Origin of the sequence: Pararhizobium sp. PWRC1-1 (assembly GCF_049897905.1) — a bacterium.
Lineage (GTDB): Bacteria > Pseudomonadota > Alphaproteobacteria > Rhizobiales > Rhizobiaceae > Pararhizobium.
On sequence record NZ_JAFCXE010000033.1, the window covers coordinates 1 to 48,799 of the forward strand.

49 protein-coding genes and 4 pseudogenes are annotated in these 48,799 nt (G+C 59.6%); 26 read left to right on the forward strand and 27 right to left on the reverse strand.

Annotated features, from left to right (window positions below; translation table 11 throughout):
• Positions 1-71 (reverse strand): annotated as a pseudogene (locus ACP7E0_RS31735) (GNAT family N-acetyltransferase); the annotation flags it as partial.
• Positions 72-373: 302 nt separating this feature from the next.
• Positions 374-483, reverse strand: a pseudogene (locus ACP7E0_RS31740) (class I SAM-dependent methyltransferase); the annotation flags it as partial.
• Between the two features lie 424 nt (positions 484-907).
• On the opposite strand from ACP7E0_RS31740, the gene ACP7E0_RS31745 reads away from it, so the two are divergent.
• Positions 908-1,156: a glycine zipper 2TM domain-containing protein gene (locus ACP7E0_RS31745; RefSeq protein ID WP_426130973.1), complete on the forward strand. Its 249-nt coding sequence runs from the start codon at positions 908-910 to the stop codon at positions 1,154-1,156.
• Between the two features lie 133 nt (positions 1,157-1,289).
• Here the strand turns inward: ACP7E0_RS31745 and ACP7E0_RS31750 are convergent, their stop codons facing one another.
• Positions 1,290-1,520, reverse strand: a complete 231-nt coding sequence (locus ACP7E0_RS31750) for an SUMF1/EgtB/PvdO family nonheme iron enzyme (protein ID WP_426130975.1) — start codon at positions 1,518-1,520, stop codon at positions 1,290-1,292.
• Positions 1,521-1,790: 270 nt separating this feature from the next.
• On the opposite strand from ACP7E0_RS31750, the gene paoA reads away from it, so the two are divergent.
• The 5 genes from paoA to ACP7E0_RS31775 are packed head-to-tail and all read left to right on the forward strand — an operon-like array spanning position 1,791 to position 6,696.
• Positions 1,791-2,426, forward strand: coding sequence for an aldehyde dehydrogenase iron-sulfur subunit PaoA (gene paoA, locus ACP7E0_RS31755; protein ID WP_426130977.1), 636 nt, complete (start codon positions 1,791-1,793; stop codon positions 2,424-2,426).
• On the forward strand, positions 2,423-3,373 hold the full coding sequence (locus tag ACP7E0_RS31760; protein WP_426130979.1) for an FAD binding domain-containing protein: 951 nt from the start codon (positions 2,423-2,425) through the stop codon (positions 3,371-3,373). Before paoA ends, ACP7E0_RS31760 begins: the two co-directional genes overlap by 4 nt.
• A 2-nt stretch (positions 3,374-3,375) precedes the next feature.
• Positions 3,376-5,574 carry an aldehyde oxidoreductase molybdenum-binding subunit PaoC gene (gene paoC, locus ACP7E0_RS31765; protein WP_426130981.1) on the forward strand — a complete coding sequence of 733 codons (2,199 nt, stop codon included), beginning with the start codon at positions 3,376-3,378 and terminating at the stop codon, positions 5,572-5,574.
• Between the two features lie 10 nt (positions 5,575-5,584).
• Complete coding sequence (locus ACP7E0_RS31770; RefSeq protein ID WP_426130983.1) at positions 5,585-6,505, forward strand: XdhC family protein; 921 nt, start codon at positions 5,585-5,587, stop codon at positions 6,503-6,505.
• Between the two features lie 59 nt (positions 6,506-6,564).
• On the forward strand, positions 6,565-6,696 hold the full coding sequence (locus tag ACP7E0_RS31775) for a hypothetical protein (RefSeq protein WP_426131056.1): 132 nt from the start codon (positions 6,565-6,567) through the stop codon (positions 6,694-6,696).
• Positions 6,697-6,853: 157 nt separating this feature from the next.
• Here ACP7E0_RS31775 and ACP7E0_RS31780 read toward each other — a convergent pair whose 3' ends face one another.
• Positions 6,854-8,140 carry a glycerate kinase type-2 family protein gene (locus ACP7E0_RS31780; RefSeq protein ID WP_426130985.1) on the reverse strand — a complete coding sequence of 429 codons (1,287 nt, stop codon included), beginning with the start codon at positions 8,138-8,140 and terminating at the stop codon, positions 6,854-6,856.
• 17 nt (positions 8,141-8,157) lie between these two features.
• Complete coding sequence (locus ACP7E0_RS31785; protein ID WP_426130987.1) at positions 8,158-9,747, reverse strand: GMC family oxidoreductase; 1,590 nt, start codon at positions 9,745-9,747, stop codon at positions 8,158-8,160.
• A 225-nt stretch (positions 9,748-9,972) separates the two neighbouring features.
• Here ACP7E0_RS31785 and ACP7E0_RS31790 point away from each other — a divergent pair, with 225 nt between their 5' ends.
• The 4 genes from ACP7E0_RS31790 to ACP7E0_RS31805 all read left to right on the forward strand — a co-directional run bounded on the left by ACP7E0_RS31790 (position 9,973) and on the right by ACP7E0_RS31805 (position 14,677).
• On the forward strand, positions 9,973-11,055 hold the full coding sequence (locus ACP7E0_RS31790; protein ID WP_426130989.1) for a sugar ABC transporter substrate-binding protein: 1,083 nt from the start codon (positions 9,973-9,975) through the stop codon (positions 11,053-11,055).
• 159 nt (positions 11,056-11,214) lie between these two features.
• Entirely contained in the window at positions 11,215-12,198 is a 984-nt protein-coding gene (locus tag ACP7E0_RS31795; protein WP_426131057.1) for an ABC transporter permease, read from the forward strand.
• Between the two features lie 6 nt (positions 12,199-12,204).
• Positions 12,205-13,707 carry a sugar ABC transporter ATP-binding protein gene (locus tag ACP7E0_RS31800; protein ID WP_426130991.1) on the forward strand — a complete coding sequence of 501 codons (1,503 nt, stop codon included), beginning with the start codon at positions 12,205-12,207 and terminating at the stop codon, positions 13,705-13,707.
• A 10-nt stretch (positions 13,708-13,717) separates the two neighbouring features.
• On the forward strand, positions 13,718-14,677 hold the full coding sequence (locus ACP7E0_RS31805) for an ABC transporter permease (protein ID WP_426130993.1): 960 nt from the start codon (positions 13,718-13,720) through the stop codon (positions 14,675-14,677).
• A gap of 83 nt (positions 14,678-14,760) precedes the next feature.
• Here ACP7E0_RS31805 and gloA read toward each other — a convergent pair whose 3' ends face one another.
• Positions 14,761-15,171, reverse strand: a complete 411-nt coding sequence (gene gloA / locus ACP7E0_RS31810; protein WP_426130995.1) for a lactoylglutathione lyase — start codon at positions 15,169-15,171, stop codon at positions 14,761-14,763.
• Between the two features lie 161 nt (positions 15,172-15,332).
• Here gloA and ACP7E0_RS31815 point away from each other — a divergent pair, with 161 nt between their 5' ends.
• Genes ACP7E0_RS31815 through ACP7E0_RS31830 form a run of 4 tightly spaced genes read left to right on the forward strand, consistent with a single transcriptional unit; the run spans position 15,333 to position 19,186 of the window.
• Positions 15,333-16,787, forward strand: coding sequence for an FAD-binding oxidoreductase (locus ACP7E0_RS31815; RefSeq protein WP_426130997.1), 1,455 nt, complete (start codon positions 15,333-15,335; stop codon positions 16,785-16,787).
• The gene (locus tag ACP7E0_RS31820) at positions 16,784-17,566 is read left to right on the forward strand and encodes a FadR/GntR family transcriptional regulator (protein ID WP_426130998.1); all 783 of its coding nucleotides are present in this window, start codon (positions 16,784-16,786) and stop codon (positions 17,564-17,566) included. The genes ACP7E0_RS31815 and ACP7E0_RS31820 overlap by 4 nt, the downstream gene beginning before the upstream one ends.
• A complete protein-coding gene (locus ACP7E0_RS31825) occupies positions 17,563-18,306 on the forward strand; it encodes an SDR family oxidoreductase (RefSeq protein ID WP_426131000.1) in 744 nt (247 codons plus the stop codon). Before ACP7E0_RS31820 ends, ACP7E0_RS31825 begins: the two co-directional genes overlap by 4 nt.
• Before the next feature lie 31 nt (positions 18,307-18,337).
• The gene (locus tag ACP7E0_RS31830; RefSeq protein ID WP_426131002.1) at positions 18,338-19,186 is read left to right on the forward strand and encodes a fumarylacetoacetate hydrolase family protein; all 849 of its coding nucleotides are present in this window, start codon (positions 18,338-18,340) and stop codon (positions 19,184-19,186) included.
• Positions 19,187-19,220: 34 nt separating this feature from the next.
• Here ACP7E0_RS31830 and larB read toward each other — a convergent pair whose 3' ends face one another.
• Genes larB through ACP7E0_RS31850 form a run of 4 tightly spaced genes read right to left on the reverse strand, consistent with a single transcriptional unit; the run spans position 19,221 to position 22,956 of the window.
• The gene (larB, locus tag ACP7E0_RS31835; RefSeq protein ID WP_426131004.1) at positions 19,221-19,898 is read right to left on the reverse strand and encodes a nickel pincer cofactor biosynthesis protein LarB; all 678 of its coding nucleotides are present in this window, start codon (positions 19,896-19,898) and stop codon (positions 19,221-19,223) included.
• Positions 19,895-20,692 (reverse strand): adenine nucleotide alpha hydrolase, encoded by a 798-nt coding sequence (locus ACP7E0_RS31840; protein WP_426131005.1) that lies wholly within the window; start codon positions 20,690-20,692, stop codon positions 19,895-19,897. The genes larB and ACP7E0_RS31840 overlap by 4 nt, the downstream gene beginning before the upstream one ends.
• Positions 20,689-21,963, reverse strand: a complete 1,275-nt coding sequence (locus tag ACP7E0_RS31845) for a LarC family nickel insertion protein (protein ID WP_426131007.1) — start codon at positions 21,961-21,963, stop codon at positions 20,689-20,691. Before ACP7E0_RS31845 ends, ACP7E0_RS31840 begins: the two co-directional genes overlap by 4 nt.
• Before the next feature lie 15 nt (positions 21,964-21,978).
• Positions 21,979-22,956, reverse strand: a complete 978-nt coding sequence (locus tag ACP7E0_RS31850; protein WP_426131059.1) for an NAD(P)-dependent oxidoreductase — start codon at positions 22,954-22,956, stop codon at positions 21,979-21,981.
• A gap of 56 nt (positions 22,957-23,012) precedes the next feature.
• On the opposite strand from ACP7E0_RS31850, the gene ACP7E0_RS31855 reads away from it, so the two are divergent.
• Positions 23,013-23,765: a FadR/GntR family transcriptional regulator gene (locus ACP7E0_RS31855; protein WP_426131009.1), complete on the forward strand. Its 753-nt coding sequence runs from the start codon at positions 23,013-23,015 to the stop codon at positions 23,763-23,765.
• A gap of 4 nt (positions 23,766-23,769) precedes the next feature.
• Here ACP7E0_RS31855 and larA read toward each other — a convergent pair whose 3' ends face one another.
• From larA to ACP7E0_RS31885, 6 genes are all read right to left on the reverse strand, one after another.
• Entirely contained in the window at positions 23,770-25,062 is a 1,293-nt protein-coding gene (larA, locus tag ACP7E0_RS31860; RefSeq protein ID WP_426131010.1) for a nickel-dependent lactate racemase, read from the reverse strand.
• Positions 25,062-25,790, reverse strand: a complete 729-nt coding sequence (locus tag ACP7E0_RS31865; RefSeq protein WP_426131012.1) for an ABC transporter ATP-binding protein — start codon at positions 25,788-25,790, stop codon at positions 25,062-25,064. Before ACP7E0_RS31865 ends, larA begins: the two co-directional genes overlap by 1 nt.
• Positions 25,787-26,512 carry an ABC transporter ATP-binding protein gene (locus ACP7E0_RS31870; RefSeq protein ID WP_426131014.1) on the reverse strand — a complete coding sequence of 242 codons (726 nt, stop codon included), beginning with the start codon at positions 26,510-26,512 and terminating at the stop codon, positions 25,787-25,789. The genes ACP7E0_RS31865 and ACP7E0_RS31870 overlap by 4 nt, the downstream gene beginning before the upstream one ends.
• A complete protein-coding gene (locus tag ACP7E0_RS31875; RefSeq protein ID WP_426131016.1) occupies positions 26,509-27,510 on the reverse strand; it encodes a branched-chain amino acid ABC transporter permease in 1,002 nt (333 codons plus the stop codon). Before ACP7E0_RS31875 ends, ACP7E0_RS31870 begins: the two co-directional genes overlap by 4 nt.
• Before the next feature lie 32 nt (positions 27,511-27,542).
• On the reverse strand, positions 27,543-28,412 hold the full coding sequence (locus ACP7E0_RS31880) for a branched-chain amino acid ABC transporter permease (protein WP_426131018.1): 870 nt from the start codon (positions 28,410-28,412) through the stop codon (positions 27,543-27,545).
• A 139-nt stretch (positions 28,413-28,551) separates the two neighbouring features.
• Complete coding sequence (locus ACP7E0_RS31885; RefSeq protein WP_426131020.1) at positions 28,552-29,769, reverse strand: ABC transporter substrate-binding protein; 1,218 nt, start codon at positions 29,767-29,769, stop codon at positions 28,552-28,554.
• A 150-nt stretch (positions 29,770-29,919) separates the two neighbouring features.
• On the opposite strand from ACP7E0_RS31885, the gene ACP7E0_RS31890 reads away from it, so the two are divergent.
• From ACP7E0_RS31890 to ACP7E0_RS31900, 3 genes are read left to right on the forward strand one after another with little or no spacing between them, the layout of a single operon-like run.
• Positions 29,920-30,906: an aldo/keto reductase gene (locus ACP7E0_RS31890; protein WP_426131022.1), complete on the forward strand. Its 987-nt coding sequence runs from the start codon at positions 29,920-29,922 to the stop codon at positions 30,904-30,906.
• A gap of 40 nt (positions 30,907-30,946) precedes the next feature.
• A complete protein-coding gene (locus tag ACP7E0_RS31895; protein ID WP_426131024.1) occupies positions 30,947-31,825 on the forward strand; it encodes an amidohydrolase family protein in 879 nt (292 codons plus the stop codon).
• A gap of 6 nt (positions 31,826-31,831) precedes the next feature.
• A complete protein-coding gene (locus ACP7E0_RS31900) occupies positions 31,832-32,809 on the forward strand; it encodes an aldo/keto reductase (RefSeq protein ID WP_426131026.1) in 978 nt (325 codons plus the stop codon).
• 57 nt (positions 32,810-32,866) lie between these two features.
• Here the strand turns inward: ACP7E0_RS31900 and ACP7E0_RS31905 are convergent, their stop codons facing one another.
• The gene (locus ACP7E0_RS31905; protein WP_426131028.1) at positions 32,867-33,907 is read right to left on the reverse strand and encodes an aldo/keto reductase; all 1,041 of its coding nucleotides are present in this window, start codon (positions 33,905-33,907) and stop codon (positions 32,867-32,869) included.
• 230 nt (positions 33,908-34,137) lie between these two features.
• Here ACP7E0_RS31905 and kduI point away from each other — a divergent pair, with 230 nt between their 5' ends.
• The 3 genes and pseudogenes from kduI to ACP7E0_RS31920 form a co-directional block, all read left to right on the forward strand.
• The gene (kduI, locus tag ACP7E0_RS31910) at positions 34,138-34,974 is read left to right on the forward strand and encodes a 5-dehydro-4-deoxy-D-glucuronate isomerase (protein WP_426131030.1); all 837 of its coding nucleotides are present in this window, start codon (positions 34,138-34,140) and stop codon (positions 34,972-34,974) included.
• Positions 34,975-34,979: 5 nt separating this feature from the next.
• Positions 34,980-35,735, forward strand: a complete 756-nt coding sequence (gene kduD / locus ACP7E0_RS31915; protein ID WP_426131033.1) for a 2-dehydro-3-deoxy-D-gluconate 5-dehydrogenase KduD — start codon at positions 34,980-34,982, stop codon at positions 35,733-35,735.
• 81 nt (positions 35,736-35,816) lie between these two features.
• Positions 35,817-35,957: pseudogene (locus ACP7E0_RS31920) on the forward strand (D-erythronate dehydrogenase); the annotation flags it as partial.
• A 32-nt stretch (positions 35,958-35,989) separates the two neighbouring features.
• Here the strand turns inward: ACP7E0_RS31920 and ACP7E0_RS31925 are convergent.
• From ACP7E0_RS31925 to ACP7E0_RS31940, 4 genes are all read right to left on the reverse strand, one after another.
• Positions 35,990-36,142 carry a DUF2256 domain-containing protein gene (locus ACP7E0_RS31925; RefSeq protein ID WP_426131034.1) on the reverse strand — a complete coding sequence of 51 codons (153 nt, stop codon included), beginning with the start codon at positions 36,140-36,142 and terminating at the stop codon, positions 35,990-35,992.
• A gap of 32 nt (positions 36,143-36,174) precedes the next feature.
• Complete coding sequence (locus ACP7E0_RS31930; RefSeq protein ID WP_426131036.1) at positions 36,175-37,722, reverse strand: cryptochrome/photolyase family protein; 1,548 nt, start codon at positions 37,720-37,722, stop codon at positions 36,175-36,177.
• Between the two features lie 368 nt (positions 37,723-38,090).
• On the reverse strand, positions 38,091-39,155 hold the full coding sequence (locus ACP7E0_RS31935) for a L,D-transpeptidase family protein (protein WP_426131038.1): 1,065 nt from the start codon (positions 39,153-39,155) through the stop codon (positions 38,091-38,093).
• Positions 39,156-39,312: 157 nt separating this feature from the next.
• Positions 39,313-39,786 carry a hypothetical protein gene (locus tag ACP7E0_RS31940; RefSeq protein WP_426131039.1) on the reverse strand — a complete coding sequence of 158 codons (474 nt, stop codon included), beginning with the start codon at positions 39,784-39,786 and terminating at the stop codon, positions 39,313-39,315.
• Between the two features lie 149 nt (positions 39,787-39,935).
• On the opposite strand from ACP7E0_RS31940, the gene ACP7E0_RS31945 reads away from it, so the two are divergent.
• Positions 39,936-40,928: a YihY/virulence factor BrkB family protein gene (locus ACP7E0_RS31945; RefSeq protein WP_426131041.1), complete on the forward strand. Its 993-nt coding sequence runs from the start codon at positions 39,936-39,938 to the stop codon at positions 40,926-40,928.
• 183 nt (positions 40,929-41,111) lie between these two features.
• Here ACP7E0_RS31945 and ACP7E0_RS31950 read toward each other — a convergent pair whose 3' ends face one another.
• Together ACP7E0_RS31950 and folE are read right to left on the reverse strand one after the other, a co-directional pair.
• On the reverse strand, positions 41,112-41,819 hold the full coding sequence (locus ACP7E0_RS31950) for an SDR family NAD(P)-dependent oxidoreductase (protein ID WP_426131042.1): 708 nt from the start codon (positions 41,817-41,819) through the stop codon (positions 41,112-41,114).
• Positions 41,820-41,862: 43 nt separating this feature from the next.
• Positions 41,863-42,471 (reverse strand): GTP cyclohydrolase I FolE, encoded by a 609-nt coding sequence (gene folE / locus ACP7E0_RS31955; protein WP_426131043.1) that lies wholly within the window; start codon positions 42,469-42,471, stop codon positions 41,863-41,865.
• A gap of 390 nt (positions 42,472-42,861) precedes the next feature.
• Between folE and ACP7E0_RS31960 the strand changes: the two are divergent.
• From ACP7E0_RS31960 to ACP7E0_RS31975, 4 genes and pseudogenes are all read left to right on the forward strand, one after another.
• A pseudogene (locus ACP7E0_RS31960) lies at positions 42,862-42,945 on the forward strand (hypothetical protein); the annotation flags it as partial.
• Positions 42,946-42,964: 19 nt separating this feature from the next.
• Complete coding sequence (locus ACP7E0_RS31965) at positions 42,965-43,255, forward strand: hypothetical protein (protein ID WP_426131061.1); 291 nt, start codon at positions 42,965-42,967, stop codon at positions 43,253-43,255.
• Positions 43,256-43,453: 198 nt separating this feature from the next.
• On the forward strand, positions 43,454-44,125 hold the full coding sequence (locus ACP7E0_RS31970; protein WP_426131045.1) for a sigma-70 family RNA polymerase sigma factor: 672 nt from the start codon (positions 43,454-43,456) through the stop codon (positions 44,123-44,125).
• Positions 44,089-44,766 (forward strand): ChrR family anti-sigma-E factor, encoded by a 678-nt coding sequence (locus ACP7E0_RS31975; RefSeq protein WP_426131047.1) that lies wholly within the window; start codon positions 44,089-44,091, stop codon positions 44,764-44,766. Before ACP7E0_RS31970 ends, ACP7E0_RS31975 begins: the two co-directional genes overlap by 37 nt.
• A gap of 338 nt (positions 44,767-45,104) precedes the next feature.
• Here the strand turns inward: ACP7E0_RS31975 and ACP7E0_RS31980 are convergent, their stop codons facing one another.
• From ACP7E0_RS31980 to ACP7E0_RS31995, 4 genes are all read right to left on the reverse strand, one after another.
• Complete coding sequence (locus tag ACP7E0_RS31980) at positions 45,105-45,347, reverse strand: hypothetical protein (RefSeq protein WP_426131049.1); 243 nt, start codon at positions 45,345-45,347, stop codon at positions 45,105-45,107.
• Between the two features lie 431 nt (positions 45,348-45,778).
• A complete protein-coding gene (locus tag ACP7E0_RS31985) occupies positions 45,779-46,744 on the reverse strand; it encodes a magnesium and cobalt transport protein CorA (protein ID WP_426131051.1) in 966 nt (321 codons plus the stop codon).
• A gap of 102 nt (positions 46,745-46,846) precedes the next feature.
• On the reverse strand, positions 46,847-47,806 hold the full coding sequence (locus tag ACP7E0_RS31990) for a DUF808 domain-containing protein (protein WP_426131053.1): 960 nt from the start codon (positions 47,804-47,806) through the stop codon (positions 46,847-46,849).
• Positions 47,807-47,876: 70 nt separating this feature from the next.
• The coding region (locus ACP7E0_RS31995) for a KUP/HAK/KT family potassium transporter (protein WP_426131054.1) at positions 47,877-48,799 on the reverse strand (923 nt) is incomplete at its 5' end.

The following is a 48,799-nucleotide window of genomic DNA, read 5'->3' on the forward strand; positions in this document are numbered from 1 at the left end:
GCCAGCACGACCGTTTCCACCGCTAGATCTTCCTCGGCCGCGGCCATAACCCTCACTGTTGGTGATTTCACAGTACCCTCCTGTCATAGGTGGTCCGGCGAGGCGCCCGCGCCCGTTTTCGGCTACGCATCGTAACTCGGATGGCGTGGGAGCGATAGCGGTTGCTGCTGGCTCAGCGGTACAGGATCGGTCGCCGAGGGGCGGCGCAGCTACCAGCCCCAAGTCAGAATAATTTCCGCATTGCGCCGCATGTCTGCTTCCAGGCGATCTTGGACTTCGCCTGGAAGCAGGCATGCGGCGATCACGTGAAGTTCACAGTCGAGCTACAACGGCCATTGCCGCGCGTCTGTGTGCGTTAGGCCCGACTCGCCCTCACGAACACATCGATCTCTGTCGCGACCCATTCAGGCATCCTGCAGCCTCGGCAGCGTACTCTGCCGCGACCGTATCATAGGACCGCACGGTCTCCCGGTCGGTGCTCATCCTAGCGCTCCTCCTTCAAGACAATAGGTCGATGAGCGAGAGGCCCATCAGTCCGCTGCGCCTTTCACACACTTCGGCAGTTGGTGACATCGCGGGCGACAACCGTCCCTGCTTTAGCAGAAATGCGATCAGAGACACTACCAGCCTATTGCCAATGCTCCCGGGCGGCAATGCGCCGTCATTCCGGTCGTTTGTACCGCCTGCTGGAATTGGAAAGTTATCCTTCCGCCACGTAGGTGTCGCCACCTTTGAAATCGGGCAAAAGCAGACCTGCCACGATCACCACAAATGGAACAGAACCCAATTCTCTGAGTTAAAAGCTATTCGACCAAAGCGGTGAGATTAACTGGAGGCCTTAGCGATGTCTGCGCTGGTCGAAATTCCAGGACCAAGCAAAATCCGAAACCAACGATAGGAGGAAGAAATGTCTTATTATTCCACTATGGCCATGCTCGCGGCATCATGCTTTGCATTAGCCGGATGTCAAACAGCGAGCATGAATTCCAGCACGGGCCCGGCGACACCCGGCTGTGTGGCGGGGACGGTTGGAGGCGCAGTTGTGGGCGGTGTGGCGGGGTCTGCAATCGGGTCCGGTACCGGCCAGCTTTGGGCCGTTGGTGCCGGAGCAACATTGGGCGGTGCTGCCGGTTCTGCTATAGCTTGCGGCCGATAACTGTTTAAGAGAGGCAGGTGGCGAAATACACGCATCACTGGCCTGAAATAGAACCTGGTTTATTCATTTTTCCGTCATGACCTCAAGGCCCTCGGCGTAAAGGCTTACCTCACCGAGGGCTTTTCTACGTCACTTAGCAGGCCCATTTCCCAAATTGTGCTCCGATCGCCTGGGTTCGATTGGCGAACGAAAAGGAGCTCTGCTTCATGACCGCTTCCCATTTGGCCTGCGTCACCTCGAACCGGCCGATCTCAAAAGGCTTTGTTATCGTAACGTGATGCTGCGGTTGTTCGAACGCGCGGCCATCCGGGTCCGTGGCAGGTGAGCCGTGGGAAATTTCCGGCGGCGATCTGAACCAAGTCAATGCCGGCCAAGCTGCTCAGCGCCGGCGTTTGCGCCCGCGCCAGACGAAACCCGCCCAACGCTCCCGCCGTTATTCCCCCCGCCGATATTCATGGATCAACGAAAATAACGGTCGGTTGGAACATCTGACCGTCCTCCTCACTTATTAACTGGGCGTATGACTGCTAGCGACCAACAGGATCTAATCTTCACCGCCGAAAGCCCTACGTTACATTTTGAGCGTTTAGCTAGGGCCAAACCCTCACTCCAGCTGAGAACGAACGGAGCGGACATGCTCAATCAAAATTTGGAACTTTCACGTCGGGACCTTCTTATCTCGTCAGCAGCGGCGGTGGCTCTCACGGGAGCGGCGGCGTCCAACACTGCTGCGCAGCCAACGGGAAACGATATGAAACACACAACGCCTGTGGCGCTCACTGTTAACGGCGAGCGACACCAACTTGCCCTCGATAACAGGACCACGCTCCTCGATACTTTGCGGGAACATTTGCATCTCACGGGAACAAAGAAGGGATGCGATCATGGACAATGCGGCGCATGCACGGTCATCGTCGATGGTCACAGGATTAATTCCTGCCTAACGCTTGCCGTCATGCATGACGGCGATGAGGTCACGACGATCGAGGGACTGGGGCTTCCAGGCGACCTCCATCCGATGCAGGCGGCGTTCATCAAGCACGACGGCTTCCAGTGTGGCTACTGCACCCCTGGCCAAATCTGTTCCTCCATCGCGGTGTTGGAAGAGATCAAGGCGAACATTCCGAGTCACGTCACTGGCAACCTGACTGAAGCGGTAAGGCTTACTGCCGCCGAGGTCCGCGAGCGCATGAGCGGAAACATCTGTCGGTGCGGAGCCTACTCCAACATCCTGGACGCCATCTCGGAAGTCGGGGGGATTGAAGCATGAAGGCCTTTACCTACGAACGCGCGTCATCGGTCGAAAGTGCCGCCAAGGCAGCAGCCTCGAACCCGCAAGCCAAGTTCATTGCCGGCGGTACAAATCTCTTGGATCTCATGAAACTCGAGATCGAGCGCCCGAGCCATCTGATCGACGTGAATGGACTTGGCCTCGACAAGATCGAGCCGACGTCGGAAGGTGGCCTGAGGATCGGTGCTCTCGTCAGGAACACGGCCCTGGCCGCAGACGAGAGGGTGCGACGAGACTACGGTCTGCTTTCGCGCGCGCTGCTTGCCGGTGCCTCCGGGCAGCTTCGCAACAAGGCAACAACCGCGGGCAACCTGCTACAGCGGACACGCTGTCCGTACTTCTACGATCCGAACCAGCCATGCAACAAGCGCCAGCCAGGTAGTGGTTGCTCTGCGATTGGAGGCTTTACGCGCCAACACGCGGTCATAGGAACGAGCGACGCCTGCGTCGCGACGCATCCGAGCGACATGGCAATCGCCATGCGGGCGCTTGACGCCGTTGTCGAAACCGTCAAAGCCGAAGGGGCGAAACGGTCCATTCCGATGGCGGACTTCCATCGTCTTCCTGGAGACACGCCGCATATCGAGACGACACTCGAACCTGGCGAAATCATCACCGCGGTCGTCCTGCCGCTACCGACCGGTGGCAAGCACATCTACCGGAAGGTGAGGGACCGGGCATCTTACGCGTTCGCCCTCGTCTCGGTCGGCGCAATCATCCAGCCTGATGGCTCTGGCCGCGTCGCCGTCGGCGGCGTCGCCCATAAGCCTTGGCGCATCGAAGAGGCCGACGTGCAACTCAAAAACGGTGCCAAGGCCGTTGCCTCCGTCTTAATGGCGAGCGCCCGTCCAACCGAGCAGAACCACTTCAAGATCGATCTTGTCGAGCGCACGCTAGGCGCCGTGATCGTGGAGGCAAGGGGATAGTCATGCAGTTCGACAAACCAGCTACCACCAATCCAATCGACCAGCTCAAAGTGGTTGGCAAACCCATCCATAGGATAGATGGCGAGCTCAAGACCACCGGCAGAGCGATGTATGCCTACGAGTGGTATGACAAGAACGTGCCCTATGCCTACGGATATCCCGTTGGCGCTTCGATCGCCAAGGGCAAGGTTAAGTCGATCGACACAAGCGCCGCGAACAAGTCGCCAGGGGTGCTTAAGGTCGTCACGACGCTCGACGTCGGAGACCTAAAAAAGGGCAAGTACAACACCGCCAAGCTGTTTGGCGGCGCAGAGATCCAGCACTATCATCAAGCCGTCGCCGTCGTTGTCGCAGATACGTTCGAACGGGCACGTGCCGCAGCGGCATTGGTGAAGGTAGACTATGAGGAACGACCTGGCGTCTACGACCTGCGCGCTGCCATGGCATCGGCCGAGAAGCCCGACGAATCCCACGAACCGGACACGGCGGTCGGCGACTTCGACGCCGCTTTTAAGACGGCCGCCGTCACGTTGAGCGAGACCTACACGACCCCGGACCAGTCGCACTCGATGATGGAGCCGCACGCTTCGATCGCCGGGTGGATCGGTGATGAGCTGACCGTCTGGACGTCGAGCCAGATGATCGACTGGTGGCGGACTGACCTTGCCACGACGCTCGGGATCGACAAGGAGAAGATCCATCTGATGTCGCCGTTTATCGGCGGTGGGTTCGGCGGTAAGCTGTTCCTGCGCGCCGATGCCGTTCTGGCCGCATTCGCGGCAAAGGACGTCGGCCATCCAGTGAAGGTGGCGCTCCCGCGGCCTTTTGTACCGAACAACACGACGCACCGCCCGGCTACCATCCAGCGCATTCGCATCGGCGCCGAGCGCGACGGCAAGATTACGGCAATCGCCCATGAGAGCTGGTCTGGCGACCTTCCGGGCGGCGGGCCGGAAACGGCAGTCAACCAGACGCGGCTTCTTTACGCCGGAGCAAACCGGATGACGGCAATGCGTCTGGCCACGCTCGACCTTCCAGAAGGCAACGCCATGCGCGCACCCGGCGAGGCGCCCGGTTTGATGGCCCTTGAGATCGCCATTGACGAGATGGCCGAAAAGCTCGGTATGGATCCTGTCCAGTTCCGGATCGTCAACGATACCCAGGTCGATCCGGAGAAGCCCGAGCGGCCGTTCTCGCATCGGGATCTCATCGGCTGCCTAGAGCGTGGGCGCAAGGCGTTCGGCTGGGACAAGCGCGCCAAGCCAGGCGCCCGTCGAGAAGGGCAGTGGCTCGTCGGTATGGGTGTCGGAGCCGCGTTCCGCAACAATTTGGTGATGCCATCGGGCGCGCGCGTCAAGCTCGACCGGGACGGCGTCGTAACCGTCGAGACCGACATGACCGACATCGGGACCGGCAGCTACACGATTATCGCCCAGACGGCCGCCGAGATGCTTGGCGTTGGCATCGACAAGGTGGCGGTCCAGCTTGGGGATTCCCGCTTTCCGGTGTCGGCCGGCTCCGGCGGACAGTTTGGCGCGAACTCTGCAACGTCAGGTGTTTACGCGGCCTGCGTCAAGCTCCGCGAAGTCGTCGCCAGCAAGCTCGGCTTCAACTCGGAAAATTCAGTATTCGAAAACGGGACAGTTCGGTCGGGCAACCGCTTCGTCCCGCTTGCGGAGGCCGCGGGCGATGAAGGACTGGTTGGCGAAGACACGATGGAGTGGGGCGATCTGACAAAGACGCACCAGCAGTCGACCTTCGGCGCGCATTTCGTAGAAGTTGGCGTTGATGTCGCGACAGGGGAAACGCGGATAAGGCGCATGCTGGCAGTCTGCGCCGCGGGCCGCATCCTCAACCCGATCACGGCCCGAAGCCAGGTTATCGGCGCGATGACCATGGGAGCGGGTGGTGCGCTCTCCGAAGAGCTCGCCGTCGACACTCGGCGCGGCTTCTTCGTCAACCATGACCTCGCGGGCTACGAGGTGCCGGTCCATGCCGACATCCCGCACCAGGAGGTGATCTTCATCGACGAGACAGATCCGTTGTCTTCGCCGATGAAAGCGAAGGGCGTCGGAGAACTCGGTCTCTGCGGCGTGTCGGCAGCAATCGCCAACGCGATCTATAACGCCACCGGCATCAGGGTCCGGCACTATCCAATCACCCTCGACAAGCTGATCGGCGAGCTGCCGGACATAGCTTGAGGAGGATGACATGGACCAAGTTTCGATTTCTCTTCCGACCCCGGTTCGGGCAACCACGTCCGACGATCCGGAAGAGATATTGGCCTTCGCGTTGGCCGCATTGCAGGGGGGCGGTAAGGTTGCCCTTGCAACACTTGTCGATATTCGAGGAGGGGCTGCCCGCGCGCTCGGCTCGCAGCTCGCAGTCGCCTCGGACGGCAGGTTCTGTGGCTACGTCTCTGGTGGATGCGTAGAGGCGGCAGTTGCCTGCGAGGCACTTATGGCCCTTGAAGAAGGACGAGACCGTATCGTCAAGTTTGGGAAGGGTTCTCCATTCTATGACATCGTCCTGCCCTGTGGCGGCGGCATCACGATCGCCATACATGTCGTTAGGAACGGCAGGCTCGTTGATGGCATCCTTAAAAGCCTAAAAGCGCGAGAGACAGGAGCGCTCGGCTACTCACCTGATAAGCAGCTACTCGACCGGATATGCCCTCCGTCGCAGTCGGGATGGTATGACAAGGAGTTCAAAATCTTGTACCGACCTCGCACGAGGGTCGCCATTTCAGGCGGGAACGTTGAAGTACAAGCAGTGTCAGCCATTGCGAAGTCTTCCGGCTATGATGTGATCGTGACGAATGGGGATGGGCAAAATTTACTTGCGGCGATCGACGAGATGACCGCGGTTGTGCTGCTGCACCATGATCTCGATGGCGAGGAGAAAGTTCTTAGTGCCGCTCTTAGTTCGCGCGCTTTTTACGTCGGCGCATTAGGCAGCACCCGTACCCACAAGCGGCGAGAGGAGCGTCTAAGCCTCGCGGGCTGGTCGAAAACCGAGATCAACCGCATTAAAGCTCCGATTGGATTCTTCGGTCCGACAAGAGACGCCAGTTCGCTTGCCCTATCCGTGCTCGCCGATGTCGCGGCAGCGCGTCTTGCGGCGTACGGATGAGCGTGGAACGCGGTGCTGCTGTCGCCATCGTCGTTCTGGCGGCGGGCACGTCGAGTAGAATGGGCGACGGCGGCACTCACAAGCTGCTGGCTACCTTCAATGGTATTCCGCTCGTTCGGCGATCACCAACGCATTGGGTTTCGATTGCACGGGCGTGTTCGTCGTCACAGGGCACCGACACGAGGAGATAGCCGCGGCGATCCGCTTACCGCTATGCTCGGTTCTCCAATATGCTCATTGTGGGTTGCCAGACAAGACCTGACGAGTAGCTACTGCTTCCTCAATCCTGCTTTTATGTTTCTCCTATTTTTGCTCAATGCCGCAGTTCATACGACGATGCGAAGGACACTATCCAGGGTCCGAACTGCACTCTTGAATCAAAATGGCGCGGAAATCATTGACGTTAGTCCCCGTTGGGCCGGTGACGAGCAGGTCGTCGATCGCTTGAAATGCCGTCCAGGCGTTGTTTTGCATCAGCATGGACTTGGCATCCACTCCCGCCTTACGCATGCGCTCGACGGTATGACCATCAGCAAAAGCCCCGGCATTGTCCTCGGAACCATCGATGCCATCGGTGTCGGCGGCGACAGCATGAATACCCGCAACACCGTTGATGCCGAGCGCGAAGGAGAGGAGGAACTCGCTGTTGCGGCCGCCCTTGCCCTTTGCGCGCAGCGTCACGGTTGTTTCACCGCCGGAAAGCAAAAGGACGGGCTTGGCGAAAGGTCTGGCGCGCGTCGCAATCTCGCGCGCGATGGCCGCATGCACGCTCGCCACGTCGCGGGCTTCTCCTTCGATCGAATCCGAAAGGATCACTGCTTTGATCCCGTGCCTGCGGGCTGCTTCAGCCGCAGCGTCGAGCGAGACGGCAGCCGACGCGACGACATGGACCTGGTCCTTTGCGAACCGCGCATCGCTGGGCTCCAGGCCGTCCGCAGCTGACGATTTGAGGTGCGCCATGACCGCATCGGGAAGGCTCATGCGATAGGCGTAGATCAGGGCGAGCGCATCCTGTCTGTTCCCTATGTCGGGCACTGTCGGGCCGGAGGCGACGAGCGCGGGGTTGTCGCCGGGAATATCGGAGACGACGAAGGAGACGACCCTGGCCGGATGGGCGGCAGCTGCGAGGCGTCCGCCCTTGATGGTGGAAATGTGCTTGCGGATGGTGTTCATCGCCGAGATTGGCGCACCGGACGCTAGCAGCGCCTCGTTGACGGCGATCTCGTCGGCGAGAGTTAGACTGGGCGCGGGCGAGGGCAATAGGGCGGAGCCCCCACCGGAGATAAGCGCGATGACCAGATCGTCCGCCGTCAATCCTCCCACCGCCTGAAGCAGGCAGCGGGAAGCGGTAAGACCCGCTTCGTCTGGAACGGGATGCGATGCCTCAATGATCTTGATATGCTGGCAGGGTGCCGTGAAGCCGTAGCGGGTCACCACCACGCCTGCCATCGGCCCGTCCCAGAGCGTTTCGAGTACGGCCGCCATTTGCGCCGAGGCCTTGCCGGCACCGACGACGACCGTGCGTCCCTTTGGCTTTGGGGGCAGGTGCTGCCGAATGCCGTGGACCGGGTCGGCGGCCCTGACTGCGGCATCGAAGGTCGCGCGCAGGAAGCCGCGTGGATCGAAGGATTGCATGGCTTCTGTTCCTTGGTTCAGTGCCCGGCACGGATGAGCTTTGCCGCTTTTTCGGCGATCATGACCGTTGCCGCATTGGTATTGGAGGAGATCAGGCGCGGCATGATGGAGCTGTCGCAGACGCGCAGCCCCTCAATGCCACGCACGCGCAATTGCGGATCCACCACGGCATCCGCATTGTCGGCAGCGCCCATGCGGCAGGTACCGACCGGATGATAGGCCGAGCGGCCGTGTTCGCGCGCAAAGGCCTTGGCCTGCTGGCGGTTGCTCACTTGCGAACCAGGCAGATGCTCGCGCTTGATGTACGGCTTGAAGGCTGGTTGAGCCAAGATGTCGCGGCTGATGAGAATGCCGTCGGCGGCGCGCTCCAAATCGTAGGGCTCGGCATAGGGGTTCGGGTCGATGATTGGAGCATCCATCGCATTTGCGGTCCGCAGCGTCACGCTGCCGCGTGAGCGTGGCCGCACAGGATAGGAATTGAGCGTGCAGCCGTTGCCGCCAGGCACCGAGCCGATCCCCTCCTCGACGCCTGCGCCGGGAAGAAAGTGAAACTGGATATCGGGTGTTTTTTCCGTCCTGTCGCCCCACCAGAAGGCTCCGGCTTCGACGATGTTTGACGCGACCGGTCCCTTGCCGAACAGCATGTATTCTAGTCCAGCCACCGCTTGCCAGTGCAGCTTCTTATAGCGGTCGATGCCATGGGAGCCCGACAGTTCGGCGAGAACATCGACATCCATATGGTCCTGCAGGTTCTGGCCGACCCCGCTCAGGTCGTGCAGCATGTCGATGCCGACGGACCGCAGATGGTCGGCAGGACCGATGCCCGACAGCATCAGCAGTTTCGGGGAGCCGATGGCGCCGGAAGTGACGATGACTTCGCGTTCCGCCCGGAGGGTGACGGGCCGCCCGTTCTCGATGATTTCGACGCCGATGGCTTTGCCGTTCTCGATGACGATCCGATTGACCATCACATCGGTGCGCAGTACGAGGTTCTTGCGGGCGAGCGCAGGCTTCAGGTATCCGGTGGCCGTGCTGCTGCGTTTGCCGTTCTTCGTCGTTGCCTGGTAAAAGCCGGCGCCCTGCTGGTTACCGCCATTGAAGTCCCCGTTGTAGGGAAGCCCGGCTTCCTGCGCTGCGCGTACGAACACGCGGGTGAGCGGATGCGGTGTCGTTGACGTGACGCCGAGCGGGCCTTCGGTGCCGTGATGCGGGCCGCCAAGCGAATCGTTGCCTTCCGAGCGGCGGAAATAGGGTAGCACATCCTCGTAGGACCAGCCGTCGCAGCCTTCTTCTGCAGCCCAGGCGTCATAGTCTTCCGGGCATCCGCGGGTGAAGACCTGAGCATTGATTGAGCTCCCGCCGCCAAGGACTCGAGCCTGCGGATAAACCATCCGGCGCCCGCCGATTTCACGGCCGGGTGCGGTCTCATAGCCCCAGATCAACGGCCCTGCCGTCATCTTGAAGAAGCCGACCGGCAAATGGATGTAGAAATTCGTGTCGCGCGGTCCCGCTTCGAGCAGGGTGACGGTGATGGCGGGATCTTCGGTCAATCGCGCCGCAAGAACGCATCCCGCAGAACCGCCGCCGATGATGACATAGTCGGGCATTTCATTCCTCCGCTTGAGATTTTTCGCCGGTTTTCGTCGGCTTTGCATCTCTTCGGCGCGTACCATCTCAAGTCCCTTGTGCGGCGTCAAGAGAAAGGGTATGGTTATCGTGTTGAAGGGTTGTCGTACAAATACTGGAGGGCGCGACGATCTTTCTGACCTGTTCCAGCATCCGTACAACGCTGCTGAACCGCAGTTTCGAGAATTTCAACGGGAGGATCGAGAATGAAAGACGGAAAGATTGTGATGAATTTCGGCGAGATCAATCGCCGCACCCTGATGATCGGCGCAGCGACAGGGCTTGCTGTTTCAGCGATGCCAAAGAGGCTGTTTGCGCAGGGCGCCCCCACGCTCGTGACGTCGATTCGCTCACTGTCCAATCCCTACCATGCGGTCTGGAAGTCAGGCGCTGAGGCTTACGCTAAATTCGCAGGGCTGGAGCATGTGACGCTGGTGTCTGAAGGCAACAGCGAAAAAGGTATTGCCGACATTAAGGCGATGCTCGCCAAGACCGGCGGCAACATGGTCTTGAACTCCGACCCGAACGATACCCCGGATGCCCGCCCGATTGTTGAGGCCTGCAAGGCGGCTGGCGCCTATGTGGTTACCCAGTGGAACAAGCCGGCCGACCTGCATCCGAAGGATTTCGACCCAAACTACGTTTCGCATATCGAGTTCGACGGTATCTCCAGCGGCAAGGCAATCGCTGAAATCCTGTTCAAGACCATCGGCGGCTCCGGCGGCATTATCGCGCTTGGGGGCCAGATTTCCAACACGGCTGCCATCGAGCGCAAGAAGGGTCTCGATGAAGCCCTGGCTGCCAATAGCAATATAAAGCTGCTCGATTTCCAGGTCGCTAACTGGAAGTCCACGGAAGCCTTCGACCTAACTGGCAACCTGCTGACGCGCTTTGGCGACGACATCAAGGGCATCTGGGCTGCCAATGATGACATGGGCACGGGCGCTCTCGAAGCTCTGCGCGCGGAAGGTCTCGCCGGCAAGGTCCCGGTCGTCGGCATTGACGGCATCAAGACGGCTGTGGATGCGGTTCGTAGCGGCGAGTTCGCCTGCACGATCACGTCCGATCCCTTCTGGCAGGGCGGTATCGGTCTTGCTCTCGGCTACAATGCTCTGATGAAGAAGTTCGACCCGACATCCGAGCCGCCGGAACACCGCGAGTTCTACGGAAAGGTGGTTTCGATCACCAAGGATAATGTTGAGGAATATTACAAAACCAACATCGAATCCCAGCCGACTTTGGACTGGAGCGATCTATGGGGCCGCGTCACTGGCCAGATCAGAACGTAAGCATCTTCCTATGAGATGCCCGGCGCGGCTTTGCCGCGGTGTATCGCCGGCAGCGGAGTCTTTCGCTGTCGGCTGTTTCAGCCCGGATGCGGAGTATATCTTTTGACGATCAATTCTGAAACCATGAAGCCCGTCACCAACCTGGAGCGGACATCGGCCATGGATGCTGTTTTTGCGCGGTTTTTTCGTGGCGAGGGCGCACGCCGCCTGCGCACGTTTGCGCCGCTGATAGTGCTTGTCGTACTGTGTGTCCTTATCACCATTGCAAACCCTAATTTCATCGAACTGCGCAATATTATCCGTGTAGCAAATTCCGCTGCAGTACCCCTGACGCTGGCGATGGGTATGACGTTCATCATCCTGATGGGCAGCATCGATCTGTCGGTGGAAGGCGCGCTTTCCGTCGCCGCCATGGTGTTGGTGCTGCTCGCAACCAATGACGCCAATGGCAATGACTACGGGTGGCTCGCTGTTATAGCGGCAGTCGCTGCAAGCACGGCCATGGGCCTTTTGAACGGCATCATCCAGACGGTCCTGCGGATTCCGTCATTTATGGCGACGCTCGGTATTTGGTTCATCGGCCTTGGTGTTTCGGTATTCATGCTCGGCGGGTCGGCCGTCCGATTGATGGATAATTCCATCCGCTCGCTGGCGCTGGAGCGGTTCCTCGGGCTGCCTTTGGCCGTCTGGGTCGCAGCCGCAGCCTTCCTATTGGCAATTATCATCCAGTATCACACACGCCTGGGCCGCCATATTCTGGCGATCGGTGGCGGTGAAGACGTGGCCGAACTGTCCGGCGTCAATCTCACGCGTGTCCGCATTACCGCTTTTGGGGTCGCCGGATTCTTCTTTGGTATCGCCGGGGTTTTGGCCGCCGCACAGCTCGGGCAGTCGAATGCGGTGATCGCCGACGGGCGCCTGTTTGCGGCCGTCACTGCCGTGGTCGTCGGGGGAACGGCACTGACCGGCGGCGAGGGTGGCGTGCTCAACACGCTGGTCGGAGTGCTGATCGTCACCGTGCTGGCCAACGGCATGGTGCTCTTGGGCATCTCCCCTTACGTGCAGCAGACCGTGCAGGGCCTGATGATCATCGCAGCCGTCGCGCTGTCGCTCGATCGTCTCCGCCTCAAGATCGTGAAGTGAACGGCCATGCTGTCAGTCAACGGAATCTCGAAATCCTTCATGGGCGTCAAGGCGTTGAAAAACGTTTCGCTGGAAATCCGGCCGAATGAAGTCATCGGCCTGATCGGGGAAAACGGCGCCGGCAAGTCGACGCTGATGCGCACGCTGGCCGGTACGCTGCAGCCGGACTCTGGCACGATGACGCTCGATGGTGAGCGGCTGCGGCTGCGCAGCACGCGCGATGCCGCCTTTCATGGCATCGGTATGGTGTTCCAGGAGCAGTCTCTGCTTCTTAACATGTCGGTTGCCGAAAACATTTATCTCGGTCAGGAACATCAGTTCACCCGGCTTGGCATCGTCAACTGGAAGGCGATGCGGAATGCAGCCCGCCGCCAGCTCGGCAAGATCGGCGTCGATATCGACGTTACGACGCGCACCTCCGAGCTCACCTTCGCGGCCCGCCAGATGGTCGAGCTCGCCAAGGCGCTGACGCTGGAGGAAAGTGTGTCGCGGCCGCTGGTTATCCTGCTTGACGAGCCGACGTCGGTTTTAACATCGTCCGACATCGACGTGCTGTTCGAGCGTATCCGCTCCTTGAAGAAGCGGGCGAGTTTCGTGTTCGTCTCGCACCGTCTCGACGAAGTGCTGCGCATTTCCGACCGGGTCTACACGATGAAGGACGGCGAAGTCGTCGCCGAGCATCAGGCAAGCCAGGTGACGGGGCCGGAACTGCACGAGATCATGGTCGGCCGCGGTCTGCAGACCGAATACTACAAGGAACCACGCCAGATGGCGCCGGGTCCTGAGGTCATTCTGGAAGCCAACGGCCTGGGTGTCAAAGGCGCGTTCCATGGCGTCGACTTCAAGATTCATGCCGGCGAAATCGTCGGCATTGCAGGCGTTGTCGGCTCCGGCCGCGAGGAGATCACCCGCACGCTCGGCGGCTTCCTTCCTCAGACTGAAGGTTCGCTGAGAATCAAGGGCGAGGCCGTGCGTTTCACGTCGCCGGAACAGGCGGTGCGCAAGAGCATCGGATATGTGCCACGCGAACGCCGGCTCGAGGGACTGGTGATGTTCCTGTCAATCGCCGAGAATATCACACTTGCCGATTTATCCAGTGTCATGAAGAACGGCAGGATCGATTATGGTGCCGAGCGGAAGCTGGCCATCGACTGGATCCGCAAATTACGCATCAAGGCGCCCGGTCCTGACATCGCCTGCCGAAAGCTTTCGGGCGGCAATCAGCAGAAGGTAGTGCTTGCCCGCTGGATGACGGCCGGTTCGCGTGTGCTGATCCTCGACCATCCGACGCGTGGCCTCGATGTCGGTGCCAAGGAGGAGGTCTACGAACTCGTCCGCGATCTGTCCGCGCAAGGGATTGCCATCTTGCTTCTATCCGACACGCTGGAGGAGACCATCGGGCTTTCCCACAGGGTCCTCGTCATGCGCGATGGTGAGGTGACGGCTCGTTTCGATGCTGCGGCAGGAAACAAGCCGGACCAGGTCGATCTTGTCCGGGAAATGGTGTGAGGTAACGGCCATGAAGAAACTATCCGATTTTTTTGCGGCGGGCTGGGTCCAGGGCGCCATTCCTCCTGTCCTTCTCGTGCTTTTGATCGCCATCGTCGAGATCGGATCGCCGGGCTTTCTGACAGGCGAGACGTTGGGGCTTTTGCTTGGCAACACTGCCGTGCTCTTCATCCTCGCAACTGGCGTCACTTTCGTTATCCTGATCGGTGGCATTGATCTGTCGATCCAGGCGGTAGCATCATTGGCAAGCGTCATTCTCGCGCAGTTGCTGCCCTCGATCGGCGCATTAGCTTTCCCAGTGGCAATCGCGTCTGGGCTTATCTTCGGTACCCTCAGCGGCATCGTCCATGTACGCCTGCGCGTTCCGTCCTTCGTGGCGACCCTTGCGACCGGGGGCGTCGTTGCGGGCATGGCGCTCTGGTTTGCGCAAGGGCGAGCCATCACCATCGAGGAGGGCGGGCGCCTCAGCACGACATGGATCAACGGCACGCTCGCCGGCATCCCGGTCGTTGCCATCCTCGCAGCGATCGTTGGTATCGTCAGCTTCATGGTACTGCGCTATACGCGCTTTGGCCGATATAGCCTGGCTGTCGGCGCGGGAGAGCCTGCGGCACTCGCCGCAGGTGTCAATGTGGATCGGACAAAGATCATAGCCTTTGCCATTTCCGGGACATTGGCGGCGATTGCCGGCGTCATTCTGGCGGCAAGGCTTTCCAGCGGTTCGCCGAGCCTTGCCAACCAACTGCTACTGCCTGCCATTGCGGCGGTCATTGTCGGCGGCACAGCCATTACCGGCGGTCTCGGCGGAGTGGCGCGCACGGCAGTCGGCGCGCTGATCATCTCGATCGTGCGCATCGGCATGACTTTCATCGGCGTCAACATCTTTGCGGAAAACGTGGTCTTTGGCGCCGTCCTGATCATCGCGGTAGCAATCACCATCGACCGCAGCAAGATCCCGGTCATCAAATGAGAATGATATCTCCTCAAAGGAAAGCGTCCCAAGGATGGAGAAGGAACCGCGGGGTCAACTGCGGTTCCCGAAGCTTGCGCCCTTTACATCGTGTCGAGGCCGATCAATTCGATCTTGTAACCATCCGGATCCTCGATGAAGGCGATATGCGTGGTGCCATGCAGCATCGGTCCCGGCGGGCGCGGAATGCTGGCCCCCTGTTTTTCCAATTCGGCGCAGACAGCGTAGATATCCTGAACGCCGAGCGCCAGATGTCCAAACCCGGTGCCGAGATCGTACCGGTCCTCGCGCCCCCAGTTATAGGTCAGCTCGATGACCGTATCGGTCTCTTCGGGCCCGTAGCCGACAAAAGCGTTGGTGAATTTTCCGCCCGGGTAGTCGTCACGGCGCAAAAGCGTCATGCCGAGAAGCTCGGTGTAGAATTTGATCGACGCATCCAGGTCAAAAACTCGGATCATCGTGTGCATGTTGCGAAAACCGCTGGTAACGCTCATCGTCTTCTTCCTCCGATAAGATTAGGATTTCATTCTGATTTTCGCCATCAAGGTTGTGCGAAAGCACGCATTTCCCTTGATGTTCATTATCAGTGTTGTATGATAACCATGCAACTGATGTCATTGTCCAGTTGTTTTCGATCAGCTTCGGAGGTCGCTTGATGGACGCCGTTACCATACCGCGCGAAAAGCTGCTGGCGACGCTCAAGGCGGCGCTACCTGACGGCATTCTTCTGGCCGCCCAGGATGAGATCGAGCGCTACACCCAGGACTGGTCTGGCGATCATTTCGGCATACCGCTTGCCGTGGCACGGCCGCGCTCCGTCGCTGAGGTCTCCATAGTGATGCGCTACTGCAATGCCAACGACATTCCGGTCGTGCCGCAGGGCGGACTGACCGGCCTTGTTGGTGCTGCCGTCGCCGACCCCGGCGGCGGAGAAGTCGTCATATCGCTGGAAAGGCTGAACAAGCTTCGCTCCATCAGCGCCATCGACTTCGCCATGGTCGTGGAGGCCGGCTGCATCCTAGAGGAGGCTAAGCGCTATGCGGAAGCCGAGGACTGCATCCTGCCAATTACCTTCGGCGCGCAGGGCAGCTGCCGTGTCGGCGGCAATGTGGCCACCAATGCCGGGGGCTTCAATGTGTTGCGCTACGGCATGACCCGCGATCTCGTGCTCGGGCTCGAAGTGGTTCTGGCGGACGGGCGGATCTGGAACGGCCTGAAGCTTCTGCGAAAGGACAATCGCGGCTATGACCTAAAGCAGCTCTTTATCGGCAGCGAGGGAACACTCGGCGTCGTGACCGCCGTGGCGTTGAAGCTGTTTCCGAAGCCGACGCAGGTGGAAACGGCGCTGGTCGGCCTTCGTTCGGTCGATGACGCGATGGCGCTTTATGCCCGCGCGCGGCGCGAATGCAGCGACCTTCTCACGGCTTTCGAGTTGATCCTGCGCGGCGGTATCGAGATCGCGCTGGGTGCACGCCCGGATGTGCGTGATCCACTGTCGCAAATCTGCCCCGTCTATGTGCTGGTCGAGGCTTCCGCCGGTGGTCGCGTCGATCTGCGTGCAATCCTGCAGGATTTCCTGATCGGTGCCGATGATCTCATCCTCGACGGCGTGGTTGCTGCCAGCCGGGCGCAGGGCCAACAGCTCTGGCTTTTGCGGGAGCTCATGGTCGACGCGCAGGGGCGTGGCGGCCGTTACCTCCGGACCGATGTGTCTGTGCCGATCTCGACGCTTGCCGGCTTTGTTGGGGATGCGCTGGAGGCGCTTGGCAAAAGCCACCCTGACGCTTTGCCGGTCACGTATGGTCACGTGGGGGATGGCAATATCCATCTCAATATCGTGCCACCCGCCGGCATGGGTGCAGAGGCGATCGAAACGCTCTTCCATGAAACCGAAGAGGTGATTTTCGATGTCGTCGATCGCTACGGCGGTTCGCTTAGCGCCGAGCACGGCATCGGCAGGGTCAAGCAGGAAGCTTTCCTGAAGCGCATCGACGAGGTTTCGCTTGATCTTGCAGGCCGGATCAAGGATGCGCTAGACCCAACAGGAATCATGAGCCGGGGAAGAATTTTTCCGCCGCGCGCGCAATTTCCGGAAGCAGGTGGGCGATGATGCTGAAACTCGACAAGGTCAATCGCGGCCCGCATCTCTCGACGCTCGTCGCCAGCTCCATCTCTCGCGAAATCGCGCAGGGACGGCTGAGCCCTGGCGATCAACTGCCGACGGAGCAGGCTCTGGCCCAGACCTTCGGTGTTAGCAGAAACGTCGTGCGCGAGGCGATTGCACGGTTGCGTTCGGAAGGCCGCATCTGGTCGCAGCAGGGCCGGGGTGCTTTCGTCGCCGACGTGCCGAACTCCACCGTGCTGACAATCGATCACGATTCGCTGCAGCAGGCCGATGCATTCCAGAACCTCTTCGAAATTCGTGGCATTCTGGAAGTGCAGGTCGCCGCATTGGCTGCACAGCGCCGCACGGAAGCCGATCTTGAAGCCATGAGAGAAGCCCTGGCGACAATGGCGGCGGCGCCCTATGGCAGCGTGACCTGGCTGAAGACGGATCTGGAGTTTCACATGACGGTCGCTGCCGCAACCCAGAACGTCTACATGGTGCCATTTCTGATGTTTGCCTCCGAGCGGGTACGCGACAGCATTCTCGCTTCCGGCAACCAGCGTCGCTCCGACGATCTCGCTAGCATCACGCTGGGCGAGCATCAGCAGATTCTCGATGCCATCGAGGCGGGTGATCCGGACGCGGCGCAACGGGCCATGCATCTGCATCTGGCGGGTGCCGCGCAGCGCGTTGGTCTGTCGCTGGCTGCCGATCCCGCAGATATCGAACCGGGCTCTTTGAGCGCGGCCATTCAGGAAACGTCCAAGGATATCCAGAAATGACAGGCAGGCTTGAAGGAAAGACAGCGGTCGTAACGGCCGCTGGCCAGGGCATGGGCCGTTCGGCCGTCCTCGCTTTTTCACGCGAGGGCGCAACGACCATCGCCACCGATATCGACGCAGCGAAATTGCAGTCGCTGGAAGGTTTGCCCGGCGTCGCAACACGGGAACTCGACGTGCTGAACGCCAAGGCGATCACGGATTTCGCTGCGGATATCCAAGCACCCGACATCCTTTTCAATTGCGCAGGCTATGTCCATAATGGCTCGATCCTGGAGTGCGACGAGGACGCCTTCGATTTCTCCGTGAACCTTAACGTGCGGGCGATGTACCGTATGATCCGTGCCTTCCTGCCCGGCATGATCGACAACGGCGGTGCCTCCATCGTTAACATGGCCTCTGTCGCCTCGACGGTGATCGCCGCCCCCAATCGCTTCATCTACGGCACCACCAAGGCCGCCGTCATCGGCATGACTAAGTCCGTTGCGCTCGACTATGTCGGCAAGGGCATACGCGCCAATGCGATCTGCCCCGGCACGGTCGAAAGCCCTTCACTGCAGGACCGAATGCGGGCGACCGGCGATTACGATGCAGCACGCGCCGCCTTCATCGGACGTCAGCCGATGGGCCGGCTGGGGTCGGCGGAAGAAGTCGCCGAACTTGTCGTCTTCCTCGCCAGTAACGAATCGGCCTTCATGACCGGCAATGCCATCGTGGTCGACGGCGGCTGGTCGAACGCCTGATCATCGCTTTCATCTTTCACAGGATACAATCATGAAACTTCTTCGTTATGGCCAGCCGGGCGCCGAAAAGCCCGCACTTCTCGATGCCGACGGCAAGGTGCGCGATCTCTCCGGCCACGTGCCGGACATTGGCGGCGCAGTGCTGACAAGCGCCGGCATTGCTGCGATCGAAGCACTCGATCCGAAGAGCCTGCCGCTGGTCGAAAACCCCGGCCGCCTCGGGCCGTGCGTGTCGCGCGTCGGCAAGTTCATCTGCGTCGGCCTCAACTATGCCGACCATGCTGCCGAGACCGGCGCCAACATCCCGGAAGAACCGATCCTGTTCATGAAGGCGACCAGCGCCATCACCGGCCCGAACGACAATGTCATCATCCCGCGCAACTCGAAGAAGACCGATTGGGAAGTCGAGCTCGGCGTCGTCATCGGCGACGAGGCGCGCTATGTCACAGAAGGGGATGCGATGACGCATGTTGCCGGCTATTGCCTGATCAACGATGTGTCGGAGCGCGCATTCCAGTCGGAGCGTGGCGGCCAGTGGACGAAGGGCAAGTCGGCCGACAGTTTCGGCCCGATCGGCCCCTGGGTGGTAACGCGAGACGAGATCGCCGATCCGCAGAACCTGAAGATGTGGCTGACCGTCGACGGCGTATCCCGCCAGAACGGGTCGACGAAAACGATGATCTTCACCGTGCCGTTCCTCGTTCACTACATCTCGCAGTTCATGAGCTTGCAGCCAGGCGATATCATTTCCACCGGCACGCCTCCCGGGGTCGGTCTCGGCATCAAGCCCGACCCGATCTTTCTGCAGGCCGGCCAGACCATCAAGCTCGGCATCGAAGGGCTCGGCGAGCAGCAGCAGCTGACGGTCGACGCCGCCTGATTTCAGCTCAGTGCAACGATGCGCCCTGGGCATACTAGCCCAGGGCGCGCATCCTCGCGGCGGTTGCCAGAATGCGCATCGCGGCGCAGGCCGCGCCATAGCCGTTGTCTATATTGCACACCGTAAGACCCGGCGCGCAGCTGACCAGCATGGCGTTGAGAGCCGTCCGCCCACTCTCCGCGGCACCATAGCCGACCGAGGTCGGAACGCAGATCATTGCCGAGGAGACGAGGCCACCTAGTACGCTGGCGAGTGCCGCATCCATTCCTGCGACCGCAATGACGACCGGATGGTGACGGATTTCATCCAGCCGCTCGGTCAATCGCCAGAGCCCCGCCACGCCGACATCGACGATCAGCGAGGCTTCGACGCCCGCGTGGCGCAGTGTGCGCGCTGCCTCGCGCGCAACCGAAGCGTCGGACGTTCCCGCGGCGACAATGGCGACAGCGCCACGTGAAGCGACAGGCCGCAGTGGGCCGAAAAATGCTGTCAGGGAAATTGCGCAGTAGTCGATCCGCTCCTGATGCGCGGGCGAAAGCGCCGTCAGTTTATCCGGGTCGATACGTGTTAAAAGGAGGCCGGCATCTCGTTGCAATGCGCCGTCCAGAATGGCATCGATCTGTGTCGCCGACTTCATCTGGCAGAAGACCGCCTCATCAAGGCCGATACGCTCGGCGCGGCTGAAGTCGAAGACGATGTCGTTGCCGCTCATGGTTTGGCCCCGACGAATGCGCTGCCGTTGCGATAGGCGGCAAAGGCGATGGACTTGTCGGCCAGGTTAATCGGCAGGAGTTCGGCGATCGACGTTGTCAGTACCAAACGTTCGGACGGACTTGCGGCATCGAGGCTCAGTGCGTCGAGTTCGACGACGATGCCGGCCTGCCGGACGCGGCAGCGCACGATGCGTGGCGAGAGCCGATCCGCAACAAGCAGTTCAACCGCATGGATGGCCTTCAGGGTTTCCGGTTCGATGCGGATCAGCGTTTCGACCCGGCTTGAAAGACAGGGCGAAGCGGGGAGATCGGAGAGAACGCCGAGGCCGAGGCTGCGGGCGAGCGCGCGCACACCGGTCTTGTCTATCCTGGCTTCGAGATAGGGATGGCGGACGCAATATTGGCGGGCGGCGTCCAGCCCCGGCCGGTATTCGGCGAGATCGTCCGTGTTGGCGCCCGACAAGATTTGGCGGTCGGTCAGATCGGTGATTGTGCCATAGAGATTGACCTTGCAGAAGAAACAGCGATTGAGCGGATTGCTCCGATATGTCTCGTCCACCAGTTCCCCGGCATCAATGACCCGCAAATCCCAACCCTCGGCCGCAGCCCATCGCCTGACGCGCTGCGTCGCCTCTGGCGGAACAGCTGGCGAAGCAGCATGCATCATCGTTACCTGATTGCGGCCTAGAGTGCGGTTTGCGAGAACTGCGAGCGTCATCGAATCCACGCCGCCGCTAACGGCGACCGTTGCCGGACCCATATCCCGGAGAATGTCGCGCAGCGCGTCCATCATCCTGCGTCCTTCGCCTTGTCTGCCATCTCGACTGTCCTGCGGATCGTATCACGTGCGCCCTTGCCGGCAACAACGGCGAGATCGTCCGCCTCTATTTTTATGGTCGGACCGCCTGGCCTTTCGACAGTCTTGGTGCGAAGCACTCGGCCGTTTCCTTGGATTTCCCTTACCTCGCGCGCCAGCACCATGCGCTGAACCAGAGAATGCCGGACACCGATCGTGCTGGTTTCCTCGAAAACACGCTGCGCGACGGACTGCAACGCATCCGGACGGGCGAGAATGCGCACATGTGCGATCATCCGGCCTTTCTTGCCGAACATCGGTGCCTGCACCACGTCGAGCACGCCATCCTGCACCCGCAGGTGATCGATCGCATGGGCAAGATCCTCACCGGTCTGGTCGTCTGTCTCGAATTCGATCACGGCGATCGTTTCCGCCGCGGGAGCATCCATCTGTGTGTCGAAGCAGAGAATGCGCAAGCAATTGCTGATGCCCGGCAACGCTCTCGTTCCAAACCCGTGGCCGGAGGCAATCAGGGTGCGGGGTAAGCGGGATGCGGGTTCCTTGCACAGATAACGCAGGATTGCGGCACCCGTCGGGGTGACCCGCTCGCCGCCGATGCCATCATCGATGGTCGCGAAGCCTTCCATCAGCAGCGCCGTCGCGGGGGCGGGGACCGGCAACAGGCCATGCGCGGTCCGAACCCGTCCGGAACCGAGCGGCAAGGCCCCTGTTGTCCAGGTCACAGCATCCAGCTGTGTGATCAGATAGGCTGCGCCGACAATGTCGGCAATCGAGTCCCAGGCGCCGACCTCGTGAAAGCTGATCTCGTCGGGCATGGTTCCGTGGACTCTCGCCTCCGCTTCGGCCAACAGCGCGAAGATGCCGATCGCATGCATGACAACGGTGGAATCGAGCTGGGAGTTCTCCAGCGCCGTTCGAATGTCTCGCCACGCAACATGCGTGTGTGCGTGCGTATGCTCATGACTATCGCCGTGATGATGATCGTCATCATCATGATGGTGGTGCTCCTGAACAGGGCGATACTCGACAGGCACCGGTCCCTTCTGCATGCGGTCGACCAGAAAACGCCGCCCTGTCAGCACGCCATCACTGTGTTTAACAACTGCGACGGAAACATCATCGATCAACGGGCAACGCGACAGTGTTTCACGAAGGCCGGATTCGAAGTCCGGCCGGACGTCGAGGACGGCAGCAACGAACATGTCGCCGGCAATGCCGCCGACGGGATCGAGGTGAAACGCCTTCATCGTGCTTCCCCCACCTTATCGCGATTGGATCGGATTTGTCAGCGATACGCCGTTAAGGCCGGCAATCACATCCGAAAGTGCAGGAACGAAAGCCTCGCCATGGCCGGTTGCGACAGCGGTGGCAAAGCTGTTGCGCACCGCCGCGCCGATCGGGTTGGCGACGCCTGTGGCTTGGGCAAAGGACGCGAGATAGGACATGTCCTTCAAAGCGTTGACCATGGCAAAGCGCTGCGCGTTCTCGTTGCGGTTCAGCACGAAGTCGAAGAATGCCTGGTAGAAGGAGCAGTCCATGCGGCTGCCGCGAATGACACTGTCGAAAACCTGCGGCGTCAGCCCGGCCTTGACGCCGAGCGTCAATGCCTCGGAATAGATAGCGGAATAGCCCATCGAGATGAAGTTGTTCAAAAGCTTCATGGTGTGGCCGCTGCCGGTCGGGCCGGTATGGATAACACGTGCGGCAAACGCATCGAAAACCGGTTTTGCCCGCGCGAAAACTTTCGGCGCCCCGCCGGACATGACATCCAGCTTGCCTTCGGCGGCTTCCTTTGGCGTGCGGGCCAAGGGCGCATCGATCAGGGTGATGCCGTTTGCCGCAAGATCGGCAGCCAGAGCAACGGTGGTCGAAGGATTTGACGTCGAGCAATCAATGATCAGGAGCGGCTTGCCGGCCGAGGCGAGGCCTTCTGGTCCCTTGATCGCCTGCTCCACCTGTGGCGACCCGGTGACGCAGAGCACGACGATATCGCTTGCCATCGCCAGTTCCCGTGCCGTCTTTGCTTCGATGGCGCCCTTGGCGACCAGATCGTCAATCGCTTCCCGGCGCCGATGGGCAAGCACGCTCAGCGGAAACCCCTTCGCCAGCAGATTGGCGGCCATGCCGGAGCCCATGGCGCCGAGGCCGATAAATCCGATCCGTTCGTTCATGATGTCTTCTCCCGGGTGGTTCAGCTCTGCTGTTGCAGGCCTGTTTTGCTTTTTTTGCTGCCATCGGATAGCAGGAGTGAAGTGGATTTCGCGGAAAGGGCTCGCGTGAAAGGGTCTCTGAGACGATGACGGAAAAGGAAGGGGCGTTGTTCAACGCCATCCAGCATACGCCGAACCTGCGCAGCGGTCTGGTTGATACGCTGATCGCCCAGATCGAATCCGGCGATCTCGCGCCCGGGCAGCGGCTGCCGACCGAGCAGGCGATCATGACGGCGACCGGCGTCAGCCGCACAGTTGTGCGCGAAGCGCTTGCGTCTCTGCGAGCCAAGGGATTGATTACCACACGTCAGGGCCTCGGTGCCTTCGTTTCCAATGATCCCAACCCCAGGTCTTTTTCCATCGTTCCAAACGACCTTGAATCGATCGAGGAAGTTATCAGTGTGCTGGAACTGCGCATCGGCATCGAGGTTGAGGCGGCAGGTTTCGCGGCGCTGCGACGCACCGACGAGGATCTCGAGCGGATGCAGGCCAGGCTCGACGCGCTCGATGTGTCCATTATGGGCGGTGGCTCCGGGGCTGCCGAGGATTTCGCTTTTCACCGGGCGATCCTGGTGGCGACGCAGAATTCCTATTATGCCCGTCTGTTCGATACGTTCGGCAACCTGATGATTCCGCGGCAATGGGCCCGGTTCGATACGATGGGGCCGGCCGAGCGGCAAAAGCATATGGCTCGCATGCGCCGCGAACACGGCGCAATCTTTGCTGCTATCCGCGATCGCGACGAGAGCACCGCTAAAAAAACGCTGCGTAGCCATCTCACCCGAAGTGCTGCCCGCTTCGCGGAACTTCGCGATCATTCCGGGCAACCGACGTCCTGAACGTTCAAGCCGAGAACTGCGGAATGACATACGGCCCCTCCGGGATGACTGCCACCTGACGATTGCCGCTGCGCTCCATGCTACTCGCGATCGCATTTGTGAGGTCGGCGATCATGGTCACGCCGGTCAGTTCGCGGTCCGCGCCGGCAAGACCCGTCGTGTAGAGTTCGATGCGGCCGACCCGCATCGGCTTCAACTGCATCTCCGTCTGCCATTCGTCGATTTCGGCAAGTGACTTGGCGGTCAGGGTCGCGAGGAACCGTTCGGGACCGAGTTCGACCAGCCGCGCCTGCGCTTCGCGAAATTCATGGGATCCGAAGCCTTCCGAGCACTCGGAGACCATGATCAGCGTGCCTCCGGGTTCCAGAATGTCGAGCGGCGTCACCATCCCCTTGATCGTCTGGTAATAGGTCTTGTCGAGCGGATAACCGGCCGAGGAGGTGACGACGGTGCAGTATTTTCGCGGCAGACCGATGCGCGTTGCTTCACTGACGAATTCGACGGCGGCGGCATGGCTGGCGATGATTTCGCCGAAGGTGACGCAGACGAGGTCCCGCTCTTCGTCGAGAACGGTGTTCAGTGCGTAGACCTCGCCGAGCAGCTTGACGATTTCGAGCTGCTCCTCATGCAGTGGATTGCCGATCAGATTGCACTGGACGGCCAGTGGATGTTCCATGAAGCGGGCGGAATGGAAGGTGCGGATGGTTTCGTGATGAGCGACGCCGGGGGCGATCACCTTCCGGCCGCCCGACCAGCCGGCCATGAAATGCGGCTCCACGAGCCCGGTTGCGATCCGCAGGTCGGCTTCGACGAAAAGCTTGTCGAGTTTGACCGGCGTAGCCCGTGTCGGCGTGAAGCCGAGATCGATGTGGTCTTCCTCATTGCGGGCGTAGTGGTTTTCGACGCGCACAGTTTCGAGCACCCATGGGTCGCCGACCAGTTCGGCCAATTCTTCACCGAGATTGGGCCGGTGCAGGCCGGTCGCGACCAAGACGGAGATGTTTTCGCGCAGAATGCCGCCGGCAAGCATGGTCTCGATCATCGGGCGTAGGAAGAGATGGTTCGGAACCGGCCGGGTGATGTCGCAGATCAGGATGCAGGCACTGTTGCGGCCCTTGACCAGCTGCGATAGGGGCGATGAGGCAATTGGATTTTCGAGCGCCTCCATCACGGCCGCTTTCGGATTACCGATCTTTGGCAATTGTTGTTTGCGAATGACCGTCGGTTCGGCGCCTTTGGGCATCCGCACGGTCAGGTGGCCGTGTCCATAGGAAAGCGCAATCGTTTCGTCCTGCATCACGCCGTCTCCTTGATTCCGCCGAGATAAAGCTCACGCATCAGCGACATATCCCTGAGTTCATCAATTGGCCCGGAGATGGCGATGCGGCCATTTTGCATCAGATAACCACGGGCAGCAACGGAGAGGGCAAGCCCTGCATTCTGCTCGACGAGCAGAACCGACGCGCCGAAGCGCTCGCCGATATTGAGGATGATAGCCTTGATTTCCTTGACGAGAAGCGGCGAGAGGCCGAGCGATGGCTCATCGAGCAAAAGCACCTTCGGTCTTGCCATCAGACCGCGCGCGATCGCCAGCATCTGTTGCTGGCCGCCGCTTAGCGATCCGCCCTTGTCGTTGCGTTTTGCGGCAAGGATCGGAAAGAAGGATTCCATCGTCTTCACGTCGGCATTGATGCCGTCGGCATCGCGGCGGGTATAGGCGCCGAGACGCAGGTTCTCCTCGACCGTCATGTCGGCAAAGATGCGCCGGCCTTCCGGCACCAGCACCACGCCGCGCTTGGCCATCACGTCCGGCGGCTGACCGGTCACGGTCTCGCCATCGAAGGTGATCTGCCCAGCACGTGGCTTGACGAGCCCGGCGATGGTACGCAGCAGCGTAGATTTGCCAGCACCATTGGGGCCGAGAATGGTGATGATCTCGTTCTTTTCGAGGGTCAGCGATGCGTCGCGATTGACGATCGTCGGACCATAGCCGGTGGTGACATTGGAGACGGAGAGCAGGGTCACAGTTCACCTCCGAGGTAGACTTCGAGAACCTTCGGGTCGTGCAGCACCTCCGTCGTTGGCCCGTCGGCGATCTTCGCGCCGAAATCGAGCACGGCGAGGCGCCTGCAAAGCATCTGCATCAGCTTCATGTCGTGGTCGATGACGCAGACGCTGATGCCGTGCGCTGGAAACTGCTGGACGAGACCCACCAGTGCCGCCGTTTCGCGATCGTTGAGGCCAGCTGCGGGTTCATCAAGCAGCAGCAGCGAAGGGCGTGTCGCAAGCGCAAGAGCGAGGCCAAGCAGGCGCAGGCTGCCGAAGGGCAGGATGCCGGCTTTCTCGTTGGCCAGACTAAGAATGCCGACGAATTCCAAAAGCGAGGCCGGTGTCGGCCAGGCGAAATCGGTGCGGGCGGATGCGGCGGAGTGTTCGGTGGCGATCTGGACATTTTCCAGCACGGTCAGCCCTGGGAAGGCCATGGCCTGCTGGAACGTGTAGCCGATGCCGTTGCGCGAAATCTGGTTGGCGGGGATGCCGGTAATGTCCTTGCCCTTCCAGGTCACGGTGCCGGCGGTCGGCTTGTGAACGCCGGTGACGACATTGAACAGCGTCGTCTTGCCGGACCCGTTCGGTCCGACCACGCCCAGGATCTCGCCTTCGTTGATCGCGAGATCCACGCCTGACAGCGCGGTGACGCCGCCGAACTGTTTGCGCAGGCCCTTGATGTCGAGAATGGCGTTCATCGGCCGACCTCCGAAACATTACCCGTTGCCGGCGTGCGCTTCGACATCTTGACGAGCCAGGTCCAGCCATCGGCAATACCGGCGATCAGGCCATTGGGCAGGAAAAGGATGACCGCGATCAGGCAGACGCCGTAGAGAATCCGGGACTGGACCGGATCGAGGTTCAGGACTTCCGGCAGGAAGGAGACGAGGATGCCGCCGGCAAGCGGCCCGAGCAGGAGGCGCGCGCCGCCGATCATGACCATCAGCGCCAGATAGATGCTCGGGAAGGAGGCGAACTGGCCGGGCGAGATATGGCGCAGGAAGTAGGCGAGCAGTACACCGGAAACGCCGGCAAAAACGCCGCTGACGATGAAGGCGCCGATCTTGTGGCCGCCAACATTGATGCCGAGTGCCGCAGCCAGTTTCTCGTTTTCACGGATGGCGCGCAGCGTCCGGCCGTAGGATGAATTGATGATCGCCCAGCTTGCCACCGCGCTGATCGTCACGAAGGCGACGACGAGCAGGTAAAAGCGCGACAGGACATCAAGGTCCACGCCGAACATCGTTACGGGCTTGCCCAAGTCGAGGCCGCTGGCAGCGCCGGTATAATCGCCGCCGTTGGTCAGGATGATCGTCAGCAATTGCCCAAATGCGAAGGTCATGATGACGAAGTGGTGGCCGCTGACCCGAAGCGACGGAATGCCGATTATCGCCGCGACGATGGCGGCCATGATGCCGGCGACCGGAATGGATACCCAGAAACCGATATCGAAATCCCGGGCAAGAAGGGCTGCCGTATAGGCGCCGACGCCGACCAGAGCCGCATGGCCCATCGACAGGATGCCCGTCTGCCCGAACAGCACGGAAAGGCCATAAAGCGCGATGATGTTGATGCCGGCCGAGATGGCAAGCGATAGAAAGCGATTGCTTGGCGAGAATAGCGGAACGAGCGCCAGCAACAATAGTACGATAAGAACCGGTGCGAGCGAGCGCACCGAGGAGACGGATTTGATCATTGTGTTTGACCGATCATGTTCATAGACCTCCATCACGCCATTTTCGGGCCGCTGGTGCCGCCAAAGAGACCATGGGGACGGAACAGCAGGACGAGGATCATCAGGCCGAACGAATAGGCATCGGTCCATTCTGAAAAGCCGTAGCCCGCGCTTAAACCTTCTACGATGCCGAGGATCAGCCCGGCTGCGACGGCGCCCGACAGATTGCCCAGCCCCCCAATCAGCGCGACGGCAAAGCCCTTCATGACCATCGTACCGCCGGTAAACGGCGTGATCGGGAAAAGTGCAATCAGCAATCCGCCGCCAAGACCGGCCAGCGCGCTGCCGAGCACGAAGACGCCGGTGATGTAGCGGCGTACCGGAATGCCCATCAGGGCAGCAGTATCGCGGTCTTCTACGCTGGCGCGGAGCGCGCGTCCGTACCGGCTGCGGGTGATCATCACATAAGTCATGGCAACGACGGCAATGGTCATCAGAATGACCATCACCCGGACGGAAGCGATGCGTACGCCGCCGATTTCCCACACGGTGGTCAAGGGACGTGGAATGCTCTTCTGGTTGGCATTCCAGAATAGGATGACGATGTGTTGGAGAACGACGATCAGGCCGAGCGAGACGATGAAGCCGTTCGTCGGCCGTGCCAGCGTGAAGCGGAAAATTACGCGCTCCAGCACGAAGCCCATCAGTGCGACTGCAAGAACGCCGAGGACGAGCGCGAGCGGAAATGCAATACCTTTGCTGACGGCAAGCCAGGTGACGATGCTGCCAACCATCAGGAATTCGCCATGCGCGAAGTTGATGATGCCGGTCAAGCCAAAGATGAGAGTGACGCCGACTGCGATCAGCGTGATGACGCTGGCGATCGACAATCCGTTGAGGAGCTGTTGCAGGAGAATGTCCACGGCGGTTTTCCTGTCGGTTGCCTTACCACTTGCAAAACTGCACGGCCTTTTCTGGAACGATAGTCCGCCGAACAGTGACATCCGGCGGACTTGAAGGCTGTGGCGAAGGAGCACCGTCGCCTTCACTCGGGGAGAGTTGTTATTCAGGCGCCTTTTCCGGCGGCTGCTGCATCGAGCACGTAATGTCGCCACCGGGAGCTGCCGCGCAGACTTCCGTTGCGTGGGTTACTTGATGTGTTTCGTTGAAGGCGAGGCTATCCGAAACCACGCCGGAATATTTCATCGACATCAGCGCATCGACGGTCTTGTCCGGATCGAAGGAGCCGGCCTTTTCCCACGCCTTGGCGAGGAAGTGGACGTAGTCATGATACAGCAGCGACACGGACGAGGTCACCCCATGTGGTGCGCCAGCCGCAAAATAGGCATCGAAATAAGGCTTCGAGCCAGGGTTGGATGATGCCCCCCAACAGATCGGCACACAGCTCATGGCCACCGGAACGTCGGAGGTCAGGCCACGTTCCTTCCAGATGCCGGGGTCTACGCCGAACATGAAGTAGCTCTTGGCCGCTCCAAGTTCGAGAGCCTGCGGCAGTGCCGTGAGCGTCGAGTCGCCGTTGTACCAGAAGTGGATGATGTCTGGATCGTAGCTCTTAGCCTTGGTCAGGAAGGGTGAGAAATCGGTGGTTTCAGGCGGGTAAAAGATGATGTCTGGAACGTCCTGGCCTTCCGCCTTCAGCGCGGTGATGTAGAAGGATGACAAGAACTGGCCTGTCGCATCATTGCCGGCGATGACGACGGATTTCTTCGGCTTAGCGCCGAGCAGGGGTTCGAGCAGGCTGAGAACCCCGCGTGCGGTCGACCCCGAACGCTGAAATTCCTGGGGTTCCGACTGGAAGAGGTAGTGGTTTTCCCCGCCGGCCTTGACGGCATCCGGCGTCAGGACCTTACCGAGCGTTGAGTTGCCTGCGAAATGCAGAAGTTTGGCGGGCTGGGTTATCTTTGCCATGGCCAGCGTGAAGTCGTGCGATTCCGATCCGAAGATCGCCGCGACCTTCTCGTCGCGCACCAGTTCTTGCGTTGCCGCGATTGCCGTTGCGATGTCCGTGCGGTCGTCCCGCTTGACCATTTCGAGCTTGTAGTTCTTGCCGCCGACATTGATGCCGCCGGCATCGTTGATCTGCTTCACGGCAAGTCCGACGCCTGCGGGTAGCGTATGTCCGGCCGAAACGAAGGCGCCGGACTCAGCGGCAACAACCCCGATCTTGACTGTTTCTCCTGCGTCCTGGGCGAGCACCGGAAGTCCCGGCGCGCCAAGACACAGCGCCAGTGTGGCGCTCCTCACTAGATTGCTTTTCACGGTTTCCATCCTCCCGATGAATTTTGCAGTCTTACCGGGTTGTCGTACAACCCTGTTTTCTGATAATACTGACCTAAGCGGATGTCAAGCGATTGTCGCTTGAGCTTCGTCCGGCAAAAAAAGCCGGTTTGAGCGAATTGGGAGAACAGCATGCGATCAAAACCATTTGGCCGAACAGGCCGTAATGTCAGTGAATTAGGCTTCGGTGCATGGGCGATCGGTGCCGCGTGGGGCGAGGTCAATGACGATGACGCCATCAAGGCCTTGCACGCGGCGCTGGACGGCGGTGTGACCTTCATCGACACGGCCGACGTCTATGGCGATGGCCATTCGGAGCGGCTGATCGCAAAGGCTATGAAGGAGCGCGGTGGCGAACGGCCGTTTATTGCAACCAAGGCCGGACGGCGCTTGCCGGAACAGACGGTTACCGGCTACAGCGCCGATAATCTCACGTCCTATGTCGAGCGTAGCCTGGAGAATCTCCAGACCGATACGCTCGATCTGGTGCAGCTGCATTGCCCGCTCACCGACCTATATTATCATCCGGAAGTGTTCGGGCGCCTCGACCGACTCGTCGAGCAGGGCAAGATCCGCAATTACGGCGTCAGCGTCGAGCGCGTCGAGGAAGCGCTGAAAGCGATCGAATACCCGGGTGTCGTCAGCGTGCAGATCATCTTCAACGCCTTCCGCCAGCGTCCCGCCGAGCGGCTCTTCGCTCTGGCGCAGGAAAGACAAGTCGCAATCATCGCCCGCGTTCCGCTGGCCAGCGGCCTGCTTTCCGGAAAGTTCAAGCCCGACACCAAATTCGAAGCGACCGACCACCGCCTTTTCAACCGCAACGGCGAAGCCTTTGATGTCGGCGAGACCTTCTCGGGCGTGCCCTATGAAGTCGGTCTCGATGCGGTGGAGCGTATCCGTCCGCTGGTCTCCGGCGATACGACCATGGCCAAGTTCGCCCTACGCTGGATCCTGATGTTCGATGCCGTCACCGTCGCCATTCCCGGTGCCCGCAATCCGGCGCAGGCCCAATCCAATGCCGAAGCGGCGGCGCTGCCAGCTCTTTCGAAGGATGTCATGGAAAAGATCGTCCAAATCTATGACGAGGATATCCGAAAATACGTTCATCAGAAGTGGTGAGAGAGCCCCGGTCCAACACATGAAACCAACGGATATTTCCATGGCCAATCCCATCATTGATTCACATCACCACTTCTGGGACCCGAAAAGCGGCGGCGACTATGGCTGGCTCAGCGGTCCCTTTGAACCGATCAATCGCGTCTTCGAGCCCGCAGATCTCAGGCCCTCGCTGGAAGCCAACAGGGTCTCCGGAACCGTGCTGGTCCAGACCTGGAACGATCTCGGCGAAACCTGGGATTTCATCCGCACGGCGCAGGTGACGGATTTCGTCGCCGGCGTCGTCGGCTGGGTCGATCTCACCGATCCTAATGTCGGGGAAACGCTGGCGGAGCTCAAGGCCAGCCCCGAAGGAAAATGGCTGGTCGGCATTCGCCACCTGATCCAGACGGAGAACGATCCGAACTGGCTGCTGCGTGACGATGCATGCCGGGGACTTCAGGCCGTCGAGGCGGCGGGACTGGTCTATGACCTTGTGCCGAACCTGCCGCAACTGCCCTCCTGCGTGCGCACAGTCGAAGCGTTTCCGAAGATGCGCTTTGTGCTTGACCACATTTCCAAACCCAATATCCGCGATCGGGATTTCGACGACTGGTCACGGCTGATGCATGGTTTCCGCGCCGAGCGGGATCACGTCTGGTGCAAGCTCTCCGGCATGGTGACGGAGGCGGACTGGCAGAACTGGACGCCGGAAGACCTCAAGCCCTATGTCCGCGAGGTCGTCGATATCTTCGGTGTCGATCGCTGCATGTTCGGGACCGACTGGCCGGTCTGCCTCGTCGCGGCAAGCTATGACCGCGTCGTTGATGCATTGCGGGAATGCCTGAAGGATCTCAGCGAAAGTGACCTGGACAAGATCTTCGGCGCCAATGCCATCGAGGCCTATCGGTTGCCGGGATTTTTGTCCCGGTCGGGCGGGTGATCGGACATGGCCAAAGATAATCACCGTCGCATCGGCTTTGCATCTCGGCTCGGCTTCGGGGCAAGCGGGATCGGCACCCTCTATCGGGACGTCTCGGAGAAAGCAGCGCGGGAGGTTCTGGCGACGGCCTATAATGCAGGCCTGCGCTATTTCGATACCGCGCCGCTATATGGCCATGGCCTGAGCGAACTCAGGCTCGGCCAATATCTGCGCACCGTGCCGCGCAATAGCATCACCGTCTCCACGAAAGTCGGCCGTTACATGGTGCCGCCACGCGGGGAGGCCGTCGACTATGGGCTTTGGGCTTCTCCGTTGCGGCTGAAGCCCGTGTTCGACTATAGCTACGACGGGACGATGCGGTCGCTGGAGCAGTCGGCCAACCGTCTCGGCTTTCCGGATTTCGATCTCGTCTATATCCATGATGTCGACCGGTTCACCCACGGCGATGCCTACGATCGCCGTTTTGGGGAGGCCATGGAAGGCTCCTACCGGGCGCTCGACGACCTACGCAAGGCGGGTCATGTCAAAGCAATCGGTGTTGGCGTCAACGAAGGCGATGTTGCGACGCGCTTTGTCGAGGAGGGGCACTTCGATGCCGTGATGATCGCCGGGCGTTATACGTTGCTGGATCACAGCGCCGCCGATGACCTTTTTCCCGCAGCCGAAAAGGCCGGCACGGAAATCGTCGTCGCCGGCGTCTTCAACTCCGGCATCCTGGCGACGGGGTCGGCCAAGAGCGCCGCAACTTACGACTACGGCGCGCCACCGGCGGAGATCACGGCACGGGCGCAGCGGATCGAGCGGATCTGCGAAAAGCACGGCGTCCCGCTGCAGGCCGCCGCTATCCAGTTTCCGTTCCGCAACAGGCTGGTATCGGCAGCGGTGCTCGGGATGAGCAGGCCGGAGCGGATTGCGCAGAACCTGGAATGGTCAAAATATCCTATTCCGGAAGCATTCTGGACTGACATTGACGGTCTTCGCTAAATCCAGTCTGCCTTTAATGACACGCCGCCGGATTTCCGTCCGGCGGGTGTCATAGTCTCAGGCGGCAGCACCCACCGGGAGAGGCGAGCCGGACTCCACGAGTCCCTCGGTCATCAGGTCGTTCCAAAGGGTAGCAGGGATATTCACCCGCATGTAATCCAAATTCTGGGTCAGTTCAGCAACGGAGCGCGCGCCAGGGATGACGCTGACGACGGCGGGATGACCGAGCGGAAACTGGAGCGCTGCCGCGGGCAGGGGAACGCCGTAGCGGTCGCACACGGCTTCGATCCGCCGGACGCGATCAAGCACATGCGGAGGCGCCGCACGGGTGTTGAAAGTGGCGCCGTCCCTTGCACCGGTGGCGAGAATGCCGGAATTGTAGGGGCCACCGATAACGATCTTGGTGCCGCGCGCTTCGCATACTGGGAAGAGAACCGATAGCGGCTCCTGTTCCAAGAGGGTGTAACGCCCGGCCAGCAGGAAATAATCGAAATGTCCGGCAATGACGAAGTCCGACAGCATCTGCCACTGGTTGATGCCGACGCCGACCGCCTTGATCACGCCCTGCGAGCGAAGCTCGTCAAGCACGATATAGGCGCCGTCCATCGCCTCGCGGAAACGGCTCCGGGCATAGGGGTCTTCGCCCGGCATGAAATGAATGGCCTCGTCGGGGTCGTGGATCGCCAGCATGTCGACATAGTCGGTGCCGAGCCGCTTCAGCGTGCTTTCGACCGAGCGCAGCACGCCATCGCGGGAATAGTCGAAATCGGCGCGAAATGGCGGCGCTTCGTCCCACAATTGCGGCGTCATCTCCCACTGCGGAATGGGAACGAGGTCGTAGCCGACCTTCGACGAGATGACGATCTCGTTGCGCGGCAGCGACTTGATCGCCTCGCCTAGGCGGCTTTCCGCCAGGCCGAAACCATAGACCGGGGCCGTGTCGAAATAGCGGATACCGTTCTCATAGGCTGCATATACGGTCGCAAAGGCATCCTGGGGGTCGGTGGCACGATACATGTTGCCAAGCCCGGTTCCTCCCAGCCCCATCGTGGTAACGCTCAGGCCGTCCATCACGGCCCTCGACAGAATTTTCTTCATTTCAACTCCCTGTACCCTCGTTCCCGCAAGAAGGCATACTCGATCACTATCTTTGCGCGGCCCGACGCCAGACCGTATAAAGACATTGACACATAACTTGTCGTACAACAAGGTAAGAGGATGATTGCGTGAAGCCGCGATGCGCGTGCAGCGCTTTTCGCAATCTCTCATATCGAACGGGGCGGCCAGGAACTCAAAGCGGATCGCCTTGATAAAAAGGGACGGAAACGATGAAAATTGACGTAAGGCACGCCTCGCACCCGGAGGCGGTCCGGGCCTTCGATACTGAAAAGCTCAGGACGCAGTTTCTCGTCGAAACGATCTTCGAGCCGGGTGAAATCGTCCTCACCTATTCCCATTATGATCGTATGGTGCTCGGTGGCGCGATGCCGCTTGCAGCTCCTCTGGCCCTGTCCGCACCAAAACCCCTCGGCCAGGAGACCTTCCTTGCTGAACGGGAACTGGGCGCGCTGAATGTCGGCGGCCCTGGCCGCATCCACCTCGATCGAACGGCCTATGATCTGGCCCGGCTCGATTGCCTCTATATCGGCAAGGGCATCCTCGAGGTGCTTTTCGAAAGTGCGGATCCGGAAAATCCTGCGAAGTTCTACCTCGTCTCGGCGCCGGCGCATGCGGTCCATCCGGCCGTGCATCTCACGCCCGAGAAGGCCCGCCAGATGAAGGTCGGGTCGCTGGAGACGGCCAACAGGCGCTCGATCTTCCAATTCATCCATCCGGAAGTCTGCCAGTCCTGCCAGCTGACCATGGGCTTCACGAGGCTGGAGCCGGGCAGCATCTGGAACACCATGCCCTCCCATACGCATGACCGGCGAATGGAAGCCTATCTCTATTTCGATGTCCCAGCGGATCAGCGGATTTTCCATTTCATGGGCGAACCGACGCAGACGCGGCACATGCTGGTGGGCAATGAGCAGGCGGTCATCTCGCCGCCCTGGTCGATCCATTCCGGCGCCGGCACCAGCAATTATAGCTTCATCTGGGCCATGGGCGGCGACAACAAGAATTTCACCGACATGGACCACGTCGCAATCGGCGAGCTGAGGTAGACGGCATGGCAAATCCTTTCGATCTCTCCGGCCGCACGGCCATCGTGACCGGCGCCAATACCGGCATCGGCCAGGGCATCGCTGTAGCACTGGCCAGTGCGGGCGCCTCCATCGTCGCTGTCGGCCGCTCGACGATGGAGGAAACCGAAGCGCTTGTCCGCGAGGCCGGCGTCGGTTTCCATGCGATCGCTGCCGATCTCGGCTCCATCGATCCGGTCAAATCGATCGTTGCCGAAACCCTGGAGACATTCGGAAGTCTCGATATCCTCGTCAACAACGCCGGCATCGTCCGTCGCGCCGACGCAATCGATTTTACCGAGGAGGACTGGGATGCGGTGATGAACATCAACCTGAAGACCGCGTTCTTCCTGACCCAGGCGGCCGCGCACCACATGCTTGAAAAGGGCAGGGGCAAGGTCATCAATATCGCCTCGATGCTTTCCTTTCAGGGCGGCATCCGGATTCCCTCCTACACGGCCTCGAAGAGTGGCATTGCCGGACTAACAAAGCTCCTCGCCTGCGAATGGGCGGCCAAGGGCGTCAACGTCAATGCCATCGCCCCCGGCTACTTCGTCACCAACAACACGACGGCGCTGCGGGAAGATCCAGATCGCAGCAACGGCATCCTCGCTCGTATCCCGGCAGGTCGCTGGGGTAATCCGGCCGATACCGGTGGTGCCGCCGTTTTCCTGGCATCCTCCGCATCGGATTATGTGCATGGTACCGTGCTGCCGGTTGATGGAGGTTGGCTGGCAAGGTGAGCAGGTCTTCAGGTGCCCCCAGCCCGAATTCCGTCATGGACCCCGTATCGTCCGCACATTTAAAATCGAAGGGTACATAGGATGCATGTGCTGATCATTGGAGCGGCCGGGATGATCGGGCGCAAGCTGGCGGGTCGCATGGCCGCGGATGGTGCACTGTCGGGGCAGCCGATCGACAAGCTGACCTTGGCCGATATCTTTCCACCCAGTGCTCCGGTCGGTTCCGGCGAGGTCTATTTCATGCAGCCTTCGCGTCACGACAGCTTCTCGCGGCGGCAACGCTCTGAGCAGTACTTGACGTCATCCCAGTTCTTCGCCCATTTCCGCCGCCAGGCAAATGGCAGACCGCACGTCGCGCATGGTTTCGTTGGCAAGTCCCCTTTTTTGACGATCTTCGGCACGCCCATTCTTTTGCAGCTCCATCGACGATCACCCGCAATTACACGCGCTCGCCTGCATCCAGTTTCGCCAGAAACGATGAAGCGCTGCCGCGGTAATCCTGCTTTTTGCGTTCATCCATGCGCCGCCAGGATGCATACATCTGGGCGAGCCGGCGATTTTTCGACAGCGCCCCGGCATTTCGATCCAGAAAATCCCAATAGAGAGCGTTGAACGGACAGGCATCCTCACCCACCTTCTTCGAGACGTCGTACCGGCAACCTTCGCAATAGTCGGACATGCGATCGATATAGGCGCCGCTGGCCGCATAGGGTTTTGAGGCCATCACCCCGCCATCGGCAAACTGGCTCATGCCGATGACATTCGGCAGTTCCACCCATTCGAAGGCGTCCGCGTAGACCGACAAATACCATTCGTGCACCGCATAAGGATCGAGCCCCGCAAGCATCGAAAAGTTGCCGACGACCATAAGCCGGTGAATATGGTGCGCGTAGGCATGGGTGATCGTCTGCGTGATGACAGTCGAGACGCACGCCATGTCGGTATCGCCGCTCCAGAAAAAATCGGGTAGCGGACGGTCGGCCTCGAACACATTACTGTTCTCGTAGCCCGGCATCTTAAGCCAATAGATACCGCGGATATACTCGCGCCATCCAATGATCTGTCGAATGAAGCCCTCGACAGCGTTCAGGGGGGCCTGTCCTTCCACATAGGCCCGTTCGGCAGCACGGCACACCGCAAAGGGATCGAGAAGACCGATGTTGATATAGAACGATAGCAGGGCGTGATTGAGAAAAGGCTCGTCCTTCAACATCGCATCCTGGGTCTCGCCGAAATTCGGCAAAAAGTCCTGAATGAACGCGTGCGCGGCGCGCTCGGCATCCGCCCGGGTGACGGCAAAACCAAAGTTTTGAGTTGATCCGAGATTTCCGGCAAACCGCCGCTCGACGAGATCCAGAACCTCGATCGTGAGCGCGTCCGGCCGGAACGTCGGATGCCGTGGCCGAAAAAGGTCCGGTTTTGCCGGTTTGCGATTGTCCGAGTCGAAATTCCACTTTCCGCCCTCCGGTTGTTCCCCTTGCATTAGGAAACCGGTCTTACGGCGCATGTCACGGTAGAAATACTCCATCGTCAGCGCGCGGCGGCCGTCTGCCCAGTCATGAAATTCGTTCTTCGAGCAGAGGAAGCGATCGTCGACACGGATTTCGGCAGGAATTCTTAAGGCAGACTGCCAGTTCTCCATCGCCTGCACTACCCGCCATTCCGAGCCCTCCGTGCAGACGATACCCTCGGGCGAAACGGCTGCGATAGCGCGCGTGAGCTCGCCGGAGAACGAGCCCGAATTGTCCGGATCGTCCAACCGCGTGTAGCGCACATCAAATCCGCGTGCGCGAAGTTCGTCCGCGAAATGCCGCATGGCCGAAAAGATCAGCGCGATCTTGAGCTTGTGATGTGGAACATAAGTCGCCTCCTCAAGCACCTCGCACATCAGGATGACATCCCGGTTCGGATCGGCATCAACAAGGCTGGACAGCGACATCGATAGCTGGTCGCCTAAAACGAAGATAAGATGACGGACGGATTTCATAGGCGGCATTTCTGTTTGGATGGCACGATAGTGTTACGCCAGCTGGCGCTGCCTGGATCGGTAGACCCTTACAGCTGTGATCGCCAGGCGTCTGGTAATGCTCGTTGGGGTTTCAAAACACGGTAAAAAGGGCGGAAACATCGTTTCCACCTCCCCGCAGAACAATAAAAATTATCAGAGTTTCTAGTTCACAGAGTCGGCGTCAGCGCCATTCTTGCTTCGTCTTTTGCATCGCGAACGACCTTCCACCTCGATTTCTTGGATCTTGCCCTCGGTCCGCAACTTCTCGTTGCCGAAAAGCTTACCCACGTCTTGCTTGGTGCTGCGTTGGCAGTGGCCAGCAGCAGCGTAATGCAACGTTGTGACACCTACAAAAACTTCACTGGCACATCGTTCGCTAGCAGTTTGGCCAGCTCTTCGGCATCCCAATTGGTGAGGCGAACACAGCCATGAGAACCGCTTTTGTCGATCCGGCTCGGTTCGGGTGTGCCGTGGATACCGAAGGTCGGTTCGGAAAGGTCGATCCATACGGTTCCGACCGGACCATTTGGGCCGGGGGGAAGGGTCAAAACCTTATCATTATTGCCCTGCTGAAAATTGACCTTCGGATTGTAGGTGTAGTCCGGATTGATCACGACGGTCTTGACGGTGTGCGTTCCCGACGGCGACGGGTTCGATTCACTGCCGATCGTGGCCGGATAGGCCACCAGTAGAGAGCCATCGGCAGCGTAGGCGCGAAGTTGCCCCTTGGCCTTATCGACCTCGACGCTGACGGCCTTGCCCTTCTTGTTAACGCCAAGATCCGACACGAATATCGTTTCGCCTTCGACGAACTGCGCTTGAGGATTGAGGGCCTTCAGTAGGTCTTCACCCATATGGAAGCGCTCAGCCAAGGCTTCTGTTGGGGTCGCATAGCCCAAGTACTTCATCTGCGCCATCTGCGCATAGTCCTTGGGAATGACCCCAACGACAGTCGACAGGTCATTTGAGGTGATGACATAGCTGCCGATGACCTGATTGGGATCCTCTATCGCGCTGATGACTTGCGGCCCGATCTTGCCATCGGACGGCAGTCCGCGCATGGTCTCGTATGCGGCGAGCGCGCTGCGGAGATTGCCGCCGTCGAGACCGTCAATGACACCTGGGGATGCGCCGGCTCTGTCGAGAAGCACTTGAAGTCGTGCGACCGACGCTGACGGTGTATTGGTATCGAACGGCAGCGCGATGGCTGCCGTGTCAACGGGCATTTCTGTTGTGCTTGCCGTTATGATTGGGTCGATGTTCTTAAGTGTCGGCGTATAGGTCGCGGGTATGACGTCCAACGGCGCCGCATTGATCGCCTGAGGTGTTAGTTCCGAAGCAACCGCAGATCCAAACGTCGGAGCATATGCGATCGAACTTGCCAGGGCGAGTAAACGGAGCGTGCGTGACATCAGAGTATCCTTAAGACATGGCGCATTCCGCCGAATCCTGACGATCAGCTAATATGGTTAACGAATTGGAAACTAGCCCCATCAAATACGGCGGGTATGGGTCAAGGCAGCATCGGCCACTTCAAGGTCGTCATCACTGGCTTGACCGAGCCTCAAATTAAGCAGATGACGGCGAGCTTGGTCGCAAGTTGCGCTCGTGGTAGCGCATTTTCCAGTGAACGACATCGCGGTTGGTCTCGAGCGAGATCAGGAACCATCCAAGATGCACGACCCCAACCGACAACTTAACGGTTGTCACGGTGGTACTCGAAAATTCAAGCAGCAGGCTTTGGGCCTCACCATCGAAGCTTTCCGTGCCATCGACTTCGTAGGCGTAGGTCTCTCCGGGACCCGTCGTGAGGCTCGACAGGATATCTGTCAATTGTGCGTCGCTGACGAGGGCAGGTAAGTTCCGGGTATCGCCTCCATGCGCTTGAACGCGGTGATAGTCCCAGCCAAACACCGGGTGTAGCGAAGTATCATCAGCGGCCAGTGATTTGGTGTACTGGCGAAGCGACACTGTCGAGGTGCCCTTGGCAATATCGCCGATCATGCCGACGATTTTCGTCCACTCTACCGCGCGTTCGAACATACACTGATCCCCACTCATTCACTTTTCTTTAATTGCTTCTTGAACGCGCTTTGACAACCCGTCGGTTTCGCACATGTTGGCAGCTGAGCCCCTTTTGACGGAAAAAAGTGGAAGGAGGCCACCATGCAGTGGCTAGGAGTTTGCCGGTGATGCGTGACGAGAACGAGAGTGTGCCTGTCGAGACGGTGGAGGCAGGAAGAGGGCGCGAGGCCAACTCCCCGAACGAAATTCCAGTGAAAGGCCTCCGCGATGTCTTTTGGCGCGTCGTCCAGACGGTCATGGCCGACCGCGTCACGTTGATCGCTGCCGGTGTTACATACTTTTTGTTGCTGTCGCTGTTTCCGGCGTTGGGCGCATTGGTTGCCCTCTATGGCTTCGTCGCCGACCCGACAACGATCATGGGCCATATTGGCTTCATCGCCAGCGTTTTTCCGCCTGGATCGTTCGATCTTATCCTCAACCAGTTGACTGCCCTGACGCAGCAAAACACCTCAACCCTCAGCTTCGCCTTTATCACGGGGCTCGTGGTGGCAGTCTGGAGTGCCAATAGCGGCATGAAGGCATTGTTTGATGCCATGAACGTCGCCTACCAAGAAGATGAGAAACGCAGCTTTTTCCGCCTCAATCTCCTTTCTCTCGCCTTCACTTTTGGCGCACTGACGATTGCGATCGTTCTCATTGCCGCCATAGGCGTGCTTCCGGCGGCTCTCGCCTACCTTTGGCTCGATCGTTGGCAAGAGCTTCTTGCCCGCTTCGCCCGCTGGCCGTTCATCCTTGTCTTCGTCGGCTGCGGCATTGCCATTATCTACCGCTATGGCCCGAGCCGAGAGCAAGCCAAGCTTAGATGGCTGAGCTGGGGCGTGGCGTTCAGCACACTTCTCTGGCTTGTCGCTTCGGTCCTGTTCTCTTTCTATATCGAGAACTTCGCCAACTACAACGCGACCTACGGCACGCTCGGGGCCCTCATCGGGCTTATGGTCTGGGTTTGGATATCAGTAATTATCCTGATCGTCGGCGCCGAACTCAACGCCGAGCTCGAGCATCAAACAGTTCGTGACTCCACGACCGGTCCGGCGAAGCCGATGGGCGAGCGAGGTGCGTTCGTCGCCGACACCGTGGGAAAGGCGACGGACCTCGATTAGCTCAATCACCAAGAGGAGGTCCCGCTGGGATCGGCGGTTTCGAGGCTGGACAGTGACAACGAGCTGGTCACCAAGAATGAAGATGTGATTGCGGACAGGGTTCATCGAAAGTTTCTTTGCAAGCTCTACAGTTGGGGTGATGTGCGTTTGCGATCACCGCCCGGATCCGAGATAAGATCGCAGCTACCAGAGTATGGACGTGCCATCATAGGCGAAGAATCCGCCCGTATCGTTCGGCTGGAGGTTATCGAGCATGCGCAGGATGCGGTTGGCCGCGTCGTCGGGTTCCAACCGTTCGTGACCGGATGAGAACGGCTCCGACAACGACGTCATCACGCTTCCCGGATGCACTGCGACGAGTACTGACGCGGGGTTGTTTCTCGACACCTCGATCGCGGCGGTATGGACGATCTGATTGAGCGCCGCTTTCGACGATCGGTAGGATATCCATCCGCCCAAGGTATTGTCGCCGATCGATCCGATGCGCGCCGACAACGCCGCGAAGATGACCCGCTTGCGTTTTGCAAGCCGTGGAGCGAAATGCTTCAGGATGAGGGCCGGTCCGGCGGCGTTGACGGCAAACTGCGCCATCATTGAAGCCTGTGATATCTGCCGTATGGATTTCTCCGGCCCGACACCGTCGATCGTCAACGCGCCGGTCGCACACAGGATTATATCGAATTCTTCCGCCGCCAGGGATACGGCCGCGCTCAGTACCGTCTCCTCGTCGGTAATGTCGAGGCCGTCCTTGCGCCTCGAAAGACGAACGACCCTCGCGCAGTTGCCATCCTGTGCAAACTGGTCCGCCAGTGCGCGTCCAATTCCGCCGCTGGCGCCGATGACAAGCGCGGTATACCCGGCGTCGAGCGAACGCATCAAAGAGCCAGCCATTCCATCCTCCTTCGATCTGGACCGGCGGTGCGGGCCGGGGTGTTCACGCCCGGGCCAGCATGATGAAACGCGCCTGATCGGCCGCCGATGTCTCGAACTGCCCGGTGAATGTCGTCGTCAGGGTCTTTGATCCCTGTTTGCCGATGCCGCGCATCGCCATGCACATGTGTTCCGCCTCGATCATCACAGCGACGCCCTTCGGTCTCAGGCTTTCATCGAGAGAACGGGCGATCTGGGCGGTCATGGTCTCCTGCGTCTGCAATCGGCGGGCATAGAGATCGACCAGCCGCGCCATTTTCGAAAGCCCAAGGACGCCTTTGTCGGGAATATAGGCGATGTGAGCGATCCCATGAAACGGCACCATGTGGTGTTCGCAGTGGGAGTAGAACGGGATGTCCTTGACAATCACCATGTCCTTGTAGCCGGCGACGTCGGTAAACATCCGCGATAGCACATCTTCCGGAGCCGTTTCATATCCGGAGAATAGCTCGCGATAGGCTTTTGCGACACGCTTCGGCGTATCGTGCAGACCTTCGCGCGACGGTTCGTCGCCCGCCCAGCGGATCAGCGTTTTAACCGCTTCCTCTGCCTCCTGTTGGGTTGGGTGTGTGCAGGCAGCCGAAACGTCAGCGTTGGTGACAATGGCATCCATGAAAGACTCCGGTCATGAGTAACCGCCGGTTACGTGGATTCATGCGCTTCAGATCAAAAAGGCAGCGGATCGGGAATACGCTGGCCGCTTTGATCTGTTGCTGCGATCGTCTCGTATCCTGCAAGATTAGATTGTGCCGATACCAGCCGATGGGGCGTTCGCACTGATGTGGCGGGCTTCGACTATCAGACGGAGCGTTTCGTCTTTGAAGCCGAAGGTGGAATCACAGGGTTCGTTATTTAGCCTGTCTCCGGCGGGTGGTCAGCGCACGTGAGGTGATCGGCACTTGAATTGTGAACTGTACATCCATTCCTCCTATTCAGGCGGGCTCACACGAAAATGGGACACAGAATGGCATCACGGCAACGAGTTGGCGTCATCGGCGCGGGGATGGCGGGAATAACCGTCGCAAGAGCACTTTCGAGAATCGCGGATGTCAGCATTTACGAAAAGAGCAAAGGCGTCGGCGGCCGGATGGCGACACGAAGGATCGATGACGTCACGTTCGACCACGGTGCGCAGTATTTCACCGTCAGGGACGACCGTTTTAGCGAGCAACATTTTTGCATTGATCGCCTTTGCAACGCTGTTGCTTGCTTTGTCGGTTATCGCCCTCATTATGCAACTGATGCTGTTTGCTTTTTTGCTTGCGGCCGCCTTTAGGACCTTTGCGGGGCATGAGGAGCAGCGCTGGTACTGGAGGCTCCGTTTCAGAATAACGTTGATCGTCGCTGCTGCCTATTGCGTCATGCTGGTTGACCGCGCCCTCTCATTGGGCATCTGACTGCAAATCGCCCGCGAGACCGTCAAGCCGCACCACAGGTGCAAGCAAATCGACTGGCGGATCCTGACGACAACAAGGGCCCGCATGTTTCTCAAGATGCCTCTCTCCGTTGGAACAAGTTCATTCTGATTGGCAGAGTTCAGATCGAAACGATGCAATTGCGCGCCACCCTGATCCAAGTTTTGGAAACAACGTATAATGGCAATGAAGCCATCATCGCCCGTCCAACCTATCTCGACCGAACCGTCGGATCCCGGCAATGTCGTGGGCCTTCCGAAGGTGGTCAACAACGCAAGGCGGCTATCGGGAGGAACCCGGCGGGTGCTCGATCCAACCAAAATCAATGCACTGATGTCGGCCGTGGCCGAGCGCCAAGATATCGACGCCTACGAAGTCCTTTATAACCATTTTGTACCCAAAGTCCGTGCTTATATGTCCAAGATCGGCAGCGATCGCACGTTCGCCGACGAGATGGCGCAGGAAGCCATGCTGACGGTGTGGAGAAAGGCCCGGCTGTTCGATCCGGGCAGGGGGCAGGCATCGACCTGGATCTACACCATCGCCCGCAACATCCGTATCGACGCTCTGCGCCGAGGCCCGCGACCGACCTTCGATCCGAACGATCCGGCCTTTGTTCCAGAAGATGAGGTTTCCGCAGACGTCGCACTCGATCGCCAACAAGATGCCGACCGGCTCAGGGTCGCAATGGCGTCCTTGAAACCGGACGAGGTGAAAACGCTCCGAATGTCGTTCTTCGAGGACATGACTCACCCCGTCATCGCCGAGACACTCGGCATTCCGATCGGAACCGTTAAATCAAGGATAAGAAATGCATGTCTGAAGCTGCGAGCAATACTCAAGGACGCCTGACCGTCCTACATCACCTCAGTGATGAATTATTGATGTCCTATGCGGCAGGAACGCTGTCTGAAGGATGGAGCATCGGCGTCGCAACGCATCTGTCGTTCTGCCCAGGCTGTCGGGAACGTCTGTCCGAGTTTGAAAGCATCGGTGGCTATTTCCTCGACTGCGAGGAAGTGGAAAGCAAGGAAGGTGTCGGGTGGGCGGAGTTCCAAAAGCGTCTCGGGGGCCCCATTCACACGGATACCCCTGATCCAGTCCGGAGTGATTACCTGCTGCCACAACCCCTGCTGACCTATATTGAGGCTGCAGGGGGACTGAGATGGCGTTCGCTTGGCAGCGGCGCCAGCCAGATGAAGGTGCCGACGTCGGACTCAAGTACCGTCGTGAGGCTTTTGAAGATTCCCGCCGGAAAGCCCGTTCCTGAACATGGACACAGCGGCCGCGAGCTGACGCTGGTCCTCGCCGGAAGTTTCGGCGACTCCGTTTCAGTGTTCAATCGCGGCGATGTTGAACTGGCCGACGACGATCTCACACACCAACCAAAGGCTACTCCGGGAGAGGACTGCATCTGCCTGGCGATAACGGAGGCTCCCCTTCGTTTCACCAGCCGGATCGTACGGCTTCTCCAACCATTTCTTGGCATTTAAGCCTCAGTCGAGACTTGTCGACTTACTCCTGAGCGTCATTGAAATCTTGAAGCGACAGGCTGACCTATTTCGTTGACCGGATAGCAGTTTCAGAGCCGGCCCTTTTGGCTATGCCAAACAAAAGCAGCTTAGTAGGTTGGCGGATAAAAGTGTTCGCTTGAAGCGGAACAGCCTAGCGTCATTGGAACGGTGGCGGCAGCCACCTGAAAATTCAAAGGTGTTGATGATGTCTCAGTAGCGTTGCAAATGAAAACTTGCCGTACACACGGTGTTATGGATTTGGCAACCGGATGATTCTACACGCCGCGCGAACGCCAGCTGCCGAACGAGAGCCCGCCTTAGGTTTCGGGGCTGTCCCTTGTATCCATTGCCAGGTCGTGAAGTGCTTGCGTGTCCTCGGGGTCGTACTCCGCCGAAATGATAACGCTGAGGAACGCGGCCCTGGCAATGTCTTTCTTGGTCGCCGCCGGATGACGCGCTTTGACGGCTTCGATCAAGGCTTTGGGCTTCATGCCGGGGCGAGCAAGTTCTTTGATCGTGTTGGCCATGTCCTCGGTTTCGCGGAGTTTTTTGTCGTGCACACTTTAGCCCCTAATGACATCCGGTGCTGAAAGCCTGACATGTTTCGATGAGGGTTTGATGACGTGAACCGAAATGGGCCTATTCGCGGATTTCCTGCCAGCGCTCAACATGGAAGGCCCCTAAAGGCAACCTGATAAGTGCAATGCCCTTGGGCATCCATCCGAACAGTATTTGATCTCTTCCATTTTTTCGCCGATTTCGCCGCTAGGCGAATGGAAGCGCGCACGTTACACAAGTCATGGTCGGCGGCTGACCTGTCTTGACCATTTTCGCCACGCCCGGTCCTCTTTTCGTATAGTTGGCAATATCTGCTGGACGCCTTCGCCGGCATCCAGCTTCTGCAGAACCGATGACGCGCTTGCTTTGATGCGCGAAAATCCAACAGACGGCACGCAGCAGCCGTCAGCGGCATGTACTTATCAGAAACGCGTTAAAGCCAGCCCGCCTTTTTAAAGCGGTAGAAGAGTACACCGCACAGGGTGACGATGACCCCTAAGACCACGAAGTAGCCATACCTGCTTTGTAGTTCCGGCATGTTCTGAAAGTTCATCCCGTAAATACCCGCGATCGCGGTGGGTACGGCGAGGATGGCGGCCCACGCGGCGAGCTGTCTGGTGATGGTGCCCTGCCGTTGTTGCTCGAGGAGATTGCTGGCCTCGAACACCGAGGTGATGACGTCCCGGAGACCGGACATCATGGTCTCGACGCGTTTGACGTGATCGAGGACATCCCGGAAATACGGTTTGGCGTTGTCGTCTACGCAGGGTAGCTCAAGATGCGTCAGTTTTCCCACGACCTCGGCCATTGGTCCCAGTACGCGCTGGAACAGGATCACCTGACGGCGCATCCGGAAAATTCGCCTGATTTGTTCGCGTTCGAGAAAAGAAACGAGCATGTGCCTTTCCATGGCGAGCACGTTGTCTTCCATTTTTTCGACCATCGGCAGGTACCCATCGACGATGAAGTCGATGATCGCATGCAGAACGTAGTCGGGGCCATGGTTCAACAAGTTCGGCGACTGCTCGAGCTGTTGCCTCAATTCCTTGTGCGCGCGTGCCGATCCGTGACGGACGCTGACGATGTGATGCTTGCCGACGAAAATGCAGGTCTCGCCGTAGGCGATCTTGTCGCCCTCCAGATGCGCGGTCTTGGCTACGACAAAAAGCTGCTCCCCGTACACGTCAACCTTAGGAACCTGACGGCCGTTGAGCGCATCCTCCGCTGCCAACGGGTGCAGTCCGAACATCGCTTTGAGCTTGTTCATCTCATCGGCCGTCGGCTCGGAGACACCGATCCAGGTGAACTCGCCGTCGTTCGGTTCGAGCGGCTGATCGCCCAGAGGCAGCTCCTCTGCGCGCTTTCCGCCGCGGTAGATGTAAGAGGCAACGACTGTCATTGGATGCACGTGCTTTCATTCATTGGGAATCACGACCAATTCTCGCGACGGCGCGACGCCCCGGCAAGAGGTTCGTGCCTGCAAAAATGGCTTATGGGCCAATTAGCTTTGTGGTCTCATCCGCTTGATCAAGGGAGCCGACGCGTGAACGAGGATGATTGTGACGCCACCGATTACTATGGCGAGCGCCGCCTGAATAGCCGATGTCGTTGTCCAATGGAGGATTTCACCAAAGTAGGCGGACATGGTTCCAATTCCTGCCGCTATGCCTTCGATGAAATGCTCGGGGCCGTGATAGCCGAGCTCGGCCATACCATGCACCAGAATGCTCCCTCCGACCCAAAGCATCGCAGCCGTGCCGATCATGGCGAGAATGTTGAGAAATACAGGTACCCCCACGACAAGCCCGCGCCCGAACGTTCTCAGCAGGCCGAGAGAAGAGCCCGCGAGGGACAGACCGACATCGTCGGCCTTCACGATGAGCGCGACGACGCCATAGACGGCCAACGTGATCAGGATACCAACCGAGGCAAGCACCGCCGCCTGCGTATAGATGTTAGACGCCGCAACGTTGGCCAGCGTCAATGCCATGATTTCGGCGGACAGGATGAAATCCGTCCTGATTGCGCCCGAGACCTTCTGATTCTCCAGTGCGGCCGGATCGGATGTTCCCGATACCGCAGCCTCGTGGTCGTGGGCGTCATGAGGCACGACGTACTCGTAAAGCTTTTCTGCCCCCTCGTAGCAAAGGTAGACGCCGCCGATCATCAAAAGCGGAGTGATTGCCCATGGCGCGAAATAGCCGAGGAAAAGCCCGGCTGGCAGGAGGTAGAACAGCTTGTTCTTCAGCGACCCGAGCGCAATCCTGGCGATGATCGGCAGTTCGCGCGCCGGGGACAGGCCGACGACGTATCTCGGCGTCACCGCCGCGTCGTCAATTACGACGCCTGCCGCTTTCGCACCCGCCTTTGCGGTCTGCGCGGCGATGTCGTCCAGGGACGCCGCGGCGAGCTTGGCGATAGCGGCGATGTCGTCAAGGAGTGCGATCAGTCCGGTGGCCATGTGTCTTTCCGATTGGTTCTGAGAAGGGAGATATTGATTGGTTCGACCCTGCTGTGTGCAGGAAGCGATTTTAGATAGAAACTTGTTCTCCAATTTCTACCACGCGGTTCGCCGGAAGCTTGAAGTAGGCCGACGGATCGATACCAAGGCCAGCAAGCGCGATATAGAGATTGTCCTGCCATCCCGGCAGACCCGAATTGGGATCGCCGATCAACGTCCGACGCCCGAGGAAGAAAGAGGTCTGCATAATCTCGAATTTGAACCCCGCCTTCTTCTTGCAAATCGCGAGTGCCTTGGAGACGTTCGGCTCCTCCATGAACCCGAAGCACAGCTCCAGCCTCGTGAACCTTGTGTTGATAGGAGTGATCGTCGCGCGCTCGTCGTCGGAGACATAGGGTTTTTCGGAAGTCTTGACCGTCAGGATGACGTTCTTCTCGTGAAGCACGTGGTTGTGCTTGATGTTGTGCAGGAGGACAGCAGGTGTCCTGTCGCCCATGCTCGTCAAAAACACCGCCGTGCCAGGCACGGTGACCGGGGCATGTTTCGACTTCTCGATCGAGTGGATGAACTTCTCCAACGGAATGTCATGGTGCGCGGTCTTTTCCCGAAGCAATCGTGAGCCTTTCGTCCAGGTCCACATGACGACCATGATGCCCAGCGCAAGCGCTACGGGCACCCAACCGCCGTCGTGAATCTTGAGAAGATTTGCGCCGAGGAAAACCGCTTCCAACAATAGAAGGGGGACGAGGATCGCCGCGGCCGCCAGTGCTGACCAGCTCCACACGGAGCGAAGGAACTGGAAGGACATCAGGGTCGTCACCACCATCGCACCTGTCACGGAGATGCCGTAGGCGGTCGCCAGCGATTCTGAGTCACCGAAGGCGAAGATCAAAACGATGACGCCGATGAAGAGGAGCATGTTGACGGCCGGCACGTAAATCTGCCCCGTATTGGTTTCAGAGGTGAAGGTGATCTGCAGGCGAGGCAGGAAGC

Coding starts and splice junctions, on each gene's coding strand:
- paoA (WP_426130977.1), top strand. CDS start 1,791: ATGCTCAATCAAAATTTGGAACTTTCACGTCGGGACCTTCTTATCTCG.
- gloA (WP_426130995.1), bottom strand. CDS start 15,171: ATGAGCGTTACCAGCGGTTTTCGCAACATGCACACGATGATCCGAGTT.
- ACP7E0_RS31970 (WP_426131045.1), top strand. CDS start 43,454: ATGGCAATGAAGCCATCATCGCCCGTCCAACCTATCTCGACCGAACCG.
- paoC (WP_426130981.1), top strand. CDS start 3,376: ATGCAGTTCGACAAACCAGCTACCACCAATCCAATCGACCAGCTCAAA.
- larA (WP_426131010.1), bottom strand. CDS start 25,062: ATGCAGGACGAAACGATTGCGCTTTCCTATGGACACGGCCACCTGACC.
- ACP7E0_RS31895 (WP_426131024.1), top strand. CDS start 30,947: ATGGCCAATCCCATCATTGATTCACATCACCACTTCTGGGACCCGAAA.
- ACP7E0_RS31745 (WP_426130973.1), top strand. CDS start 908: ATGTCTTATTATTCCACTATGGCCATGCTCGCGGCATCATGCTTTGCA.
- ACP7E0_RS31815 (WP_426130997.1), top strand. CDS start 15,333: ATGGACGCCGTTACCATACCGCGCGAAAAGCTGCTGGCGACGCTCAAG.
- ACP7E0_RS31775 (WP_426131056.1), top strand. CDS start 6,565: ATGGGCGACGGCGGCACTCACAAGCTGCTGGCTACCTTCAATGGTATT.
- ACP7E0_RS31875 (WP_426131016.1), bottom strand. CDS start 27,510: ATGATCAAATCCGTCTCCTCGGTGCGCTCGCTCGCACCGGTTCTTATC.
- ACP7E0_RS31975 (WP_426131047.1), top strand. CDS start 44,089: ATGTCTGAAGCTGCGAGCAATACTCAAGGACGCCTGACCGTCCTACAT.
- ACP7E0_RS31830 (WP_426131002.1), top strand. CDS start 18,338: ATGAAACTTCTTCGTTATGGCCAGCCGGGCGCCGAAAAGCCCGCACTT.
- ACP7E0_RS31950 (WP_426131042.1), bottom strand. CDS start 41,819: ATGGCTGGCTCTTTGATGCGTTCGCTCGACGCCGGGTATACCGCGCTT.
- kduD (WP_426131033.1), top strand. CDS start 34,980: ATGGCAAATCCTTTCGATCTCTCCGGCCGCACGGCCATCGTGACCGGC.
- ACP7E0_RS31780 (WP_426130985.1), bottom strand. CDS start 8,140: ATGCAATCCTTCGATCCACGCGGCTTCCTGCGCGCGACCTTCGATGCC.
- ACP7E0_RS31855 (WP_426131009.1), top strand. CDS start 23,013: ATGACGGAAAAGGAAGGGGCGTTGTTCAACGCCATCCAGCATACGCCG.
- ACP7E0_RS31925 (WP_426131034.1), bottom strand. CDS start 36,142: ATGGGCGTGCCGAAGATCGTCAAAAAAGGGGACTTGCCAACGAAACCA.
- larB (WP_426131004.1), bottom strand. CDS start 19,898: ATGAGCGGCAACGACATCGTCTTCGACTTCAGCCGCGCCGAGCGTATC.
- ACP7E0_RS31965 (WP_426131061.1), top strand. CDS start 42,965: ATGACGTCACGTTCGACCACGGTGCGCAGTATTTCACCGTCAGGGACG.
- ACP7E0_RS31805 (WP_426130993.1), top strand. CDS start 13,718: ATGAAGAAACTATCCGATTTTTTTGCGGCGGGCTGGGTCCAGGGCGCC.
- ACP7E0_RS31840 (WP_426131005.1), bottom strand. CDS start 20,692: ATGATGGACGCGCTGCGCGACATTCTCCGGGATATGGGTCCGGCAACG.
- ACP7E0_RS31790 (WP_426130989.1), top strand. CDS start 9,973: ATGAAAGACGGAAAGATTGTGATGAATTTCGGCGAGATCAATCGCCGC.
- ACP7E0_RS31800 (WP_426130991.1), top strand. CDS start 12,205: ATGCTGTCAGTCAACGGAATCTCGAAATCCTTCATGGGCGTCAAGGCG.
- ACP7E0_RS31990 (WP_426131053.1), bottom strand. CDS start 47,806: ATGGCCACCGGACTGATCGCACTCCTTGACGACATCGCCGCTATCGCC.
- ACP7E0_RS31935 (WP_426131038.1), bottom strand. CDS start 39,155: ATGTCACGCACGCTCCGTTTACTCGCCCTGGCAAGTTCGATCGCATAT.
- ACP7E0_RS31825 (WP_426131000.1), top strand. CDS start 17,563: ATGACAGGCAGGCTTGAAGGAAAGACAGCGGTCGTAACGGCCGCTGGC.
- ACP7E0_RS31900 (WP_426131026.1), top strand. CDS start 31,832: ATGGCCAAAGATAATCACCGTCGCATCGGCTTTGCATCTCGGCTCGGC.
- ACP7E0_RS31985 (WP_426131051.1), bottom strand. CDS start 46,744: ATGACAGTCGTTGCCTCTTACATCTACCGCGGCGGAAAGCGCGCAGAG.
- ACP7E0_RS31785 (WP_426130987.1), bottom strand. CDS start 9,747: ATGCCCGACTATGTCATCATCGGCGGCGGTTCTGCGGGATGCGTTCTT.
- ACP7E0_RS31845 (WP_426131007.1), bottom strand. CDS start 21,963: ATGAAGGCGTTTCACCTCGATCCCGTCGGCGGCATTGCCGGCGACATG.
- ACP7E0_RS31820 (WP_426130998.1), top strand. CDS start 16,784: ATGATGCTGAAACTCGACAAGGTCAATCGCGGCCCGCATCTCTCGACG.
- ACP7E0_RS31940 (WP_426131039.1), bottom strand. CDS start 39,786: ATGTTCGAACGCGCGGTAGAGTGGACGAAAATCGTCGGCATGATCGGC.
- ACP7E0_RS31870 (WP_426131014.1), bottom strand. CDS start 26,512: ATGAACGCCATTCTCGACATCAAGGGCCTGCGCAAACAGTTCGGCGGC.
- ACP7E0_RS31760 (WP_426130979.1), top strand. CDS start 2,423: ATGAAGGCCTTTACCTACGAACGCGCGTCATCGGTCGAAAGTGCCGCC.
- ACP7E0_RS31905 (WP_426131028.1), bottom strand. CDS start 33,907: ATGAAGAAAATTCTGTCGAGGGCCGTGATGGACGGCCTGAGCGTTACC.
- ACP7E0_RS31945 (WP_426131041.1), top strand. CDS start 39,936: ATGCGTGACGAGAACGAGAGTGTGCCTGTCGAGACGGTGGAGGCAGGA.
- ACP7E0_RS31930 (WP_426131036.1), bottom strand. CDS start 37,722: ATGAAATCCGTCCGTCATCTTATCTTCGTTTTAGGCGACCAGCTATCG.
- ACP7E0_RS31890 (WP_426131022.1), top strand. CDS start 29,920: ATGCGATCAAAACCATTTGGCCGAACAGGCCGTAATGTCAGTGAATTA.
- ACP7E0_RS31795 (WP_426131057.1), top strand. CDS start 11,215: ATGGATGCTGTTTTTGCGCGGTTTTTTCGTGGCGAGGGCGCACGCCGC.
- kduI (WP_426131030.1), top strand. CDS start 34,138: ATGAAAATTGACGTAAGGCACGCCTCGCACCCGGAGGCGGTCCGGGCC.
- ACP7E0_RS31770 (WP_426130983.1), top strand. CDS start 5,585: ATGGACCAAGTTTCGATTTCTCTTCCGACCCCGGTTCGGGCAACCACG.
- folE (WP_426131043.1), bottom strand. CDS start 42,471: ATGGATGCCATTGTCACCAACGCTGACGTTTCGGCTGCCTGCACACAC.